The 57,671-nt window shown below is 55.4% G+C and carries 54 protein-coding genes and 1 pseudogene (2 of these 55 only partly in view); 34 read left to right on the forward strand and 21 right to left on the reverse strand.

Annotated elements, in window-relative coordinates; translation table 11 throughout:
• Positions 1–805, reverse strand: partial view of a glycerol kinase GlpK gene (gene glpK / locus O2N63_RS01705; RefSeq protein WP_271052353.1) — the 5' portion only. Its footprint begins 686 nt before the window's first position; 805 of the gene's 1,491 nt are visible here — the first part of the coding sequence; the start codon lies at positions 803–805; the stop codon falls past the left edge of the window.
• 63 nt (positions 806–868) lie between these two features.
• On the reverse strand, positions 869–2,491 hold the full coding sequence (gene glpD / locus O2N63_RS01710) for a glycerol-3-phosphate dehydrogenase (RefSeq protein ID WP_271052355.1): 1,623 nt from the start codon (positions 2,489–2,491) through the stop codon (positions 869–871).
• A 287-nt stretch (positions 2,492–2,778) separates the two neighbouring features.
• Here glpD and O2N63_RS01715 point away from each other — a divergent pair, with 287 nt between their 5' ends.
• From O2N63_RS01715 to O2N63_RS01780, 14 genes are all read left to right on the forward strand, one after another.
• Complete coding sequence (locus tag O2N63_RS01715) at positions 2,779–3,558, forward strand: DeoR/GlpR family DNA-binding transcription regulator (protein ID WP_271052357.1); 780 nt, start codon at positions 2,779–2,781, stop codon at positions 3,556–3,558.
• A gap of 86 nt (positions 3,559–3,644) precedes the next feature.
• Positions 3,645–4,331, forward strand: a complete 687-nt coding sequence (locus O2N63_RS01720) for a haloacid dehalogenase type II (RefSeq protein ID WP_271052358.1) — start codon at positions 3,645–3,647, stop codon at positions 4,329–4,331.
• Positions 4,332–5,162: 831 nt separating this feature from the next.
• Positions 5,163–6,839, forward strand: a complete 1,677-nt coding sequence (locus O2N63_RS01725) for a cytochrome D1 domain-containing protein (protein ID WP_271052360.1) — start codon at positions 5,163–5,165, stop codon at positions 6,837–6,839.
• Between the two features lie 118 nt (positions 6,840–6,957).
• The gene (locus O2N63_RS01730) at positions 6,958–8,754 is read left to right on the forward strand and encodes a NapC/NirT family cytochrome c (protein WP_271052362.1); all 1,797 of its coding nucleotides are present in this window, start codon (positions 6,958–6,960) and stop codon (positions 8,752–8,754) included.
• A gap of 194 nt (positions 8,755–8,948) precedes the next feature.
• Positions 8,949–9,377, forward strand: a complete 429-nt coding sequence (locus tag O2N63_RS01735; protein ID WP_271052364.1) for a cupredoxin domain-containing protein — start codon at positions 8,949–8,951, stop codon at positions 9,375–9,377.
• A 234-nt stretch (positions 9,378–9,611) separates the two neighbouring features.
• On the forward strand, positions 9,612–10,373 hold the full coding sequence (gene cobA / locus O2N63_RS01740; protein ID WP_271052366.1) for a uroporphyrinogen-III C-methyltransferase: 762 nt from the start codon (positions 9,612–9,614) through the stop codon (positions 10,371–10,373).
• Positions 10,366–10,722, forward strand: a complete 357-nt coding sequence (locus tag O2N63_RS01745; protein WP_408629774.1) for a c-type cytochrome — start codon at positions 10,366–10,368, stop codon at positions 10,720–10,722. Before cobA ends, O2N63_RS01745 begins: the two co-directional genes overlap by 8 nt.
• Positions 10,719–11,885 carry a cytochrome D1 domain-containing protein gene (locus O2N63_RS01750; protein ID WP_271052367.1) on the forward strand — a complete coding sequence of 389 codons (1,167 nt, stop codon included), beginning with the start codon at positions 10,719–10,721 and terminating at the stop codon, positions 11,883–11,885. Before O2N63_RS01745 ends, O2N63_RS01750 begins: the two co-directional genes overlap by 4 nt.
• Before the next feature lie 3 nt (positions 11,886–11,888).
• Positions 11,889–12,884, forward strand: a complete 996-nt coding sequence (ahbB, locus tag O2N63_RS01755; protein WP_271052368.1) for a siroheme decarboxylase subunit beta — start codon at positions 11,889–11,891, stop codon at positions 12,882–12,884.
• Positions 12,881–13,330, forward strand: a complete 450-nt coding sequence (locus O2N63_RS01760) for an Lrp/AsnC family transcriptional regulator (RefSeq protein WP_271052370.1) — start codon at positions 12,881–12,883, stop codon at positions 13,328–13,330. Before ahbB (O2N63_RS01755) ends, O2N63_RS01760 begins: the two co-directional genes overlap by 4 nt.
• A complete protein-coding gene (ahbB, locus tag O2N63_RS01765; RefSeq protein ID WP_271052372.1) occupies positions 13,327–13,812 on the forward strand; it encodes a siroheme decarboxylase subunit beta in 486 nt (161 codons plus the stop codon). The genes O2N63_RS01760 and ahbB (O2N63_RS01765) overlap by 4 nt, the downstream gene beginning before the upstream one ends.
• Positions 13,813–13,816: 4 nt before the next feature.
• Complete coding sequence (nirJ, locus tag O2N63_RS01770) at positions 13,817–15,031, forward strand: heme d1 biosynthesis radical SAM protein NirJ (protein WP_271052374.1); 1,215 nt, start codon at positions 13,817–13,819, stop codon at positions 15,029–15,031.
• Positions 15,006–16,577 (forward strand): nitrite reductase, encoded by a 1,572-nt coding sequence (locus O2N63_RS01775; protein ID WP_271052376.1) that lies wholly within the window; start codon positions 15,006–15,008, stop codon positions 16,575–16,577. Before nirJ ends, O2N63_RS01775 begins: the two co-directional genes overlap by 26 nt.
• Positions 16,534–17,307, forward strand: a complete 774-nt coding sequence (locus O2N63_RS01780) for a sirohydrochlorin chelatase (RefSeq protein ID WP_271052377.1) — start codon at positions 16,534–16,536, stop codon at positions 17,305–17,307. The genes O2N63_RS01775 and O2N63_RS01780 overlap by 44 nt, the downstream gene beginning before the upstream one ends.
• 85 nt (positions 17,308–17,392) lie before the next feature.
• Here O2N63_RS01780 and O2N63_RS01785 read toward each other — a convergent pair whose 3' ends face one another.
• Both O2N63_RS01785 and O2N63_RS01790 read right to left on the reverse strand, forming a co-directional pair.
• Positions 17,393–18,121 carry a helix-turn-helix transcriptional regulator gene (locus tag O2N63_RS01785; protein ID WP_271052378.1) on the reverse strand — a complete coding sequence of 243 codons (729 nt, stop codon included), beginning with the start codon at positions 18,119–18,121 and terminating at the stop codon, positions 17,393–17,395.
• Positions 18,122–18,701: 580 nt separating this feature from the next.
• A complete protein-coding gene (locus O2N63_RS01790; protein ID WP_271052379.1) occupies positions 18,702–19,082 on the reverse strand; it encodes a DUF983 domain-containing protein in 381 nt (126 codons plus the stop codon).
• A gap of 341 nt (positions 19,083–19,423) precedes the next feature.
• Here O2N63_RS01790 and O2N63_RS01795 point away from each other — a divergent pair, with 341 nt between their 5' ends.
• Together O2N63_RS01795 and O2N63_RS01800 are read left to right on the forward strand one after the other, a co-directional pair.
• Positions 19,424–20,068, forward strand: a complete 645-nt coding sequence (locus tag O2N63_RS01795) for a glutathione S-transferase (protein ID WP_271052380.1) — start codon at positions 19,424–19,426, stop codon at positions 20,066–20,068.
• A 174-nt stretch (positions 20,069–20,242) separates the two neighbouring features.
• Positions 20,243–21,901, forward strand: a complete 1,659-nt coding sequence (locus O2N63_RS01800) for a DUF2793 domain-containing protein (protein ID WP_271052381.1) — start codon at positions 20,243–20,245, stop codon at positions 21,899–21,901.
• Between the two features lie 48 nt (positions 21,902–21,949).
• Here the strand turns inward: O2N63_RS01800 and O2N63_RS01805 are convergent, their stop codons facing one another.
• The 11 genes from O2N63_RS01805 to O2N63_RS01855 form a co-directional block, all read right to left on the reverse strand.
• On the reverse strand, positions 21,950–22,963 hold the full coding sequence (locus tag O2N63_RS01805) for a GDP-mannose 4,6-dehydratase (protein WP_271052382.1): 1,014 nt from the start codon (positions 22,961–22,963) through the stop codon (positions 21,950–21,952).
• 55 nt (positions 22,964–23,018) lie between these two features.
• Positions 23,019–23,384 carry a hypothetical protein gene (locus O2N63_RS01810; protein WP_271052383.1) on the reverse strand — a complete coding sequence of 122 codons (366 nt, stop codon included), beginning with the start codon at positions 23,382–23,384 and terminating at the stop codon, positions 23,019–23,021.
• A complete protein-coding gene (locus O2N63_RS01815; RefSeq protein ID WP_271052384.1) occupies positions 23,381–24,472 on the reverse strand; it encodes an EscU/YscU/HrcU family type III secretion system export apparatus switch protein in 1,092 nt (363 codons plus the stop codon). The genes O2N63_RS01810 and O2N63_RS01815 overlap by 4 nt, the downstream gene beginning before the upstream one ends.
• Complete coding sequence (locus O2N63_RS01820) at positions 24,472–25,248, reverse strand: flagellar biosynthetic protein FliR (protein WP_271052385.1); 777 nt, start codon at positions 25,246–25,248, stop codon at positions 24,472–24,474. The genes O2N63_RS01815 and O2N63_RS01820 overlap by 1 nt, the downstream gene beginning before the upstream one ends.
• Positions 25,245–27,332 carry a flagellar biosynthesis protein FlhA gene (gene flhA / locus O2N63_RS01825; protein ID WP_271052386.1) on the reverse strand — a complete coding sequence of 696 codons (2,088 nt, stop codon included), beginning with the start codon at positions 27,330–27,332 and terminating at the stop codon, positions 25,245–25,247. Before flhA ends, O2N63_RS01820 begins: the two co-directional genes overlap by 4 nt.
• 6 nt (positions 27,333–27,338) lie before the next feature.
• Positions 27,339–28,097 carry a lysozyme family protein gene (locus O2N63_RS01830; RefSeq protein ID WP_271052387.1) on the reverse strand — a complete coding sequence of 253 codons (759 nt, stop codon included), beginning with the start codon at positions 28,095–28,097 and terminating at the stop codon, positions 27,339–27,341.
• Between the two features lie 69 nt (positions 28,098–28,166).
• Positions 28,167–30,503: a hypothetical protein gene (locus tag O2N63_RS01835; protein ID WP_271052389.1), complete on the reverse strand. Its 2,337-nt coding sequence runs from the start codon at positions 30,501–30,503 to the stop codon at positions 28,167–28,169.
• Entirely contained in the window at positions 30,500–31,369 is an 870-nt protein-coding gene (motA, locus tag O2N63_RS01840; protein WP_271052390.1) for a flagellar motor stator protein MotA, read from the reverse strand. The genes O2N63_RS01835 and motA overlap by 4 nt, the downstream gene beginning before the upstream one ends.
• A gap of 72 nt (positions 31,370–31,441) precedes the next feature.
• Positions 31,442–32,065 carry a MotE family protein gene (locus tag O2N63_RS01845; protein ID WP_271052391.1) on the reverse strand — a complete coding sequence of 208 codons (624 nt, stop codon included), beginning with the start codon at positions 32,063–32,065 and terminating at the stop codon, positions 31,442–31,444.
• On the reverse strand, positions 32,062–32,469 hold the full coding sequence (locus O2N63_RS01850) for a hypothetical protein (RefSeq protein WP_271052392.1): 408 nt from the start codon (positions 32,467–32,469) through the stop codon (positions 32,062–32,064). The genes O2N63_RS01845 and O2N63_RS01850 overlap by 4 nt, the downstream gene beginning before the upstream one ends.
• A 16-nt stretch (positions 32,470–32,485) precedes the next feature.
• Positions 32,486–32,989, reverse strand: a complete 504-nt coding sequence (locus O2N63_RS01855; RefSeq protein ID WP_271052394.1) for a flagellar basal body-associated FliL family protein — start codon at positions 32,987–32,989, stop codon at positions 32,486–32,488.
• Between the two features lie 125 nt (positions 32,990–33,114).
• Here O2N63_RS01855 and fliF point away from each other — a divergent pair, with 125 nt between their 5' ends.
• The 11 genes from fliF to O2N63_RS01910 all read left to right on the forward strand — a co-directional run bounded on the left by fliF (position 33,115) and on the right by O2N63_RS01910 (position 45,567).
• Entirely contained in the window at positions 33,115–34,809 is a 1,695-nt protein-coding gene (gene fliF, locus O2N63_RS01860; RefSeq protein WP_271052396.1) for a flagellar basal-body MS-ring/collar protein FliF, read from the forward strand.
• On the forward strand, positions 34,809–35,429 hold the full coding sequence (locus tag O2N63_RS01865; protein WP_271052398.1) for a FliH/SctL family protein: 621 nt from the start codon (positions 34,809–34,811) through the stop codon (positions 35,427–35,429). The genes fliF and O2N63_RS01865 overlap by 1 nt, the downstream gene beginning before the upstream one ends.
• Positions 35,422–35,703, forward strand: coding sequence for a FliM/FliN family flagellar motor C-terminal domain-containing protein (locus O2N63_RS01870; RefSeq protein ID WP_271052400.1), 282 nt, complete (start codon positions 35,422–35,424; stop codon positions 35,701–35,703). Before O2N63_RS01865 ends, O2N63_RS01870 begins: the two co-directional genes overlap by 8 nt.
• Before the next feature lie 55 nt (positions 35,704–35,758).
• Positions 35,759–36,454 (forward strand): flagellar type III secretion system pore protein FliP, encoded by a 696-nt coding sequence (gene fliP / locus O2N63_RS01875; protein ID WP_271052796.1) that lies wholly within the window; start codon positions 35,759–35,761, stop codon positions 36,452–36,454.
• Positions 36,455–36,922: 468 nt separating this feature from the next.
• A complete protein-coding gene (gene acs / locus O2N63_RS01880) occupies positions 36,923–38,887 on the forward strand; it encodes an acetate--CoA ligase (protein WP_271052401.1) in 1,965 nt (654 codons plus the stop codon).
• A gap of 4 nt (positions 38,888–38,891) precedes the next feature.
• Positions 38,892–39,578, forward strand: coding sequence for an adenylate kinase (locus tag O2N63_RS01885; protein WP_271052402.1), 687 nt, complete (start codon positions 38,892–38,894; stop codon positions 39,576–39,578).
• Positions 39,579–39,639: 61 nt separating this feature from the next.
• Positions 39,640–39,897, forward strand: a complete 258-nt coding sequence (locus O2N63_RS01890) for a DUF4212 domain-containing protein (RefSeq protein WP_271052403.1) — start codon at positions 39,640–39,642, stop codon at positions 39,895–39,897.
• A 15-nt stretch (positions 39,898–39,912) separates the two neighbouring features.
• Positions 39,913–41,676 (forward strand): sodium:solute symporter family protein, encoded by a 1,764-nt coding sequence (locus O2N63_RS01895; protein WP_271052404.1) that lies wholly within the window; start codon positions 39,913–39,915, stop codon positions 41,674–41,676.
• Positions 41,677–41,773: 97 nt separating this feature from the next.
• Positions 41,774–43,600 carry a DUF294 nucleotidyltransferase-like domain-containing protein gene (locus tag O2N63_RS01900; RefSeq protein ID WP_271052406.1) on the forward strand — a complete coding sequence of 609 codons (1,827 nt, stop codon included), beginning with the start codon at positions 41,774–41,776 and terminating at the stop codon, positions 43,598–43,600.
• 24 nt (positions 43,601–43,624) lie between these two features.
• Positions 43,625–44,155, forward strand: a complete 531-nt coding sequence (locus tag O2N63_RS01905; protein ID WP_271052407.1) for a hypothetical protein — start codon at positions 43,625–43,627, stop codon at positions 44,153–44,155.
• On the forward strand, positions 44,152–45,567 hold the full coding sequence (locus O2N63_RS01910; protein WP_271052408.1) for a 3'-5' exonuclease: 1,416 nt from the start codon (positions 44,152–44,154) through the stop codon (positions 45,565–45,567). Before O2N63_RS01905 ends, O2N63_RS01910 begins: the two co-directional genes overlap by 4 nt.
• A gap of 32 nt (positions 45,568–45,599) precedes the next feature.
• Here O2N63_RS01910 and O2N63_RS01915 read toward each other — a convergent pair whose 3' ends face one another.
• Complete coding sequence (locus tag O2N63_RS01915) at positions 45,600–45,818, reverse strand: glycerophosphodiester phosphodiesterase family protein (RefSeq protein WP_271052410.1); 219 nt, start codon at positions 45,816–45,818, stop codon at positions 45,600–45,602.
• 143 nt (positions 45,819–45,961) lie between these two features.
• Complete coding sequence (locus O2N63_RS01920; protein ID WP_271052412.1) at positions 45,962–46,336, reverse strand: hypothetical protein; 375 nt, start codon at positions 46,334–46,336, stop codon at positions 45,962–45,964.
• 142 nt (positions 46,337–46,478) lie between these two features.
• Here O2N63_RS01920 and ppsA point away from each other — a divergent pair, with 142 nt between their 5' ends.
• From ppsA to O2N63_RS01935, 3 genes are all read left to right on the forward strand, one after another.
• Positions 46,479–48,875, forward strand: coding sequence for a phosphoenolpyruvate synthase (gene ppsA, locus O2N63_RS01925; RefSeq protein WP_271052414.1), 2,397 nt, complete (start codon positions 46,479–46,481; stop codon positions 48,873–48,875).
• A 196-nt stretch (positions 48,876–49,071) separates the two neighbouring features.
• Positions 49,072–49,422, forward strand: a complete 351-nt coding sequence (locus O2N63_RS01930; RefSeq protein WP_271052416.1) for a DsrE family protein — start codon at positions 49,072–49,074, stop codon at positions 49,420–49,422.
• 54 nt (positions 49,423–49,476) lie between these two features.
• On the forward strand, positions 49,477–49,977 hold the full coding sequence (locus O2N63_RS01935) for a hypothetical protein (protein ID WP_271052418.1): 501 nt from the start codon (positions 49,477–49,479) through the stop codon (positions 49,975–49,977).
• Here the strand turns inward: O2N63_RS01935 and O2N63_RS01940 are convergent.
• Positions 49,974–51,956: a BTAD domain-containing putative transcriptional regulator gene (locus O2N63_RS01940; RefSeq protein ID WP_271052420.1), complete on the reverse strand. Its 1,983-nt coding sequence runs from the start codon at positions 51,954–51,956 to the stop codon at positions 49,974–49,976. The two genes, O2N63_RS01935 and O2N63_RS01940, sit on opposite strands and share 4 nt — an antisense overlap.
• A 201-nt stretch (positions 51,957–52,157) precedes the next feature.
• Here O2N63_RS01940 and O2N63_RS01945 point away from each other — a divergent pair, with 201 nt between their 5' ends.
• The 4 genes and pseudogenes from O2N63_RS01945 to O2N63_RS01965 all read left to right on the forward strand — a co-directional run.
• A complete protein-coding gene (locus O2N63_RS01945; RefSeq protein ID WP_271052421.1) occupies positions 52,158–52,340 on the forward strand; it encodes a hypothetical protein in 183 nt (60 codons plus the stop codon).
• A gap of 30 nt (positions 52,341–52,370) precedes the next feature.
• Entirely contained in the window at positions 52,371–53,924 is a 1,554-nt protein-coding gene (locus O2N63_RS01950) for a cysteine synthase (protein WP_333780717.1), read from the forward strand.
• Positions 53,921–55,330: a pyridoxal phosphate-dependent decarboxylase family protein gene (locus O2N63_RS01960; RefSeq protein ID WP_271052422.1), complete on the forward strand. Its 1,410-nt coding sequence runs from the start codon at positions 53,921–53,923 to the stop codon at positions 55,328–55,330. The genes O2N63_RS01950 and O2N63_RS01960 overlap by 4 nt, the downstream gene beginning before the upstream one ends.
• 112 nt (positions 55,331–55,442) lie before the next feature.
• Positions 55,443–55,613, forward strand: a pseudogene (locus O2N63_RS01965) (IS3 family transposase); the annotation flags it as partial.
• A gap of 185 nt (positions 55,614–55,798) precedes the next feature.
• Here the strand turns inward: O2N63_RS01965 and O2N63_RS01970 are convergent.
• The 3 genes in view from O2N63_RS01970 to O2N63_RS01980 are tightly spaced (at most 55 nt apart) and all read right to left on the reverse strand, a layout consistent with a single transcriptional unit that may run on beyond the window.
• Entirely contained in the window at positions 55,799–56,605 is an 807-nt protein-coding gene (locus tag O2N63_RS01970; protein WP_271052423.1) for a hypothetical protein, read from the reverse strand.
• On the reverse strand, positions 56,602–56,991 hold the full coding sequence (locus O2N63_RS01975; protein ID WP_271052425.1) for a hypothetical protein: 390 nt from the start codon (positions 56,989–56,991) through the stop codon (positions 56,602–56,604). Before O2N63_RS01975 ends, O2N63_RS01970 begins: the two co-directional genes overlap by 4 nt.
• A gap of 55 nt (positions 56,992–57,046) precedes the next feature.
• Positions 57,047–57,671, reverse strand: partial view of a dynamin family protein gene (locus O2N63_RS01980; protein ID WP_271052427.1) — the 3' portion only. 371 nt of this gene lie beyond the right edge of the window; the window shows 625 of its 996 coding nt (coding positions 372–996); its start codon lies off the right edge, out of view; its stop codon occupies positions 57,047–57,049.

The raw sequence follows: 57,671 nt of genomic DNA on the forward strand, positions 1-57,671 counted from the left end.
GCGCAAAGCAGCCGGTGCCATAGGTCGATTTCATCATGCCGGGTTCAAAACAGGCCTGCCCGACCGAGGCCGCCTGCTGGTCACCTGCCACACCAAGGATCGGGACTTCGCGCCCCAGAAGATCGGCACCGGCCCGTCCGAAATCATCAGCACTGTCCTTGACCTCGGGCAGCATCCCCAGGGGGATATTGAGCAGATCACAGATGGTCTGGCTCCAACGCCCTTTGCGAATATCATAAAGCAGGGTGCGGGCAGCGTTGGTGGCATCGGTTGCGTGCACCTTGCCACCGGTCAGCTTCCAGATCAGGTAACAATCCACGGTGCCAAACAGAAGCTCGCCTGCCTCGGCCCGGGCGCGGACACCATCTACATTGTCGAGGATCCAAGCCAGTTTGGTGCCGGAGAAATAGGGGTCGAGCAGCAGACCAGTACGATCCGTGACCATCTCTTCGTGACCTGCGTCACGCAACACCTGACAGGTTGCGGCGGTGCGGCGGTCTTGCCAGACAATGGCATTGTACACAGGCGCGCCGGAGCTCTTATCCCAAACAATGGTGGTTTCACGCTGATTGGTGATGCCAATGGCGGTGATCTTAGCCACATCCACCCCAGATTTTTCCGTTGCCTCTTGGCAGGTGCGTACCGTGGTGTTCCACAGGTCTGACGGATCATGCTCGACCCAACCGGAGGCAGGATAGTGTTGCGCGAACTCTTCCTGCGCAACCGACACAATCTTCATTTCTGCATCAAACAGGATGGCGCGGGATGAGGTTGTACCCTGATCAATGGCGAGAATATGTGTCATGCAGTCCCCCGATAATATTGAGATATCTGATCTCTATATTGAATTGCGTCAGATCCGAAGCCCTCATTGTGCCCGAATGACCTCAGCGGCACGCGCACGCATCCATTCATCCAGCGCAGCGATTTGTTCTTTGCTCATGCGCAGGCCCAATTTGTTGCGGCGCCAGACAATGTCTTCGGCCCTGCGGGAAAATTCGCTGTCCATCAGCCACTCCACTTCACGAGCGCTTAGCGTTACCCCGAAATCTTCACCAAGGTCAGACACGTCTTTCGCATCCCCAAGTACAGTCCAGGCATCGGTCCCATAGGCTCGGATCAAGCGTTTGGCCCAACGACCCGTGAGGAAAAGATAGTCACCCTTCAGGCGTCCGATCAATTCCTCGACCTGATCAACCGGAAAGTCTCCTCCGGGCAAAGGCACACCCGCCGTCCATTTTGGGGGCAGGTCAGGCAAATGCTTGGCGAGCTTTTCCATCGCGCTTTCCGCCAGTCGGCGGTAGGTGGTGATCTTGCCGCCAAAGACATTGAGCACCGGTGCGCCCTCGGCATCATCCAGTTTCAGGACATAGTCCCGCGTGGCGGCGGTGGCACTGCTGGCCCCGTCATCATAAAGCGGGCGCACGCCGGAATAGGTCCAGACAACATCAGCGCGGGTGATCGTCTGTTTGAAATATTTCGACGCAAACGCACAGAGATAATCCTGCTCTTCTTCGGTGCAGACCGGAGAGGTCGACGGATCTGGATGATCCTGATCCGTGGTGCCTATCAAGGTGAAATCCGTTTCATAGGGGATCGCAAATATGATCCGCCCGTCTTCGCCTTGAAAGAAATAGCATTTGTCGTGATCAAACAGCCGCTTGGTCACGATATGGCTGCCGCGCACCAGTCGCACGCCTTCTGTTGAGGGGATGTGGATGCGCGATTGGATGATGTCGCCGACCCACGGGCCACCAGCGTTGACCAGCATCCGCGCGCGTGTCTGGCGAGTTGCGCCCGTATTTGCGTCGCGCAGGGTGATCTCCCAGAAATCCTCTTTGCGCGCGGCAGACAGGACTTCGGTCCGTACGTGGATCCTTGCACCTCGCGCTTCGGCGTCACGGGCATTGAGCACCACAAGCCGGGCATCTTCGACCCAGCAATCGGAATATTCAAACGCCTTCTGGAACCGATCCTGAAGCGGTGCCCCTTCAGGTGCGGTAACGAGATCAACCGAAGAGGTGCCGGGCAAGATTTTGCGCCCACCAAGGTGATCATAAAGAAAAAGCCCCGCCCGGATCAGCCAACCGGGGCGGCGGCCTTTCATCCATGGCATGAGATAGCTCAGAAAGCGCGAGACCGGAGTTTCGGCATCGAAGCGCATGTCCTTGTGATAAGGCAGCACAAAACGCATCGGCCACGAGATATGGGGCATGGCGCGGAGCAGGGTTTCGCGCTCGACCAACGCCTCGCGGACCAATCGTACTTCGAGATATTCGAGATATCGCAACCCACCATGAAACAGCTTGGTTGACGCGGAAGACGTGGCAGACGCGAGGTCGTGTTTCTCGGCAAGCTCAACCGACAGGCCGCGCCCGGACGCATCACGGGCAATGCCGCAGCCATTGATCCCCCCTCCGATAATGAAGAGGTCGCACATTTCATGCGCAGGTGAGGGGTGCCGGGCGCTCATCGCAGTTTCCAATTCCATCTGACATTGCATCGGTGCTTTCGTATTGCCGACACTTATGCTCAATTATGCGCGAATTTCCACCCTTTTCACTCTTATTTTTTCGTTTTTGCGGAAAACCCGCATTTTCAGGGAGTTGTCACCCCCATCCATCGGGTATTTCCGCAGAAATTAAGACAAACATCTGCGCGATTGCAGGAATCAGACCTCACGGATCGCGCCATATTGGCAAACTTGAAAAAAAACGAACATTCGCGCAAAGTGGCGCGGAAGGCCCAGATCGGGGCCCATTGATGAAAGCGTCGAACATGTCCCTCTCCTTCCGCCAATCCGACATTCTGGAGATCGCCCGCAGCGAAGGGCGCGTGACCGTGGATGGTCTGTCTGAGCGGTTTGGCGTAACCGTCCAGACCATTCGCCGCGATCTGAGCGAGTTGTCAGACGCTGGTAAGCTGGACCGGGTTCATGGTGGCGCGGTGTTGCGATCTGGTGTGACCAATATCGGGTATGAAGATCGTCGTGCATTGCAGGAAGAGGCCAAGACCCACATTGCACGGGCCTGCGCGGCAGACATCCCTGATGGCGCGTCAGTCTTCATTCATATCGGCACCACTGCCGAAGCTGTAGCCCGTGAATTGCTGTCCCATCGTAACCTTCTGGTTGTGACCAGCAATCTGAATGTGGCCAATATCCTGCTCGCCAATGAAGACTGCGAGGTCATTGTAGCGGGCGGGATCCTACGCCGATCTGACGGGGGGCTGGTTGGCAATCTGACGGTCAGCGCAATTGAGCAGTTCAAGTTTGACTATACGATCACCAGTTGCTCGGCCCTTGATGAGGCCGGAGACATGTTGGATTTTGACCTGCAGGAAGTGAATGTTAGCCGCAGCATCATCACCAGGGCACGTCAGGCGTTTCTGGTGGCAGATCAGACCAAGTTTCAGCGCAGCGCCCCGGCACGCATTGGATCTTTAGAACAGATTCACAACTTTTACACCGATGCCCCCCTTTCCCCCGACCTGACAAGAAAGTGCCGGGAGTGGGACACGACGTTACGTATTTGCCCCGACTCCCCAGCGAAACTGTGATCGCCCAACCCTTTACGCAGACATGTCGTCACGCTTTAGTGGTGTGACACCCAAGTTTTTTTCTACCGCAAAGCACGGAGACCCAGATGCCCGACCCAATTTGCGCAATCGCATTTGACGCCTATGGCACCCTGTTTGACGTGTATTCTGTTGGGGCATTGGCGGATGAATTCTTTCCGGGGAAAGGGTCGGCCTTGGCCGTAACTTGGCGTGACAAGCAGATCGAATACACACGCCTGAGGACTTTGTGTGATCAACACGCAGACTTCTGGCAAGTCACAAAAGATGCTCTGGATTATGCTGCTGCGCTGCATCGGCTTGATCTGACAGAGGGCAAGCAGGCCGCACTGATGGATCAATACGCTCAACTTAGAGCATTTGATGAAAACCAAGCCGTATTATCACGCTTGAAAAGGATGGGGATCCCTATGGCGATCCTCTCAAATGGCACGCCCGCCATGCTTGAAAGTGCGGTTAAATCATCGGGTCTTGATGGTTTTTTCGACCACTTGCTGAGTGTTGAAACCGTTGGGAAATACAAGACAGCGCCCGAAGCCTATCAGCTGGGACCGGATGCGTTTGGTGTAAATGCCTCCGAAATTCTGTTTGTCTCTTCGAACTGCTGGGATATCTGCGGCGCCACATGGTTTGGATATCACACAACATGGCTCAACCGATATGGGCTCCCGATGGAGCGGCTGGGTGTCGCCCCACATCATGTCGGAGAATCGCTTGATGTTGTGGCGGACATAGTCGCGCAGGCGCTGCGTTGATCCACCTGTTGAACCTAAGTACCTTGTAGGAAAGAGCCAGCCGCCTACCGACACAGGGTCGGCAGCGGCCTCATTCTGCACGGGTTACGTGCAATTAGACGGCTGGCAGTATGTGCGGATCGCCCGTGACCGTTCCTTCACGAGACAGTTGCACATGTTCGTTCCCGAGGTCTGCTGGCCTCACCCAAAGACAGCAGGAGTGGAAACGTCGAGGCCGCAATTTCGCGTTGCGACAAACCCGCTTTTTGGGACGGGTAAACTGGTGGCACCAGCCGGACAAGGGACGCCGCCGGCTGGCGCCAAACCCGCGAGCACGCTCGAAATACTCGATTTCGCGATTGCGATGTGGGAGGTCGAAGTCGCTGGAGAGCAGAGAGTGTCGGGGGGTTCGAAATAGCGAACGGGGGGGGGCAGGCACAGATCTCCTGAGCGCCGGGCTTTACAGCCTCGAACTCGGGCACGATGCCGGGGTGACCCCATAAAATCCTCCTGGGTTGGAACCGCACAATACACATGTGCGATCCGTTGCGGGTTAGAGGCAGAATGGCGGCGATTCACCGGCACGTTCTTAACGAAAGTCAAGATTGTCGCAGTTTCTGTGCATTTATCGCAAAAGATGAGGCCGGCCCCGCTGATCCCTCAAGGGGTGAGTGCCTTAAACATCATCTTAAAAAATTAGTGGTGCATTTTAATCGGGTATTAATAAGACACGAAATCCACCTGTCCTCTCAGAAGGTCAATTTTTCGTTAGATCCGTTGACATATGTCAAGACTCGCCAGCCCGTCCACGCCCATCTTTCCCCTGCCTCACCAAGCAAACGGAGAGTGATCATGTCACTTGGAATCACCTATAATAAAACACGTCACACGCTAGGGATTGGTTTCGCACTTCTGCTCGGCAGCGTCGCTCTGCCGGCTGCTGCCGAAGGTCCCACCTTGAGCGAAGAAGCCTTCGAAGCTTCGAAACAACTTTACTTTGAACGCTGCGCCGGTTGTCACGGCGTGCTGCGCAAAGGCGCAACCGGTAAGAGCCTCGAGCCAGTTGTGAAAAAGAAAAATGCCGACGGCACCGTAACTGAAAGCGGTACGTTGAAACTCGGCCAGGAACGCCTTGAGAAAATCATCTCTTGGGGTACCGAAGGCGGTATGAACAACTTCTCGGACATCATGACCGAGCAGGAAATCAAAGACATGGCGACCTACATCCAGATGGATCCGCCGAAGCCGCCAGAAATGTCGCTGGCTCAGATGAAAGAGACCCGCAAGGTCTATGTTGAAGAAGCTGACTACCCGACCGAGCCGCTGCACGGCCGCAACTGGGAAAACTTCTTCGTCGTCATCGAGCGTGACGTAGGTAAAGTGGCCGTGATCGACGGCGACACCAAAGAAGTTCTGGCACACATCCCGACCGGTTATGCTGTGCACGTTCTGAAAGCCTCTGAGCACCATAAACTGGAAGAGCCGGAAAACCCGGGTCGCTTCTGGTACACCATGGGCCGCGACGGCAAGATGACCAAAATCGACCTCTGGCAGACGCCGGATAAGATGCTGGTTTCCGAAGTCACCATTGGCTATGACGCCCGTGACGTGGCTGTGTCCGGCGACGGCAAATACGTGATCGGTGGCGCCTACTGGCCTCCGCACTTCGCCATTGTTGATGCAATGACCATGGAACCGCTGAAAGTTGTTTCAACCCGCGGTGTGAACGTCGACGGTGACTATGTGGAAGAAGCACGTGTTGCTGCCATCTACACCACCCCGAACGAGCCGACCTGGATCGTCGCGGTGAAAGAGCTGGGCCAGCTGTGGCAGGTCGACTACTCTGATCTGGACAACCTGCGCATCGACAAGATCAACTCGGCCAAGTTCCTGCACGATGGCTTCTTTGACCCAACCGGTCGTTACTTCCAGATCGCTGCAAACGCATCGAACAAAATGGTTGTTGTGGACACCAAAACCCACAAACTGGAAGCCATGATCGACACCGCACCGCTGCCGCACCCCGGCCCGGGCGCAAACTGGAACGACCCGAACTGTGGTCCGGTGGCTGGTACCACCCACCTCGGCGAAGGCACCGTGACTGTTTGGGGTAACGACCCTGAAGGCAACCCGGACAACGCGTGGAAAACTTGCTACGAAGTTGAAACCGATGGTGCAGGCCTGTTCATCCGGACTCACCCGAATTCTGACTACATCTGGGCTGACCAAACCAAGCACCCGGAAGTTGAAGTTCAGCAGTCGGTTCAGGTCATCTCGAAAGAGACCGGTGAAATCGTGAAAACCATCCAGATCACCGAAGAAGAAGGCAACGTTGCTGTACACTTCGAGTTCAACAAAGATGGTACCGAAGTTTGGGTTTCGAAATGGAACCGCGCTTCTTCGAAAGAGCCGAATGGCGAAATGGTTATCTATGACGCCAAGACCCTCGAAGAGATCGGCCGCGTGAAAGGGCTCTATGCTCCGACCGGTAAGTTCAACGTCTACAACCGTTCGAACCACGTGACCTAAGTCAAGACATCGCCCAAAGGGGCGAGCCTATAAAGGGGCGGGCATAACGCCCGCCCCTTTTCTTATGGCACGGACGAAGTGCCCAAAAAGCCAAACGCAGCCAGAACGGAGCCGGGACATGACCCAGACCAACGGTGCTGAACCGAAAAAGCCAATTTGGCGACGCTATTTCCTTTGGGGAATGCCCGTTGCCGGGATCGCTGGCATCTTTGTAGCCGGGATCATCTTCTGGGGTGGTTTCAACACCGCCATGGAAGCCACCAACACGATGCCCTTCTGCGTCTCATGTCACGAGATGGAAGATTACGTATATGAAGAATACAAGGGCACCATCCACGACGTGAACCGATCTGGTGTGGGCGCAGTCTGCTCAGATTGCCACGTGCCGAAGGATTGGACCCATAAGATTATCCGCAAGATCAAAGCCTCACGCGAGGTTTGGGGCAAACTGACCGGGACAATCTCAACCCCCGAACGGTTTGACGCCAAACGCCTGCATCTGGCGATGAATGAATGGGAGCGGATGAAGCGTACGGATTCGATTGAATGCCGTAACTGTCACGACTTCGAATCGATGATGCCGGAGTTCCAGAAACCGCGGGCACGTCAACAACACTTGAACGCGATGAAAGTTGGTCAGACCTGCATCGACTGCCACAAGGGTATTGCCCACAAGAACGTTCGTGATCGGGCGGAAGATGAGTATCTTGAAACACTTGAAGCACCGAACCCGAATTTCATCCGCGAAATTCCACAAGAGTATCTTGATAGTCTTGCTCGCGTAGAGGCTAGGGAAGCTGAGGAAGCCGAGGCTGCAAAAGCTGCAAAAGCGGCCGAGCAAGAAGCCTTGCAAGCGCGCATCGCTGCGGCTGTTAACGCTGCGATTGCTGAAGAACAGGCCAAGGCCTCTGGTGCGGCCCCTGCCGCAGACGCTGGCGCGGATGTTGCACCGGGTGTCGACTGGAATGCAGTTCCCTCAACAGACCTGACCCTGTTCTACCCGGGTCAAGCTTCGTTTGAATGGGTGCAAAACGGCAAGCAGCACGGTGGCGCTCGTCCGCTGACCAAAGGCGGCGACGCCTGTACAACCTGCCACGCCAAAGAGCTTGAAGCGATTGGTGGTAAGGTGGTCGCAGGTGGTGGCGGTAAAGATGATGATCTTGAACCGACCCCAATCCCCGGCAAACCGGGCATCATCGGAGCGACGCTGAAAGCGGCTCATGACGCGGACAACCTCTATGTCCAACTCAGCTGGGCAGATAACGGCCACAGCCCCGCTCCCTTTGTGGACGGTGGCAAGATGGACCCGGACAATCAGGTCAAGGTTGCCATGATGATCACGGGCACCGGCATCGAACTTGGTGAACAGGCTGGCTGCTGGGCAACATGCCACGCAGACAACACCTATATGCCGTTTGATCCGGGATCCGAAGCGATCGCCGCAAATGATGCCGTGGCCGCGCAGCTGCAAGCCCAAGGATCGATCACAAAGTACCTGTCGGAAAGCCGCACCAAGATCGAAATCAAAGGTCGCCGTGGCAAAGCCCAGGGTGGTTGGGACCAGATGAAGTCGCCGGAAGAAATCGAGCAGATGCTTGCCGATGGCACCTTCATGGACCTGATGCGCGTCTATGCTGATGGTTCGGCAACCAATGGATATCTGTTGGAACGCCGTGTGCAGAACGAAGGTGAGATCTCCGGTTCGGCCAAACTGTCGGCAGGCATGTGGACCGTGACATTCGCCCGTCCGCTGGCAGGTGGCGCTGGTGATGTCGCTCTGGAACCGGGCAAGACCTACACGGTTGGTTTCGCTATCCATGACGACTTTGCATCCGCCCGCTTCCACCATGTCACGCTGAACACCAGCATGGCACTGGACAGCGCCGACGCTCAGATCAACGTGGTTGGTCAATAATAGAAACCCCCAGAGGGTTGGCCGTCCCCCCTTTCGGCCACAATCCGGGCCCCGCTTCACGCGGGGCCCGTTTTCATTGAAGCAAAGCCCTCTACGGTTTATTCCTGTAATTGGGATCCGGAGACGCGCGAATGACTACGGAACAGAGTTGACCGAAGGACCGCCACCCACCTTCGAGATATTCAGGAGTAAATATGATGCAGATCACTAAGACCCTTCCCGCTTTTCTCATTGCCTGCGCGGTGGCTTTCCCGGCGCTGGCAACGGATGATGACAAAACCAAGCTCTGCGCAGAAGCAGAAGAGCGTTATGTGGAACTGTTTGGCCACCCTTCGTCTGAAGAAGAGGGCGTGACGGTTGTCACCATGTACAAATACAGCTTCTGCCCTGCCGAGCTCACCGTGCCGCTGGGTACAACTGTTCGCTGGGTCAATGTTGACAAGCGCACCAGCCATTCGGTGATCGTGAAAGATTCGGGAACCCCCGAAAGTGATCGCGCCTTCCCCGAAGAATTCATCGAGTTCACTTTCCTCACAGATGGCCCGCAAGAGATTCTCTGCGGCCCCCACTGGGAAACCCAAGAGATGATCAGCCGCATCACCGTGGACACGGTGGAGAACTGATCCAGCATTAAAATTATTTCACTGTTAAATAGGTAGGTCGGTCCAAAAACTGGCCCACCTTAACACATGTCAAGGAATCACACCTGCAAGCCGTTAAATCTGGGGTCATAAAAGTCTGGCCCTCAACGGCTCCGTTCTCATCGCTGCCCCTCACCCCCACCCGCGGGCAGCCTTGTCGTCCAAACCGGAGAGGGTCCGGCGTCCAGCCATCTACAGGACGAGCGAGACCAAGATATGACCGGCAAAGTTTACCTCATCGGCGCAGGGCCCGGCGACCCGGAGCTTATGACAATGAAGGCTGTGCGCCTTTTGAAAGAGGCCGATGTTGTGGTCTATGACCGGCTGGTCTCGGATGAGATCGTGGCCATGGCCCCCAAAGACGCCAAAATGATTTTTGTCGGCAAATCCGCGCATAATCATCCAGTGCCGCAGGACCAGATCAACGCCATCCTCGTGCGCGAAGCCAAGGCGGGCAACAATGTGGCCCGGATCAAAGGCGGCGACCCGCTGATTTTTGGCCGCGGATCGGAAGAAGCGGCTGATTTGAGCGCAGAAGGTGTTGAGGCAGAATATGTCCCCGGCATCACGGCGGCCCAAGGTGCTGCATCTATTTCGGGTGTGCCATTGACCCACCGCGACCTTGCGACCGGTGTGCAATATGTGACCGGCCACCGTGCGCGCGACGAGAAACTCGATCTCGACTGGAAACGACTGGCCGACCCGATGACCACACTGGTGGTCTATATGGGGGTTGCCAATATCGGCCAGATTGCCGTTGGGCTGATGACCGAAGGGCTGGATCCCTCCACCCCCGTTTTTGCCATTTCGCGCGCCACCACGCCTCATGAGCGCCGCATGGTATCCACGCTTGACCGCGTGGCACAGGAAGCGCGCGAGGCAGGGCTTAAGCCGCCGACGCTGTTCATCATCGGCAAAGTGGTGTCCGTATATCAGGCCCAGCAGGCAGAACTTGAAAAGGCGTCTGCCCATGGCTAGCACGCTGCCCCTTCTCTCCTTATTACCCGCTTTAGCTATAGCGGGTTGGGCGGCGTTTTCCCCCTCGACCGCACTGGCGGACGGTATGCCAGTCGGTGAGGGGCTTGATACCGAGGAGCTGAAGCGCCTCGTGCATCAGGACTGCGGATCATGCCACGGGCTGACGCTCAAAGGCGGTCTGGGTCCTGACATCCGTCCGGAGACTCTCACCCATTACGAACCGGACATCCTTGAAACCGTGATCCTTGATGGGATCCCCGACACCCCAATGCCCCCTTGGCGCCCCCTCATCACCCAAGAGGAAGCTCAGTGGATCGCCCTTTATCTTTTGAATGGAGACGCGCAATGAAACCGTTCCGCACCGCGCTCGCACTCACCCTATTGATGACCACAACGGCACTCGCCGACACCAAGACCATCGCCACCGGCGATCTGGGTCTGGTGATTGAACGTGCCAAGGGCTCGGTCATCCTGATCGACCAGTCCGACCGTGCAGCCCTTGCCCGGATCGAAGGGTTGGGAGATCTGAGCCACGCCTCAATCGTCTATTCCCCGGATGAGCGCTACGCCTATGTGTTTGGCCGTGACGGTGGCCTGACCAAAGTCGACATTGTCGAGCGCAAGATTGCCAACCGCGTGGTGCAAGGGGGCAATTCGATCGGCGGAGCCATTTCAGACGATGGCAAGCTGGTGGCCGTATCCAATTACGAACCCGGCGGCGTTAAGATCTTTGACGCTGATACGCTGGAGCTGGTTGCTGACCTGCCGACTGGATCAAAAACCATCGGCCTTGTCGATGCACCGGGCCGCAAATTTGTATTTACCATGTGGGACACTGGGGAAACCTGGATTGCCGATATGTCCGCCGTGAAATCGGGGGGCGAAGCCGAGATCACCAAGATCCCCGACATGGGGGAATATCCCTATGATGCATTGGTCACCGCCAATGGCCGCACCTATATCACCGGGCTTTTTGGCGAGGATGGGCTGACCGCGCTGGACCTCTGGGCAGACAATCCCGAACCGATCCGCGTGTTGCCGAATTATGGCCGTGGTCAGGAAGAAATGCCGGTTTACAAGATGCCCCACCTCGAAGGTTGGGCGCACACAGGAGCTGAATTTGTGCTGCCTGCCGTGGGGCACCACGAGGTTCTCTGGATCGATGCCAATAGCCTCGAAGAAACCGCCCGCACCAAGACCTATGGTCAGCCAGTCTTTGCCATGGCACGGCCCGACGGACGGCAGGTTTGGGTAAACTTCGCCCACCCGCTGAATGACACAATCCAAGTGATCGACTCGGTGTCGAAAGAGATTGTGCATGAGTTCAAACCCGGCCCTGCCGTGCTGCATATGGAATTCACGCCACGCGGTAATGAAATCTGGGTGTCGGTGCGCGATGAAAACAAAGTGAAAATCTACGACACGCATACGTTTGAGCTGTTGCGCGAGATCGAAGCCGACAGCCCTTCAGGTATCTTCTTCACCGCCCGCGCGCACCGCACGGGGCTGTGAGCCGTGGACCAGTTTGACGACATTGATCGCGCCCTGCTGGACGGGTGGCAACGGGAGTTCCCGCTCTCGCACCAGCCGTTTCAAACCATTGGCGATGCGCTGAAGATCGGTGAAAGCGAGATCCTGTCCCGCTTCACGCGACTCTTGGGCGAAGGGCAAATATCCCGGATCGGCGCGACCTGTGCGCCAAACACGGTGTCAGCCTCGACCCTCGCTGCTGTCGCCGCGCCTGAAGATCGTATTGAAGAAGTGGCCGATCTCATCAACGAAGAGGATGGGGTCAACCACTCATATCTGCGCGAGGATCTGTGGAATATCTGGTTCGTGATGACCGGCCCGGATCGCGATTTTGTCGATGCAGCCCTTGCGCGCATCAGCGAACGGACCGGGCTTCGTGTGCTCGACCTGCGTCTGGTGCGGCCTTTCAACATCGACCTTGGGTTTAAACTGTCCGGCGACGGACAGGCCATGCCGCCCGCCCGTAAGGTGGATCATTCGGTATTGGAAGACGGCGATAAACCCATCATGTCTGCGCTCTCTTCCGGCATGACGCTGTCGCCCAGCCCCTATGCCGACCTCGCCGCTGAACTTGGTCGCAATGAAGGTGATGTTCTTCAACGTATCCGCATCCTGCAAGACGCAAAACTGATCTCGCGCCTCGGTGTGATTGTCCGTCATCGCAAACTGGGCTGGGCGTCAAACGCCATGGTGGTCTGGGATGTGCCCGCGGACCAAATCGGAGAGATTAGCCCCAAACTTGCCGCGCAAAAAGGTGTCACCCTCTGCTACGAACGCCGCCCGGTCGAGGATGTTTGGCCCTGGCGCCTTTACACCATGTTCCACGCAAAATCCCGCGATGTGGCGCTGGAGAATATTGAGAACGCCGCGACCCTGCCGGAACTTACCGGTGTGACCCGCAAAGTGCTCTTCTCCACCCGCTGTTTCAAACAAAAAGGGGCGCTGATTTCGCGCACCCCCAAAACGGAGGTCCCCGCATGACTTTGGACCAAATCGATCGCCAGATCATCAACCGTTTGCAGGATGACCTGCCGATGATGAACCGCCCGTTCCAGCCGCTGGCCGAAGACCTGGGCATCACCGAGGCCGAGGTGCTGGATCGTGTGCGCGCCATGAAAGACGCAGGCGTACTTACCCGCTTTGGGCCGTTTTTTGATGCCGCCGCTATGGGGGGGGCCTTTTGTTTGTGCGCCATGGCGGTGCCGGAAGAGAAATTCGAGGATGTCATGACAAAGGTCAATGCACATCCCGAAGTCGCCCATAATTATGAGCGAAAGCATCAGCTGAACATGTGGTTCGTTCTGGCCTGTGAAACGCCCGAGGGGATCGGGGCCATGGCAGATGTGATCGAAGGGGAAACCGGACTGACGGTCCATCAGTTCCCCAAACTGCAAGAATTTTATATCGGCTTCCGGGTGGCGGCATGACAATCGACGCAACAGACCGCAAGATCATCGAGGCGACCCAAGCGGGTCTGCCCCTGTCGCCCACGCCCTATGCCGATCTGGGGGCAATCCTTGGCCTTGATGAGGCTGAGATCCACACCCGTCTCACCGCCATGAAGGAAAGCAGCGTGATCCGCCGTATCGCCGCCGCGCCGAACCATTACAAGCTGGGCATGACCGCCAACGGGATGAGCGTCTGGGACGTCGCCGATGATCATCTATCCGAGTTGGGGCAGAAGATCGGTGCCCTACCTTATGTGACCCATTGCTACGAACGGCCCCGGGCGCTGCCCGACTGGCCCTATAACCTGTTTGCCATGATCCATGGCGAAACCTCTGACGAGGTGGAAGAGAAACGCGCCGAAATCACAGCCATTCTAGGCGACGCGCTGCGCCAGAAAGACATTCTCTATTCCACTCGCATTTTGAAAAAAACGGGGCTGCGGCTTCGAAAGAAAGGGTGAGCCCATGTTCCGCCTGACCGAATATATGAATCAACTCGTCACCCCAACCCCGGTGCGTCAGCGCCGTGGAACGGGCATGGTGAAGCCGGTGGTGATCTGGAACCTGACCCGCCGTTGCAACCTGCGTTGCCGCCATTGCTATACCGTCTCGGCGGATGTGAATTTCCCCGGTGAACTGGATGAAGCACAGGCCATGAACGTGCTGGAGGATCTTGGCGAGTTCAAAGTCCCCGCGCTGATCCTGTCGGGCGGCGAACCGCTCGACAGCCCCTACCTGTTCCCGCTGGCAAAAGCCGCCCGTGACAAAGTGCGGGTTCTGGCGCTGTCAACAAATGGCACCAAGATTTTTGGCGAAACCGCCGACAAGGTGGCCGAGATCGGGTTTGACTATGTGGGCATTTCCATCGACGGAATTGGCGAGACTAACGACTGGTTTCGTGGCGTAGACGGTGCCTATGACGCGGCAGTCCGTGGCGTGCGCGAGCTGAAGAAGCGCGGCGTGAAAGTCGGCCTGCGCTTCTGCCTGACCGAAGGCACACAGCATCACCTGCCGGACCTTCTCAAGTTATGCGACGACGAAGGTGTGGACAAATTTTACCTCTCTCACCTCGTCTATGCAGGGCGTGGCGACAAGCACCGGGGTGAAGACGCCCATCACCAGATGACCCGCCAAGGTCTGGACTTGCTGCTGGAACGCGCGTGGGCGGCGGCGTCAGAAGACAAGCCGCTCGACATCGTCACCGGCAACAACGACGCCGACGCGGGCTATTTCCTGCAATGGGCCGAAGAACGGTTTGACGCGGACAAAGTGGCCAACCTGCGTGACCACCTGACCGCTTGGGGCGGGAATTCGTCCGGTCTTGGCGTCGCCAATATCGACTATCTTGGCTACGTGCATCCCGACACCTATTGGTCGGACTACACGATCGGCAATGTGAAGAAGAAGAAATTCTCTGACTGGTGGACCAGCGATGACCAGATGCTGGCCACCCTGCGCACCCGCCCGCGTCCGCTCAAGGGCCGTTGCGGCGCATGCAAGATCAAGGACATCTGCGGCGGCAACACCCGCATTCGCGCTCTGCAGGTGACTGGTGATCCCTGGGCTGAAGATCCCGCCTGCTACCTATCAAACGAAGAGATTGGTGTGGCCGATGCCGACCGTCTTGAAACCACCCCGTTCCGAGGAAAAAGCAATGACCCGAAACATCAGTTCTATTAATGGCTCTCGCGCATGGCTGATCGGTCTCGGAGCATTGTTCCTCAGCAGTACTGCTGTTGCTGATCCGGTTGCGGATTACAAAGAGTTCTGTGCCGACTGCCATCTGGAAAACCGACTTGGCGCCGCTGGCCCCGCGCTGATCCCAGAAACACTCAAGCGGATGCGTGGACCGAAAATCGAGGCCGTGATCCGCGATGGGCGGGTTGCCACCCAGATGCCCGCCTATGGCGAGGAATTGTCGGATGAGCGGATCAAGGCGCTGGCCGAATATCTCAAAACCCCGCTCGACGTGATCCCGCCCTGGGGCGAAGAAGAGATCATGGCCAGCCGGGTGATGAACGAAGAATATGTGGCCGCGCCCAAACCGGTCTGGTCGTCAGACCCGATGAACATCACTCTGGCCGTGGAAACCGGCGATCACCATGTGTCTGTTCTGGACGGTGATACCTTTGAGGTGCTCGACCGGTTTGCCACACCATTTGCGGTGCATGGGGGTCCGAAATTCACACCCGATGGCCACTATGTCTTCATCATGTCGCGCGATGGCTGGGTGCAGAAATATGACATCTGGTCCCTACAGGAAGTGGGCCGCGTACGAGCCGGTCTGAACAGCCGCAATATCGCCATGTCCGGGGACGGGAAATGGGTGGCGGTGGCAAGTTACCTGCCCAACTCGCTGACCATCCTGTCGACCGAAGACCTGTCGGTCGCCGAGGTGCATGATGTGGTAGGCAAGAATGGCACGCCGTCGCGTGTGTCCGCGGTCTATCAGGCCCCTCCACGCGAAAGCTTTGTTCTGGCTCTGAAGGATGTGCCCGAGATTTGGGAAGTGTCTTATGCCAAGAACCCTGACCTGAACTATTTCGGCGGCGGGCTTGCCCATGATTGGAAGATCGAAGGCCCGGTTCCGCAGGACACCAAGTTCCCGGTCCGCAAGATCACCACGCCGGACTTCCTCGACGATTTCTTCTTTGACCAGTCCTACGAGCATGTCATGGGCGCATCACGTTCCGGCGAAGGTGGATTGGTGATCGATCTTGTCATCGGCATGAAAGTGGCTGATCTGGACCTACCGGGCATGCCTCATCTTGGCTCCGGCATCACTTGGAACCGCGGGGACCGGACCGTGATGGCGACGCCCCACCTGAAAGACGGCACCGTTTCGGTGATCGATATGGACAGCTGGGAAACGGTTAAACAGATCACCACCGAAGGACCGGGTTTCTTTATGCGTAGCCATGAAAACTCGCCCTATGTCTGGGTCGATGTGTTCTTTGGCCCGAATAAGGACAAGATGCATATCATCGATAAGAACACGCTTGAGATTGTCAAAACCATTCGGCCGGTGCCAGGCGCAACCGTGGCCCATGTGGAATTCACCAAAGACGGCAGCCATGCACTGGTATCGGTCTGGGAGGACGATGGCGAAGTCTTGATCTACGACGCGAACACGTTGGAAATAGTAAACCGCTTGCCAATGCGCAAACCATCAGGGAAATATAATGTCTGGAACAAAATCACCTTCTCAGAAGGCACCAGCCACTGATCAGGAATTGGCTTTGGTCGAAGCGCTGATCGTGTCCCACGGTCAGCCTTCGGACCCTCAGCCGGCAGAAGATGCGCTTGCGGAATATACCGCGCAAATTCAGGCGGCCATTCCCGATCACACCATCGCATCTGCGACACTGGCGGCGCCCGACAAACTGGAAGAGCAGCTTGCCCGGATGGAAGACGGAGGGGTGATCTATCCCCTGTTCATGGCGGATGGCTGGTTTGTGCGCACTGCTCTGATCAATCGGATTTCCGACGCGGCCTTGAATATTCTGGTCAGCATTATGCCGCCTTATGGGCTGGCACCGCAGTTGCCCAAAGTCGCTGCAAATGCAGTGCAAACGGAAATGCAAAAACAGGGGTGCTCCAAACTTCTGATCGCCGCCCACGGGTCCGCTTATGGCGATGCCCCTGCGGCATCAGCCCGTCTTTTCATGGAGCGATTGCAGAAAGAAATGCCCGAGGCCACGATGGATCTTGGCTTTCTCGAACAGGAACCTTCAATCGGCGACAAGGCCCGCGCTCTTGGCGAAGGCACCATTTGTCTCCCGTTTTTTGCCATGATGGGTGATCATGTACGCCTTGATATTCCCGCCGCGTTGAAAATGGGCGAATTCAAAGGACCTGTCCTGCCGTCGATCAGCCATCTGGAGGGCGCCGATCAGATTGCGATTACCGCGTTGTCCCAAGCTTTGGCCAAACGGAAGTCCACTGGAGCAGCGTGACAAGCACATATCGCGTCACGCAAAGATTTGCCGGAATCTTCTTTCCGGCATCCCTTCTCATTCGTGCAACTCGCGATTTCTCTTTTTAGTGCTGAGCTGGAGACTCCGCCGAACCGCCTCCAAGATACAAGATCGCAGCTTCGGTACGGTTGCGCACCCCCAACTTGGTGATCACATGGTGAATGTGCAGCTTAATCGTGTGCTCAGACAAATCCAGTTCAGACGCAATCGTTTTGTTGGGTTTGCCCTCAGAAACCAGCGCCAGCACTTCGCGTTCACGGTCGGTCAAATCCGACAAATCCGCGTCTGGCACTTGTGGTCCACCGCCATTCAGCGTGGGTTTCTCATCCATCAGCTCTTCCGGTATGTATTTCCCACCACACAAGAGCAATCGCATGATTGAAAGCCAGATATCGAACTGTTGGTTCATGGGAAGGTAGCTGACTTTGCCCCTGATCCCATCTTTCAACAATCCATGAAAAATCGATGCCGCAAGATCCGCATCGCGATACCCGACAACAATCTGACATGAGATTTCATTTAAGGCATATTTGTCCAGCAACACGGGCAATTGATCCGCCATTGCCTCATCAAGTATGATTGCTACCACATCTGACAGATCGGTTATGAATTCCCGCAGGTCTTCCAATCTGTCAAATCGTTCAAACGAAACCCCATCGAATTCAACGTTGGAAATACGGACGATCTGATCGGAAAAACTGAAGGCATTACCTACAAAGGCCACGGTCGGCCTGTGTTTTCCTGATCGTGCAGCTAAACCGGGCGCGAGTGCGCGCCCATCCCCACCAAACATTCACTTCCCCCTCAAATACTTTTTTGCAACACCTCTTCACTGATCACGAATTCAAAGCTCTCTCGAGTTGCCCAATTAAAACATGCATCAATAACAATACCTAATAGTTTAGGTGATAATCAGAAGATCACAACTTGGCTAAATGGCTAAGACTGGCGCATTATTTGCGGCATTTGGTAAATATTTTGATTAGTTTCGATTTATCAACTCAAAGATGATTACCATAAATTTTTCAGTAAGTTATAAGCTGTATTCCCTTTAAACCTGCCTTTTAGGGAATAGACACTTTGGATGAAATAAATTGCGATTTGCAAACAATTCTCGCTGACCGGCAGGTGACCCGCTCGCATCAGGCACTCATATTTTGGTCTAACTGATTGATATTCTATCCTACTTCACAGGCATAGACATATTGGGGAACAAAAGCTCATCACATCAACAGATTCGGGCATGGATCTTCAGATCACAATCGGTGACATGGCTGACAATCCGCCTCGCCCATGTCCGACATTTCAGCATCAGCAACTGTAGATATATGAATTCACCCTCGAGAGATCCACACAGCTCGACTTTAACCGTCTTAGAAACCGTGCATCCGATTGGCCCATTGATAGGCCACCATCAACCCTTTCATACGCGGCAAAAGCAGCAGAGAACTGATCACCGCAATGACCGACAGCGAAAGTGCAAAGACCAACGGTTCAGGTTCGAACTGAGTATAGAGGATATGCATCGCGATACCGAGCACATGACCGACAATCAAAATCGTGAGATAGGCCGGACCGTCATCCGCCCGTTGGTGGAAAAGTTCTTCTCCACATTCAGAGCAGCAGTCATTTACCTTGAGATAGGAATGCAAAAGCGCACCATCTCCGCAATTCGGGCAACGCAGGCGCAACCCTTTGGCCACGGCGGGCTTCCAAGGGCGAACGCCCTGATCCATCGAATGCACATCACTCATGGGTTTGCTCCATCTTCACGAGGTCGGCTCCTCCCTCGCCATTCGAGTTCATTAACGTGTTTTGTATTTCCTGCCAAAACAAATTCCCGTAATCCCTGTCGCCAAGTTGTCACAGGCAATTCCCACTGCGTAGCGTCACGTTTGGAGCGGACGACAATCCGAGGTAGCAGGGTACGATGAACAGATGAGGTTTCCGATGAGCGATAAGCTTTTGTTCCAACAAGAAGGCGACATGGCCATCCTGACCCTGAACGCCCCTGAAACGCGCAATGTATAAGATCAATGCCGAGGCCACCTATGCACTTCCAAAGCGACGAGCTTCCGCATTCAAAGGGCGCTGAATGACACCAATCCTCTATTCCTTTCGCCGTTGCCCCTATGCAATCCGTGCCCGTCTGGCGATTGCCAGTTCTGGGCAAGAGGTGAAGCTGCGCGAGATATTGTTGCGTGACAAACCCGCCGCCTTTCTGGCGGCATCGCCCAGCGCCACGGTGCCCTGCCTTGTAACGGAAACCGAGGTCATCGACGAAAGTCTGGATGTGATGAAATGGGCGTTGAACCAGTCTGACCCTGAGGATCTCTTGTCCATGCCGGATGAGGGCCATGCTTTGATCGACCGGTGTGACGGACCGTTCAAGCAAGCTCTGGATCGCACCAAATATGCCTCTCGGCATCCGGATCATGATCCGGAAATCGAGCGCGCAAAGGCAATGGGTATCCTGTCCGACCTTACTCCGCGTCTTGACAGGCACAGGTTTTTATTTGGTCCAAAAGCCTCACTGGCTGACCTTGCTGTCCTGCCGTTCCTGCGCCAGTTTGCCATGATCGACAAAGCCAGATTTGATCACGATGCACCGGACCAGGTTCGCATATGGCTGGATAATTTCCTTGAAAGTCAGCGCCTTGCTGATGTGATGCAAAAATTTCCGGTCTGGTCGGAAGGGGATGAACCTTTACGATTCCCTGTAGGCAGAACAACCCCATGATCCTGTTGCGCCGCATTCTGACACCGTACGGCGCTTTCCTTTGATCTTAAGAAACTGCTGACGATATAGGCTCGATTTTCACAATTCGAGGGTGTCATGTCCGTTTCCGCAAACTTGTCTCTTCCCTATATCCAAGCTTCACAGGCCCAGAAACACGTCACCCACAATGAGGGGATGCGCCGTCTGGATTCGATTGTGCAACTGAGTGTTGCCAGCGCCTCTGATCCGAACCCGCCCGGCACCCCCACCAACGGTCAACGTCATATCGTGCCCGTTGGCGGAACGGGGGATTGGGCGGGTCAGGAAGGACAACTCGCCGTCTATGAGGAAAATGCCTGGGTGTTCATTACCCCCCGGAAAGGTTTTCTGGCCTTTGTCGAAGACATCGCAAAACCTTATGTGTTTGACGGAGCAAACTGGATTGCGCTGACCGCTGACACCAACCTGCAAAACCTGCCGATGGTTGGCGTGAATGCCAGCGCCGACAGTACCAATCGCCTCACCGTCTCAGCCCCCGCCACGCTTTTCAACAACGAAGGCAATGGTCACCAGATCAAGGTGAATAAGGCGGCAAGCGGAGACACTGCGAGCCTCCTATTCCAGACCAATTGGTCAGGTCGCGCTGAAATGGGCACCACGGGATCGGACGATTTCGAGATCAAGGTGAGCGACGACGGCAGCACGTTCCACCAATCCCTGGTGGCCGATGCCGCCTCGGGCAAGATCAGCTTTCCCTCCGGCGTCACGGGGCTGACTGCTCCTGAACTCACCGGTGGTCTGATCACCACCGATTTTGCCACCGCCCGCGGCGATGACCTGATCACCAATGGTGGCTGCGGGTTGGGCAACGCTTATAACTTCCCGGTTCAATTGGCGTTTGATGCCCAAACCTCACCGGATCTGCGCGGCTCGGTTTGCTTCACGGGCTATCACGTCGGGCCAATCATGATGGATGAGCTTATTCCCGTCGATCCCAACCGCGCCTATCGCATGTCGAGCTACTTGCGGCAGGAAAGTCAGGCCGGGGATTGGTCGGGTTTTGCCAATGATGAGCGCCATCAGCAATATCTTGGTCTCACTTGCCTCGATGCAGACCAGAACGTAATCGAGAGCAAACACCATATGCGGTATTACCATGGCGGCACGGACAGCCTGACCACTCTGGCCGCCCCGCTGCAACCGGGTGACACCACGATTTCACTGACCGATGCGACGGGCTGGAATGAAAGCACGTCTGACTCCAATCAGCGCGGGGCTATCATCTTTGGCTACAAGGATGCCGCTGGGCGCAACCACGATCACTATTCGCGGATTGTCGAACCCGATCTGTTTGATCTTGGGCAGGTCGACAAGGTTACTCACATCGTGACGCTGAACGCCCCACTTCCCGCCAGTATGGGCAACCCAGATGATCCCTCGGGCATCTGGCCCACGGGCACCAAGATTGCCAACAGCAGCATTGGCAATGACAAGAATCTGCTGTTGCAAGGCGATTATGCCCCGGCTGCAGACAGCTGGTACGAGGCGGCGGCCCATATTGGTGGGATCGACACCTCGGGCACCAACGCCGAGTTCAACTTCGCACCGGGCACGTCCTACGTTCAGGTGTTCTGGCAGGCAAACTACTCTAACCGATCAGGTGGGTTTTCCGGTCATCCTGACACTGGTGCTGGACATAAGGCGTGGTTTGCGGGTCTTTCATTGAAACCGGTTCCTCTCGCCGCGATGAGTGCGAGTGCAAACGGATCGGTGGATCTTAAAGTGCCAGAAAGTGACTTCGGCACGGGCAGCATCTCACTCGTGTCCACCACCCGTACAATTGAAGCGCTTTGATTTACAGCGTGAGTTTTCAGACAGGACGGAGTCGCGGCAACGCGGCTCCTATTTCCCGTAGTACTCACGAAACCACGCGACGAATTCCACAATTCCTTCGGATATCGAAGTCTGTGGTTGATACCCGGTCAGAGACATAAGCAATGTGGCATCTGCCCATGTGGCGGGCACATCTCCTTTTTGCATTTCCATATAATTCTTTTTGGCCTTCACGCCCGCTGCGGCTTCAATCTCAGCTATGAACTTTTCCAACTCGACACTGTTCGAGTTGCCAATGTTGACAAGCCGGAACGGAGCGACCGGGCTCAGACTGTCACCTTGGGCAATTTCTTCCGTGCTGTTGGGACGTGCTGGGATGACATCAAACAACAGCCGGATCGCCCGGACCAAGTCCCCGACATAGGTGAAATCACGCTGCATTTTGCCATGGTTGAAAACATTTATTTCACGACCCGAGAGGATGGCATCCGTGAACAGATGTGGCGCCATATCGGGGCGCCCCCAAGAACCGTACACTGTGAAGAACCGAAACATGGTAGTCGGCAGGTCATGGATATGTGCCCAGGCATGACCCATCGCCTCATTGGCCTTTTTGGTGGCCGCATAAAAAGACATTTGTGTGTCCGCTTTGGCGGTCTCTCGATAAGGCATTTCTGTATTGGCGCCATAGACCGAAGATGTGGAGGCCATCAGAAGATGCGCAGGCCTCACCTTCTGTGCAGCTTCCATCAGGTTAAACGTACCAATGATGTTGCTTTCCACATATGCGCGCGGGTTTTCGATGCTGTAGCGCACCCCGGCCTGAGCTGCGAGATGAACAATCACATCAGGCTGAGAATTAACCACAGCCTGATCTACAGCAGCTGCGTCTTCCAGCTTTGCGCGTGTAAAGGTGAACGCTTTCTTCTGCTTGAGAATGGCCAAGCGAGCCTCTTTCAACTGAGGATCATAGTAATCGTTGACTGCGTCAAACCCATGCACTTCGCACCCTTCCTCAAGCAGAAGATCGGCGAGATGGAACCCAATGAAGCCGGCAACACCGGTAATAAAAATGCGTGTCATATCAATCTTTTCACAGTGCACTCGCCCCAATCCTACCTCAGCCCATAGGGCGGGTCTACTGCCGGGAGGTGCTGTTGCTTTGTGCCATCAGGGTTTTGATGACCTTCGCCCGCCCAAATGCCGTCCGCGCCTGCGACAACACTTCCTCGCGTTCGGCATATAGAAGTGCCAACTCCATGTTATGAGCCCGACGTTGTTCACTTGCCCAATATGACCAGGCTTCATCTTGCCCTGAAAACCGGGCCGGGTCCGGGTTACTCTGTTCGGTCACGACCTCACCGCGTGATTGCCGGGCTGCGTCGAGCTGCTGGTTCTTATCCTGCAACGCCGTGATCTGTTGCGTGATCCTTTGCAACTCAGCCAGCTTCAGATCAAGAATCATATTCGAAATTTCGCCCAGTGATTTCAGCTGCTTGTTCATTTTCCACCCCCAAACGACCGAGCGCGCTTGCGCATCGCTTCGGCAAACCGGATGGCGGCGGCCACCGCCTGATATTGATCCGGCAAAATTTCCTGACCGATTTCAACAGAGGCGTGAATGGCGCGGGCTGTCGGTGGGTCACGTTGGATGGGCACCCCAGCTTCATTAGCAGTCTCGCGAATGCGCGCAGCGATTTCATCGACACCTTTCGCAACACAAACCGGCGCCTCACCCGGCAGGCGCGACCATTTCAGTGCCACCGCATAATGGGTCGGGTTCACGATCACCACATCCGCCTCAGGCACATCGGACAGCATCTGTTTCATGGCAATTTCCATTCCTTTTTGCCGTCGCTGTCCCTTCATATGGGGATCACCCTCGTTCTGCTTCATCTCATCCATCAGCTCTTTGTGCGACATCCGGTTCTTGCGCAGATGTTCTTGCCGCTGCCATAGAAAATCCACCGCCCCGATCATCAGCATCACAAGACATACCAATGCGAAAAACTGCATCGACAGTTCCAGCAGGACGGACGTCGCCATTTGCGGAGTGAGATAAAGCGTCCCAACAATTGTTGGCAGTTTTGCAAATAGAAAACCGCCCAAAATGATCGAATAGATCATCAATTTGACAAAGCTCTTTGCAAACTCAAACAGCCCGGTGCGACCAAATTTGTTTTTTGCATTCGAGAGTGGCGACACTTTGGAGGTCTTGGGCTTCAACTTCTCAGGTGCAATCACAAAACTTTGCGTCGCCACCGTCAGTAAAATCGCGGCAAGAGCAGGTGCAACGAACCAAAGCGCCATGCTCTTGCCAACTCCAAATAGCAGAACGCCAATGCCGACGCGCCCTCCGCCTTCGAACAATTCGGTAGAGAATGTGTCAGCGCGGGCCAGAAGATTGCTGAGAAACACTCCAAATGTCGTCAGACTTTGCCCCCCGATGGCAATCCCGACCAACAGCATTGCGCTGAAGGTCGCAGTGGTTGTCAGGTCGGCTGATCGAGGGACTTCACCCCGTTTCCGCGCATCGTCCAATTTCTTCTGAGAGGCTTCATGTTGCTTGTCATCGTCTTCGCCATCAGCCATTACGGACCCCCGAACGGTTGATCAAAGAACGCGGTCAATGCCACCCCCCAAAGCTGAAGCAACAAGGGGGCTGCCACAAATAACAAAGCCAATCCCCCAGCGGTGATGGCAGGCGCCCCGACGAACGCGACCATCAATTGCGGCATGGCCCGGTTGATGACCCCAAGGGCCACATTGTAAATCAGTGACGCAATCAGGAAGGGGGCCACCAGCGTGAAGGCAAGCGCAAATATGTGTGACACCTTCCCCAACGCCCACTCGCTCAAGAGATCCCCCGCGACAAATTTCCCCGCCGGCATGACATCGTATGAGATAATGAAAAGTTCAGCCAGGCGGACGTGCAGCCCCAACATCACTGCCAGTGCCAGCCCCGACACAAGAAGCACATGCCCAATGGCAGGTTGCGGATCACTGTTGGCCCCACCAAAGATTTGCGCCAATGAAGTGGACTGCGCCGCCATCGATCCGGCAATCTGAAGGGCCAGGATAAAAAGGCGCACCACAGCCCCAAGCACCAGCCCTGCAATCGGTTCAGTAATGAACATTACAGCGGTCAAACTCTGGCTGCTCAACGCCGCTTCAATTTCTGAGGCACTGGCCGGGGCAACAATGAGTGTAAATGCAATGCCAAGCACCAAACGCACCCGCTGCGGTACGGATCGTTCACCAAACGCTGGCAACAGTGCCATCGCAGCACCGACCCGCAGGAAGACAAAAAAACCCACCAACAGAACCGATTGACCCAACACCAAGATCTCAGCCAGTTGAAATGTCATGCCGGGACCATTCCAACCAACGAAGGGCGTGCCTCTGTACCGATTTCCTCAAAGGATAACACAGGATTGGCGATGCCTTTGGCGGTCATCACGGTTTTCAGGAAACGCCTGCGGCGCGTCGATGTGACAAGCGCCGGATATATTCCACTTTCTCCAGCTTTTGCGACACGATCCGCTATTGAGTTGGCCAGCTTGTTGAAGTCATCCGGGGGTAAAGCCACATCCTGCGGCCCTCTCTCAGTTTCAATCTGATAGGCATTGAACCGTTCTTCCCATTCGGGGGCAAGCTGGACCAGCGGGATTGTCCCATCTGCCCGCTTCAATTCGGAAACCAACTGAAACCCAAGCCGGTGACGCACATGTTCACAAATGACTTCCGCAGTTGGGAAAATGGGGCGTGCCTCCGCGATACTTTCAAGGATCAATGGCAGGTTTCGAACCGACACCCGTTCTTCCAACAGCAACCTGAGGACCGACAGAAGCAGATCCAAAGGAACCTTTTCTGGGACAAGCTCGTCAAGCAAACGTCGATTGGCCTCCGCTCGCGCTGGATCAGACAGGTTCACGAACTCATCCATCAATCGTCGCAAGGCTTTGAGGGTCAGCAGGCGTGAAAAATTGCGCTTGATCACTTCCAGCAAATGCGTTGCCAATACCTCCGTGGCGTTCACAATCGTCCCACCCTGCAGCGCGGCATCCTCCTGTACATTAGGCGAGATCCAACGGGCCGGCGCCCCATAGACGGGTTCCTTCACATCCTCTCCTGCAGGGGGATCAAGTTCCTGACCATTCAGGATCATCAGCACCTTATCGATCACCAGACGATCCCTAGCCTGCTCAACCCCCTGAATTTTCACGATATATTCACCAATCGGGAGAGTGCTATCATCCGTCAAGCGGATTTCTGGGAGGATCAGCCCAAACACACCGGCCACATGGTTGCGCATATTGTTGATCCGAGCGTCCAGCCCCGTAGCGGGGTCCAAGATCATTGGGATCAAGTCTGGGGCAAACGCCACGTGGATGTCATCAAGATCAAGAATATCTCCGATACTTTCTGGCGGAGTTTCAGAGGGAGGTTGAAGGGCTTCCTCCGCGGCCTTCGCATCTTTTTCCTGCTGGATTTGATTGGCCCGCCACGCCGCAGCACCCAGGGCAATCGATCCTGCAACGAAGGGGACAAACGGCAAACCGGGCACCAATGCGAACAATCCCATGAGCACGGCAACCGTACATAGCGCCGCCGGATACCCTCCAAGCTGAGAGAACAGCGCCAGATCGGTCGAGCCGGTCGCGCCACCTCGTGCCAATAACAGCGCAGACGCAATTGAAATGATAACGGCGGGGATTTGGCTGACCAACCCATCCCCCACGGTCAAAATTGCGTAAGTTTCGAACGCACGCCCAAGGTCCATTCCGTGCATGGCGATGCCGATGATCAACCCCATGACAAGGTTCAGCAATGTGATGAGCAAGCCCGCGATCGCATCCCCTTTCACGAATTTCGAAGCCCCATCCAACGAACCAAAGAACGTGGTTTCAGCTTGCTCTCTTTCACGCCGCGCTTTTGCCTCGGCATGATCAATCGCACCGGCAGACATGTCGCTGTCAATGGCAAGCTGCTTGCCAGGCATCCCATCCAAGGCGAAGCGTGCTCCGACCTCTGCCATACGGGTGGCGCCTTTGGTGATCACAATGAAATTCACGATCAACAATACGCAAAAGACGACCAGCCCGAGAAATACACTCCCACCCATAACAAAATTGGCAAAACCCTCGATCACATCGCCGGCAGCAGACGTGCCCGTGTGTCCCTGACCAATGATCAGCTTTGTCGACGAAACATTCATCGACAGTCTAAGCATTAATGAGGCCAGAAGGACCGTCGGAAAGACCGAGAAATCAAGCGGGCGTTCAATGAAAAGAGTCACAGTGAACATCAGGATCGCCAAGGCAAATGAAGCGGCAAGTCCTATGTCCAGCACCCAGGCGGGCATCGGCAGGATCATCATGACAATGATTGCCATGAGCGCCAAAGCCAGCAAGATCGTCGGTTTGAACAGTTCTGAAAGGCTGAAGTTCATCAACAATCACCCTTTCCCCGCACCGAACAACGGTGTGGCGGTGACCCCGCCAATTGGCACCAAAGATCCCAGCCCTTTTTCGCCTCGCCCGGTTTGAAGCAGGGGGAAATTGTTGATCCTGCTGACAGGAGAGGCGGATTGCGGACGCTCGACTGGCGTCGCCGGGTATGATGCCACCTCAATGGCCTGATCATCCTCGACCGCCAGACGGGCTCGAAATTTGGCGAACCTTTCCTTGTATCGGTTTGCATATTTGGGGGTGCGAGAATGATAGGCCCCGGCAGCGTCACTCCAATTGCCTTTTTCAGAAAACAGGTCAGACAGGAAACGCGCCGCATACAATCCGTTGGCCAGTGGATCGAACATTTCATCTAACGAACTGAAATTCTTATGATGCCATTTGTAGTTGATCTGGAAGCAGCCGACATCGAAGCTTCGAGCACCTCGCTTAAAATGTTTAAAAACATATGAGCGTGCTTCTTCTTCCGTGTCGAACCAGACTCCCTTCCCCTCCATATTGACTGTCCACGGCCACGGGCGAAAACTTCCGCCGCGCTTGCGACCGGTTTCTGTCAAAGAAATTGCTTTCAGGACTGAAATCGGTACGCCCGTTTGCTGTGATGCGACTTTTGCAACCTGATCACAGACGAAAGAAGCATCCCCTTCTGCCTTTAGTTCTTCCGCCCATGAGAGAACGAACACACCGATCAAAATCCGGCAGGCTAAACGATTGATTATTGCCATCCAAACGACAGTTTTTGTCATAATGAGCGCACTTCTTGCTGCTTCGCACTTCCTGCAGCCTAGATATCAATTCTTTAAAAATCGTAAGTGTTACTCAGCGGACGCCTGTTTGGCCAAGAATGACGACAAGATGCTTCGAGAAACTTCACTTCGTTTCAAAAGCTCTGTGCTTTGCGCAAGCGTACTCTCGTCAACGTCTGGAATTGGTTCAGCGTTTACAATCTGCAGACGGTCCAATTCATCTGTCATTTTTAGTTCAGATTGCGCCAGATTTTGCCAAGACTTAGAACGCAAGATCGCTCTTTGCCTTGCATCAACCTCGTTAAAGTTATGATAAATCTCCGCAGCCGCATCTGGGTTGCCTGCTGCCATCAGCGCCTCCGCCCTGAGCCGCTCCGCGCCTTCTGTTTCGATCCCGGCAAGATAACCAAGGGCAGTTTTTGGCTTATCTTCGTACAGGGCAATCATCGCGTAGGTCAAACGTTGTGGAACACCAGGCGGAACGCCCTCAACATCCAGAGCCATTCGCGCCTGCCGAGAGAACCCAAGCGACAACAAGCGGCGAGCCAGGTCAGTTCGTAATCTGGGTTCTAACCCCACAGCATCTTCAATATGTCCAATCGTGTACCGTAAAAACTGTGCATCCCCTCCCTTAGCCAAGAGTTCAGCCAACAGGTGACTGCGCAACTCTGTAATTTCCCACGAGACCAACCGCCTGCTCGAAGCCGCAAGATCAATTTGCTCATAGGCTTCGTCGAAGTTTGATACCGATGCCAATGCCCTGATCTCTGCAATCATGAGGACCGCTCCCTCGGGGCCACCTCGTCTCTCAAATGAGTAGGTTGAAACGAGTTCGATATAACGCTGGGGAACTGGCTCTCCGCGTTCCAATTTAGAATTGACCAATTCCAGAGCAGCGTCTGGTGACAATTCCCCATCATCGTTAACAATTCGGGTCAGACGCTCTTCCGCTTGATCAGCGTCTCCTTCCTGAAGATCGATACGCGCCTCAAGAAGCTCAAAACCCACCCCATGATCGCCGCTTGCCCGCTCCAGATAGTTCCGAATTGACATCGCTGAAGATTGATCTCCATGGTCCATGAACTTCTGAGCCAATTTTGGTCCCAGATGGCGACGAAGATGAAGTGGGAGCTCTGAAAAAGCGGTCAAGATTGCCTTCGTGTTGATTTCCTGTCCAGGACGCAACTCGGGTTGTGAAAGCGCTGCCCACAGAGCAGTTTTTCCATCGCACCCCATCTGAGGGGCGACATCACTGGCTTGGGTCGACTGATGGAAGTCCATCACATCCGCCATCTGCATCACAATGTCATGAGATGTTATGGCATCCTTGAATTGCGAGGCCACAGCTCGTGTCTCGGCCCCAAAGGTCAGATAGATAAGATACCGAATATATTGATTGATCGCATCGGGATCTGGTCTGTCGAACTCACCAAGCAACGCCGATTTGTATTGGGCAAGATCAGCCCCATTCGAGATATCTTGCCCCCATAACTCAATGCTGTAATCGCCGTCAGAGAAACAGGCAAATCCCTCTTGCGTGGACAGAACGACTGCCTGGCGGGTACTTGTCTCGCGATCAATGGACGTTTGGACGGCGATATGCTCGTTTACATCCAAACTCTTTGGGAGCACCGGGGCATCAATTTCCTCGGCAATTGGCTCCGGGATTGCACCCTGCGGATAAGCAGATTTTTCCACCTCAGCTTCGAGGGAAGACATGTCGGCATCAATAAGCCCCTGTGCCGCCGCACGCCCGATTTGCTCAAGAAGCGCAAGTTCTGTGCTCTGAACGCGGCTGTGATTGGTTGGTGAGCGGCTATCCTGCCCAGCTCTTTCATCATCTCGGGCAACAGGTTCATCCAGATTGATATCATATGGCGCAGATGGCGTTTCCGCCCCATTAAGTCGCTCTTGAGTTTTGGACGGGAAAAGGGGCAATCCCAATCGAGCGGCAGTGGTAACTCTGGCATCAGCTTCAGATCGCAATTTGAAATTGGGTTGGCGTGGCTTATCCAGATAGGCATTGTAAATCTCGTTTGCCGAGCTTCCCTCACCAGACACGATATCAATGACAATCTGTCCTCCCCCCACCACAAACACGTCAGCATGACAATCACAAGTCGCGCTGACCTGTAAGCGCCCATCCCCCAAATCACCAAGGTCCGATATCCGCGTCCTCGGGATCAGCTCAAAAGCTCGCTCCAAATTGAACTGAACATCGGGGGATGCCAGACGAAGCTCAAATCCTCCATCTACACGTCCAAATTTCCAAGCACCCGGGCTGTGAGTATAGACAACAAGGCGAGAGAAGTTTTGATGCTCACCCGAGCGGACAGCAATAGTATCGGCATGCACCTTCCCGGCTGTCAAAATGATCAGAACAATACCTGCGAGCCACCGCATCATGCCGCTGCTTTCTTCACTTCTTTCAAAGCTTCCTCAAGCTCAGAATAGCTGGGACGACTGTGCCCCGGTGTGTTCTGGCGACCAACTTCAATGCAGATGTTAACAGAGTGATTGTAAAGATTGGCGACAAGCACCTCTCTGATCAGCTGGTAGAAATGGGCGTCTTCCTCAACCACGGTTTTCACCTTGGATGAAAATGGCGCAACAAGCCCATAAGCCAAAAACACGCCCAAGAATGTTCCAACCAGAGCACCGCCAATCATTTTCCCGAGAATCTCAGGCGGTTGATCAATCGACCCCATGGTTTTGATCACGCCGAGCACAGCGGCAACAATCCCGAGGGCAGGCAGTCCATCGGCAACCGCTTGCAGCGCGTGGCTACCATGCAAGGCATGATGCAGATTTGCTTCCATCCGCTTCTCAAGCACCTCTTCCACCTGATGCGGGTCGTCATAATTCATTGAGGCAGAGCGTAAGGTATCGCAGATCAATTCGATCGCTTCCTTGTCGGCCAGAATTTTTGGGTAACGAGAAAATATTGAGCTGTCCTCTGGCGCTTCGATATGCTCTTCCAGTGCAACGGCATTCTGCCTTGCCTGCCGTATCAGCTCGAACAACAGGCAGAGGAGGTCCTTGTAATCCTCATGCGCCCATTTCGGTCCCTTAAAGACCTTTCCAACATCCTTAAGCGTGTGTTTGATCGCCGGAATATCATTTGAAATAACAAAAGCCCCGGCCGCGGCACCCCCGATCATAGTAAACTCGAAGGGGAGCGACTTCAGGATTATCTCCATCTTGCCGCCGGCGGCAAGGTAACCGCCAAACACCATAATGAAAATCAGGGCGATACCGATCATGCCAATCATCTAGGGAACTCCAATTCCTCGGTTCTGCCTTAAGAGAATGACCAAGTTGGGTTAAGAAACCGTGCGTTCTGGCTAATTGGTCGGGACATTCGAGTTCCGACCGGCAAGAATAACGCTGATTGCGTAGGCATGTGCCGGATCAAGCCCTGCCATGATTTGCGCTGCAGCTTCCGAGCGCATTCGCCCCAGAAATCCCGCTGCAAACTGCGGATCCATTTGCGCGAACAGGGGGACTGCCTGTTTTGATTTCATGTTCTCATAAACTTGTGTGAGCTGCGCAAGATCGTTTTCCGATGCCCCCTTAGCAAGAGCCATCGTGGCTTTCAGACTGTCTTCAGCTTCCGTCAATGCGGTCATATTTTTGCTGATCTCTGCTTCAGCGAGCGCAAGTGCTGCCAGCCGGTCCGAAAGGTCACTTTCCCGCTGCTTCAGGTCTTGTTCACGCCCTCGCAACAGGTGAAGCACTTCGGCGATATCCTCTTCGGTTTCACAAACATCTTGTGCCGTTGAATGGCCCGCTGAAACAGAGGCCGCAGCGCTCACTTCCTTTGCAATAGCAACGCCATAATCCCCAAAGCGGACCACGCCGCTCGCCAGAAACAACATGGTCACGACCCAAAGCGCACCTCGCCCTCCGGCCTTAGTGCGCTTGGGTTTTTGAGGAGAGGGTGGCGCAGATTGTCGTTTCAAGCTCATTCCGCGGCCTCCAGATGGCTGTGTCTGTGGCTCAGAAACATCGGCACATCAGAGTTTGGTGTACTAATAGCGGGTTCCGCTATTGCTTCCCGCTGGACTGAGGATTGTTGGGTCGGCTCCTCTGGCAGATCGTGCAAACTTGCCATCATCAACTCAAGATTTCGGGAGGCGGCCTCTGCCCGCTTTGTCAGATCCGTCAATTGTTCAGCACTTGTCCCCGCTGCATTCCGCGCATCTTCAAGAGCTTTCGTCATGTCATTCACCTGAGCCGAAAGCACCGCAACGGCACCCCCCATCCCATTCTGTAGGTTGTTAAACCGCTTCAGGCGACGTGACAGCACAATGCAATAGATGGCAGCCCCCAACGCGCCAGCCCCTAGAAGGGCATCCGCAATGAGTTCCATAATCCGTCCCTCCTCATCAATTCAGAACAAATTCGATGATCAGCAGGTCGCGGACCCGCCCTTCACCAGTTACAAGTTGAATGCGGCGCGCCATTTGCGCACGTAATGAGACAAGCGCCCTCGGGTCTTCGATGTCCGAGATTTCCACGGCCCGCAAATAAGAGTTCAATACATCCAGAACGCGCGGCTTGAGTGCTTGCACATCCGCGAGATATTTTGGGTCCACCTCTAACGAGGCTCGAAAGCGGAGATGTTTGTTGCTGGCCGCGCGGCCCAAAGAAATAACTAGGGGATCCAGCTCGACATAGGCGACCGGCGGCAGGTCAAGAACGACCGTAGCAACCTCCTCTTTAGCGGATTTTCCCTCGGCAACCGGCGCCAGCACGAGCCCCGAATAAACAGCAAAGAAACCACCGCCGCCAAGTATCAGCGCCAATATCAGGCCAATGATCAGGCCTTTTTTCGATTTCTTTCTGGGGAGCTCTTCTTCCCCCTCGATCGGTTCTTCAGCATCTGCCATGTCTTCACCAGATTCTTTCCTTCGAATCGTTATAGACCGGCGGGCACTAACCGATTGTTAAGGCTGGTCGTAGAAAACTGTTTGCACGACGGGGGCAGAAGCCCGCTCGAAGAAGGAGTTACGTCTTGCAACAGTTACTGTCAGTCTGGTCGGTTCTGGACACACGTAAAAAGGTTATTGTTGGATTGGCCACGCTGGCTGTGTTTGCCGCAGTGCTGGGCATATCGCGCATGGCGTCCCAACCTTCGATGAGCCTTTTGTATGCCGGTCTTGAATCGGGTGCGGCGGGAGAGGTCGTGAAAGCTCTGGAAGCCCGTGGGGCGCAATATGAAGTGCGCGGCGGGGCAATTTATGTGGCGAGCGCCCAGCGCGATGGGTTGCGCATGACCCTGGCAAGCGAGGGCCTGCCGACAAACTCGTCGAAAGGATATGAACTTCTGGACGGGTTATCGGGATTCGGCACCACTTCGCAGATGTTCGATGCCGCCTATTGGCGTGCAAAAGAAGGGGAATTGGCCCGCACCATTGTGGCCAGTCCGTTTGCTCAAAACGCGCGCGTGCACATTGCGCAATCGGTTCAGCAAGGGCTGCGTCAGCGTGCACGTCCGACGGCCTCTGTGACTGTGACCCCATCCAACGGTTCCATCACCGGATCACAAGCAAAGGCATTCAAATATCTGGTGGCATCCGCTGTGCCGGGCATGGCACCTGAAGACGTATCGATCATCGACAGCCGAAATGGTCTCGTTGCAATAGGAGACAACGCCGAAAGCACGCCAAGCTCTGCGGTGAACCGATCCGAGGAACTCAAAAACAATCTGCAACGGATGTTGGAGGCGCGCGTGGGCGCGGGCAACGCGGTCGTTGAACTGAATCTGGAGACCGCGACTGAACGCGAATCGATTATTCAAAAGACATTTGATCCAGCCAGCCGAGTGGCCATCTCGACCGAAACACAGGAAAACACCAGCTCCAGTTCGGATAGTGGCAGCAATGGGGTTACCGTCGCCTCAAACCTGCCGGATGGCGATGCCGGTGGAGGGACTTCGGCGTCGAGTCAGAACAGCGAAACACGCGAACGCATAAATTACGAAGTTTCCGAAACCACCCGAGAGGTTATTCGGTCGCCGGGTGCCACCAAGCGTATCACCGTTGCCGTTTTGGTGGATGGCATTCGTAACATCAACGAAGCAGGTGAGGTTTCCTGGTCTGCACGATCAGAAGAGGAACTGAACAGTTTGCGGGATCTGGTGGCCTCGGCGATTGGATTTGATGAAACACGTGGCGATACGATCACCATAAAAACCATGGAGTTTGAGCCTTTACCGGTTGAAGGCACTGAGGCCAGCGGGGGATTCATGCAAGGGATCCCGTTCGACATTATGTCGATGATCCAGCTTGCAGTTCTGTCGATTGTCGCACTCATACTGGGTTTGTTTGTGGTACGGCCAATTTTGGCAAATCCCTCGGGACAACCACAGACTGGCCCGATTGCCGGATCTCTTGCTGGTCCTTCCCCAAGCGCCGGGCCTCAAGAGCGGGCCCCCTCTACCGCCCTGGCAGTGCAACCTGACCAACTGGCCGCAGCAAGTCAGTTCAACACCGATTTATCGGAAACGCCGCCGTTGACAGGTGAAATTGACGATGGCGATGCTGGCCCTTCTGCAATGGCGGTCATATCCGGGGCCGGTTTTGGCGACATCACAGGCCCTGACGATGCGGAAGATCCCGTGCGCCGCCTGCGCAGCCTCATCGAAGAACGCCAAGGGGAAACGCTGGAGATCCTGCGCGGTTGGATGGAAGAAGAGGAGACGGTGTGATGCCGCTGTTCCCTCTTGAAGACTTCGACCACAGCGAAACCGCTCCGGTGAAAAAGGCGTCAGCGGTGCCTGCAAATACACCCGCCCTGTCTGAAAGTGATCTCGAAGCCGCGCGGTTGTCGGGATACGAAACAGGATACCAGGCGGGTTGGGATGACGCTTCAAAGGCGGATGAAGATCAACGAGACCACATCAGCGCGGAATTTGCACGGAACATTCAGGATCTTGGTTTCACATTTCATGAGGCTCGAAGCCATGTGATGAAATCTCTGGAGCCATTACTCGCCGGGATGGTGGAGAAAGTTTTGCCCAACCTGGTTTCCGAAACAATTGGTCAGGCGATCGTAGAAGAGTTGCTGCCGATCGCAGCCGATGCTGCTGATGCACCAATTCAAGTCGTTATCTATCCCGATGGTCGTGAAACGCTTGATGCATTGCTCACGCAAAACACATCTCTTCCGCTTGAAATCATCGAAGAGGACACTCTGGCCGAAGGGCAGGTCTATCTGAAAATGGGCAGCATCGAAAAACAGATCGACCTGACCGGTGCCATTCACAGCATCGGACAGGCCATATCAGGTCTCTACACAATCAACGAAAAGGCAAAACAGAATGGCTGATGATACCCAAGATGTGACCCCGGCGAGCCCGTTTACCCAAGTGCCGATTGAAATTACCATTTCGGTTGGAATGGCCCGTCCAACGGTGCGTGAATTGTTACGGCTGAAAAACGACAGCATTTTACCCCTCGACAAGAAAGTCGACGACCCGGTTGAACTATATGTCGGAGACAAATTGATTGCCCGAGGAGAGCTGGAGGAAATTGAAGGCGATCCTTCCGGCCAGCTTGCCGTACGACTGACAGAAGTCGCAGATCTGACCTCGGGCTTGTGAGATGACGGATCGTCGCATCGTGACCAGAGGGCTGACTTGCTTTGCGCTATTAACCATGTTTGCAATCCTTCCCGATATGGGAATGGCTCAGGATATCTCAATCAACCTTGGCGATGATGGCTCTCTGGCAACGCGCTCAATCCAACTGATGATCCTCGTCACCTTGCTCAGTTTGGTGCCGGGGCTTGCCGTCATGGTCACCTGCTTCCCATTCATCGTGACCGTCCTGTCAATTTTGCGTCAGGCCATCGGACTTCAACAATCCCCTCCAAATATGCTGATCATTAGCTTGGCATTGTTTCTAACCTATTTCGTCATGGAGCCGGTGTTCTCAGAAGCCTGGCGAGTGGGCGCGGAACCTTTCACCAGGGGGGAAATGGAATTGGAGCCAGCGTTCACTGCCGCACTTGAACCGTTCCGAAGCTTCATGGCAAACCGGATCGACCCGGACACTTTCCAACAATTGGCGGCATTACGCCCGGATGGGAACGGAGATGTGGCGTCCTCATCCCCCCTATCCATCCTTGTTCCGTCTTTCCTGTTGTCCGAAATCGAGCGGGCCTTTCAAATTGGATTTCTGGTCTTCCTCCCGTTTCTGATTATCGATCTGGTCGTTGCTGCCATTTTAATGTCGATGGGAATGATGATGGTGCCCCCTGCAATCGTGTCATTACCATTCAAGCTGGCGTTTTTTGTCGTTGCGGATGGATGGAGTTTGATTTCCGGGGCGCTGGTGCGCAGCTACTTCTGAGACAGGAATGGTCCTGAAAGCCCAGATGCGTTGGTCTGACCAGATGATGTTGCACCCGTCCGATGACGCCGCGCGGTTTTCTCATCGGGATTTGCCAATCCTCTCAATTCAATGTCGATTCTTTATGAACAGGAAATCACCCGATGATTGGGACCAACATGCATGGTCAACTGTAGCCAAAGACAGGCTCTCACCCTAAAAAATATGGGCCGGCAGGGTAATTATGTTGCGCCGACTTTGCACGCGCAGAAATCATCAAACCGTACACCTCGTTCGTATCATTCGGGTTTTTGCATAGCTGTAAAAGAAATTTACAAAAACCAACCTTAGCGTGGTAATTTATTAACTAAAAAACTATTGCTTTGCATTGGGTTAGGACACTATTTTCCGCCGAAGGAGGTCGTGACTTTACGTAATTGACAGAATTATTGCATGAAGGCGCGAGTGGAGACATTACCGGAGGAACACATGTCATCGGATGACGTTACCAAACAGGTTTTTGCACCAAGTTCGGATTTCACCTCAGGCGCCCATGTGGATGCCGCTAAATATGAAAAGATGTATGCAGCATCTGTAAATGACCCGGAGGCATTCTGGGGTGAGCACGGCAAGCGCATCGACTGGATGAAGCCCTATTCGATTGTTAAAAACACCAGCTATGCGCCGGGCAATGTTTCGATCAAATGGTTTGAAGATGGCACTCTGAACGTGTCAGCCAACTGTGTTGACCGTCATCTGGAAACCCGTGGTGATCAGACCGCGATTATCTTTGAGCCGGATGAGCCGACCGACGAAGCCCAGCACATCACCTATCGCGATCTGCACGGCCATGTCAGCCGAATGGCGAACATCCTGAAGGATCTGGGTGTCAGCAAAGGCGACCGTGTCATTCTGTATCTCCCGATGATCCCAGAAGCGGCTTATGCCATGCTTGCTTGTGCCCGCATCGGCGCGATCCACTCAATCGTATTTGCCGGCTTTTCGCCGGACGCGCTGGCCGCACGTGTTGATGGTTGCGATGCCAAACTGGTTATCACTGCCGACTTCGCTCCGCGCGGAGGCCGCAAGACGGCGCTGAAGGCCAATGCCGATCTGGCGCTGGAACATGCTGAAACCAAAGCTCAGGTTCTGATGGTGCGCCGCACCGGCGACGAAGTGAACTGGGTTGATGGTCGTGACCACGACTATAACGAGCTGGTGAAAACCGCGTCCGATGATTGCCCGCCAGAAGAAATGAACGCCGAAGATCCGCTGTTCATCCTCTACACCTCGGGTTCGACCGGTCAGCCGAAAGGCGTTGTGCATTGCTCAGGTGGCTATCTGGTCTGGGCGTCGATGACGCAAGAGATCACTTTCGATTACCATGATGGCGACATTTACTGGTGTACCGCTGACGTGGGCTGGGTGACCGGCCATTCGTATATCGTTTACGGCCCGCTGGCCAATGGTGCGACCACTGTGATGTTCGAAGGCACCCCGACCTATCCGGATGCCAGCCGCTTCTGGCAGGTTTGCGAAAAGCACAAGGTCAACCAGTTCTACACCGCGCCGACCGCGCTGCGCGCCCTGATGGGGCAAGGCAATGAGTTCGTCGAGAAATGCGATCTGAGCGATCTGAAGGTGCTGGGCACCGTGGGCGAGCCGATCAACCCCGAGGCCTGGACATGGTATCACGAGGTGGTCGGTAAGGGGAACTGCCCGATCGTCGATACATGGTGGCAGACCGAAACCGGTGGTCACATGATGACCCCGCTGCCGGGCGCACATACCGCGAAACCGGGTGCTGCAATGAAGCCATTCTTCGGCGTGCAGCCGGTGGTTCTGGAACCCACCTCGGGTGAGGAAATCCACGAGTATCCGACTGAAGGTGTGCTGTGCATGAAGGACAGCTGGCCTGGTCAGATGCGCACCGTCTGGGGCGACCATGAGCGGTTCGAAAAAACCTATTTCTCGGACTACAAGAACTACTATTTCGCCGGTGACGGCTGCCGTCGCGACGAAGATGGTGATTACTGGATCACCGGCCGCGTCGATGATGTGATCAACGTATCGGGTCACCGCATGGGCACCGCCGAAGTTGAAAGCGCCTTGGTCGCGCATGAGACTGTCGCCGAGGCCGCGGTGGTAGGTTATCCGCACGACATCAAAGGTCAGGGCATCTATTGCTATGTGACCCTGATGAACGGCGTGGAGCCGACTGAGGAACTGCGCAAAGAGCTGCGCACTTGGGTTCGCACCGAAATCGGCCCGATTGCCAGCCCCGACCTGATCCAATGGTCACCGGGCCTGCCGAAAACCCGTTCCGGCAAGATCATGCGCCGCATTCTGCGCAAGATTGCCGAGAACGACTATGGGGCACTCGGCGACACCTCAACCCTCGCCGATCCGTCGGTGGTGGATGAGCTGATCGACAATCGCATGAACAAGGCGTGATCGGATGGATGGCATGAAAACCCAATCGTCCGCCCCGGTTCTGATCCTGCTCGGCCCCCCTGGTGCCGGCAAAGGCACTCAGGCGCGGATGCTCGAAGAGAAATACAGTCTGGTGCAACTGTCGACCGGTGATCTTTTGCGCGCAGCCGTGGCTGCGGGTACCGAAGCTGGTCTGGCAGCGAAGGCGGTGATGGAAGCAGGTGAACTGGTCTCGGATGAGATCGTCATCAACATTCTGCGTGACCGCCTTGGGGACGCAGATTGCGCCAAAGGTGTGATCCTTGACGGCTTCCCGCGCACGACGGTTCAGGCCGAAGCACTGAATGCGCTGCTGGCGGAAACCGGGCAGCGGATCAATGCTGCGATCAGTCTTGAGGTGGATGACAGCGAAATGGTCACCCGGATCAGCGGTCGCTTTACCTGCGCGGACTGCGGTGAAGGGTATCACGACACATATAAGCAAACCGCCAAAGACGGCGTTTGCGACAAATGCGGCGGCACGGACATGAAACGCCGGGCCGACGATAATGCCGAAACAGTAGTGAGCCGCCTTGAGGCCTATCACGCGCAAACGGCACCGCTGGTTGCGTTCTACGACGCGGCCAATTGCCTGCAAAAAGTCGATGCCATGGGAGCAATCGACGATATCGCAGGTGCCCTCAGCAGCATTGTCGACACGGCAACCGGCTAAGGGAAAGGATGGCGGCCCCACGAGGGGGTCGCCTTTTAACGGAGAAGAGGGAGGAGGCTTCATGTCTGACAACTCATCCAACGATGCATATTGGTCTGCCAATGTGCGCATCATCAAGATCAGCCTCGTAATCTGGGCGCTGGTCTCATTCGGGTTCGGCATCCTGCTGCGTCCATTGCTGAGCGGCATCGCCGTCGGCGGAACCGATCTGGGCTTCTGGTTTGCCCAACAAGGTTCGATCCTGGTCTTCCTGGCGCTGATCTTTTTCTACGCCTGGCGGATGAACAAACTCGACGCCGAACACGGCGTGGAAGAGTAAGGGAGCTGGAAACAGATGGATCAGTTTACACTCAACTGGATGTTCATCGGGGCAAGCTTCTTGCTCTATATCGGCATCGCAATCTGGGCTCGCGCCGGATCGACGTCGGAATTTTACGCTGCGGGTCGTGGCGTTCACCCTGTAACCAACGGTATGGCAACGGCTGCTGACTGGATGTCGGCTGCGTCGTTCATCTCGATGGCAGGTCTTATCGCCTTCACCGGCTACGACAACTCGTCCTTCCTGATGGGTTGGACTGGCGGTTACGTGCTTCTTGCACTGCTGCTCGCCCCTTACCTGCGTAAGTTCGGCAAGTTCACCGTGTCGGAATTCATTGGCGACCGTTTCTACAGCCCGACCGCACGCCTTGTGGCCGTGATCTGTCTGATCGTTGCGTCAACCACATACGTGATCGGTCAGATGACCGGTGTTGGTGTTGCGTTTGGCCGCTTCCTTGAAGTGGACAAAACAACCGGCCTGTTCATCGGCGCCACGGTTGTGTTTGCCTACGCCGTGTTCGGCGGCATGAAGGGTGTGACCTACACTCAGGTTGCTCAGTACTGCGTTCTGATTGTTGCCTACACCATCCCGGCAATCTTCATCTCGCTGCAGCTGACCGGCAACCCGATCCCGGGTCTGGGCCTGTTTGGCGATCACGTCGCATCAGGTGAACCTCTGCTGGCCAAACTGGACACGCTGGTTCAGGAACTTGGGTTTGCGAGCTACACAGGACACCATGCGGATACGCTCAACATGGTACTGTTCACCCTGTCGCTGATGATCGGTACGGCTGGTCTGCCGCACGTGATCATGCGCTTCTTCACCGTGCCGAAAGTTGCTGACGCACGTTGGTCGGCTGGTTGGACCCTGGTGTTTATCGCGCTGCTGTACCTGACCGCTCCGGCTGTTGGTGCCATGGCTCGACTGAACCTGATCACCACCGTTTATCCTGAAAGCACTGCTTCGGCTCCGATCGATTACGAAGCACGTCCTGACTGGATGGCGACCTGGGAAAAGACCGGTCTTCTGAAGTACGAAGACAAGAATGGCGACGGCAAAATTCAGTGGTACAACGAGAAGTCGGCTGACTTTGCTGCGACCGCTGAAGAGCGTGGCTGGAAAGGTTCCGAGCTTTCGGTGAACCGTGACATCCTCGTGCTGGCCAACCCGGAAATTGCACAGCTTCCAGGCTGGGTGATTGCTCTGGTGGCTGCTGGTGGTCTTGCGGCTGCTCTGTCGACCGCTGCGGGTCTGTTGCTCGCGATCTCGTCGGCTGTCTCACACGACCTTATCAAAGGCGCGATCAATCCGAACATTTCGGAAAAAGGCGAACTTCTGTCCGCCCGGATCGCAATGGCCGTGGCCATTTGTGTGGCAACCTATCTGGGTCTGAACCCACCGGGCTTCGCGGCTCAAACCGTGGCACTCGCCTTCGGTCTGGCTGCTGCGTCGATCTTCCCGGCTCTGATGATGGGCATCTTTACCAAGGTGAACAACAAAGGTGCCGTGGCCGGTATGCTGGCAGGTCTGATCATTACCCTGATCTACATCTTCCTGCACAAAGGCTGGTTCTTCATCCCGGGCACCAACAGCTTCACGGATGCTGATCCGCTGCTCGGCACCATCAAGTCGACCTCGTTCGGCGCCATCGGTGCAATGATCAACTTCGCAGTTGCCTTCGTTGTGTCGAAATCGTCCGATCCGATCCCGGCCGAAGTTGAAGATCTTGTGGAAAGCGTTCGCGTACCGAAAGGTGCAAGCGCCGCTCTGGACCACTAAAAACTAAGTTGAAGGCCGCCCCGCCGGGCGGCCTTCTTCCCTTTTGCCTCAAAGCGTGTATTCCTTTGCTGGCAACAAGAATTTCAAGGGCTTGACCATGCCTCTTTCCCCCGATCAGATCGAACGTTTCCTAAAATCCGTACACCCCTATGACAGCCTTTCTGGTGAAAAGGTCAAAGAGCTGGTGCCCAATATCGTGCCGAGTTCCTTTGCCAAAGGTGACGTAATCTATGATCTGAACACTGAGCTGGATGGGCTTTATGTCATCTATGAAGGTGACGTTGAGGTGCGCGACGAAAACAGCGTATTGATCTCTCATCTGCATCTGCGCAATTCCTTTGGTGAACGGGGTTTGATGCGCAACGGGCGCGCGGTGACCCGGGCGGTTGCAGAAAGCGACACCACACTTCTCCTGCTTCCAAAAGACGTGTTCTGGGCGCTCAACAAAAGCGACGAAGCAGTCCGCCGCTTTTTTGATCGCAGCCGTCAGCAGAAGACCGAAACGAACGATCTGTCGACAGTGACTGTTGACAATCTGATGGCACCGAATCCAATCACCTGCCCGGCAGACACCACAATTCAATCCGCCGCCGAAATGATGGGTGAACACCGGATCTCGTCACTTTGCATAACCGATCAGGACCGATTGACCGGCATCCTGACAACCCGCGATCTGACCCACAAAGTTGTTGCCAAAGCACGCGACATATCCGGACCTGTTGCGGATGTTATGGTGACCAAGCCAATTACACTCAGCCCGTCCTCCATTGGGTCAGACGTATTGCACCTGATGATGGAAAAACGCATCGGCCATATTCCGATTGTTGAGGCAGGCAAACTTGTGGGCATCGTGACCCAAACCGATCTGACGCGCTTCCAGACGGTAAGTTCCGCTGAACTTGTGCGCGAGATTGCAATGGCAAGCTCGGCAGGTGAGATGAAAGAGATCACCGCCCGGATCCCCAAGCTTTTGGTACAACTGGTTGGATCCGGCCTGTCCCACCAGATTGTCACCCGCCTGATCACCGATGTGGCCGACACCGTTACCCGCCGCCTGTTGACCCTTGCCGAAGATAAATTGGGATCGCCACCGGTGCCGTATCTGTGGCTGGCCTGCGGCAGTCAGGGGCGACAGGAGCAAACTGGGGTAAGCGATCAGGACAACTGCCTGATCTTGTCCGATGACGTGACCGATACAGACCGCGACGGCTATTTCGCCCAATTGGCCAAATTTGTCTGTGATGGGCTGGATACCTGCGGCTATGTCTATTGCCCCGGTGACATGATGGCCACAAATCCGCGCTGGTGTCAGCCGGTGTCGGTGTGGAAAAAGTACTTCGTCGGCTGGATCAACAAACCCGATCCGGAAGCGCAGATGCTGGCATCGGTTATGTTCGACCTGCGCCCCATTGGCGGCGACGACACGCTGTTTGATGGTTTGCAAAAGGCCACGCTGGAGATGGCCGAGAAGAACTCGATCTTCGTCGCCCACATGGTGTCAAACAGCCTGAAACACACCCCGCCGCTGGGGTTGCTTCGCGGGTTTGCCACAATCCGGTCGGGCGAGCATAAAAACCAGCTCGACATGAAACATAATGGTGTGGTGCCAGTGGTTGATCTCGGTCGGATCTATGCCTTGCAGGGAAAGCTGAGCGAAGTGAACACCCGCGCCCGCCTGGAAGCCGCCCAGCGTGCTGGCGTACTCAGTGGTTCCGGCGGCAGCGACCTGCTTGACGCCTATGATCTGATTGCCGACACCCGGCTGGAACATCAGGCTGCCCAGATCCGTCAGGGTCAGGCCCCCGACAATTTTCTGTCCCCCTCCGACCTGTCCGATTTTGAACGCAGCCACCTGCGCGATGCATTTGTGGTGGTGAAATCAATGCAAAGTTCAATTGGACATGGTCGCGGGGCCTTCAGTTAAACGCACAAACAGAGAGGACATCAGATGTTTTACGAATTGGTTGCCACCCTGTTTGCAGGGTTTGCAATGGCCGGGGTGGTGATGCTGTTAAACCACGCCACCCGCGGTCGCCTTCCCAAATGGGCGATGCCCGTTGGCGCGGGGCTTGCGATGATCGCAGCGACAATTGCCAACGAATACGCTTGGTATGATCGCACTGTGGACGCGATGCCCGAAGGGTTGAGCGTCATCATGAAACATGAAAACCGCGCTATCTATCGCCCATGGTCCTATGCCGTCCCGTTTGTGGACAGATTTGTCGCCGTGGATGATCTTACAGAGCGCACCCACCCCGAACACCCCAATCTGCGCATCGTCGAAACGCTTTTCATGGGACGTTGGGCTGCCCCCGAAAAACTCATCGTTTTGGTGGACTGCGCCACAATGAAGCGCGCGCAACTGATGGATGAGGTCTCATTTGGAGATGGGGGGTCTGTGGATGGAGTCAGCTGGATCGCGTCAGATCAGGATGATCCGCTGATCGCACATGTCTGCGCCACCGGGGCCGGGTCATGAAACCGCTCGCCCGCCTATCCTTGCGATTCAGAAACTTTCTGTTCTTTGCGCTCCTCGCAATGATGTCGATCGGAGCAACCCTCGGGGCGCTCTACATTGGCTATCTGCGCGTCGGGGAGGTAGGCGTTGCATCGGGGTTTATTTTCGCAGGCGTAATGGCGTTTTTTGCCCAGCTTGCTGTCACTGCCAGCATCTGGTTTCTCTTTGATGAAAACATCGCCCGCCCTATTGAAAAACTCGCCGTGAGCCTACGCGCCAAAGTGCACGCCAAAGCGGGCGGGATCGACGCCCATGAAGGACGTTATTTGGGTGATCTTGTACATGCGACCGCATCTGTTGCTGAACAACTGTCCAACTCGACACTGGTTCAGGCCAGCGAGGTTGCCCAGGAAACAGCGAAGTTGAATGCTGACAAAGCACGATTGACAGCGCTCTTGTCCGACATCCCGCTTGCGATGGTGCTGATCAGCCCAAACCACCAGATCGTGCTATATGACAGCCAGGCTGCGGGTATTTTGTCGCAAGTTTCCCCACCCAGATTGAACGCTTCGATTTTTGAGTATTTTCAGGAAGGGCCCTTCATGAAGGCCCACAAGAAAATGGTGGAAACCGGATCTGAACAAAAATTCTCCGACCGTTCTGCCCATTTCGCATTTCAATTCGAAGCGCGGATCAAGCCGCTGGACAGCGGTGATGGCTACATGCTGGTCATTGACGAAACACAAGCCGAATTTGCCCCGGAAGCTGCCCGCCCGGTCGTTTTCGATTTCGATTTGATGGAAGCCGACAGCACCACCGACTTGTGGACCGCAGACCTGAATGATCTCACATTTGTGGTGTTCGATACCGAAACAACCGGGTTGCAACCTCACAAAGACGAAATTGTTCAGATCGGTGCCGTGCGTGTTGTGAAGTCGAAAATCATCGCGGGAGAAGAAATCAACATGCTGGTCGACCCGGGACGCCCCATTCCGCCAGCCTCGACCAAGGTCCATGGGATCACCGATGCCATGGTAAATGGTGCCGATACAACAATACCCGCGACGCAAAAGCTTCACAGCTTTGCCATCGGGTCGGTTCTGGTTGCCCATAATGCCCCGTTTGACATGGCTTTTCTTCACAATCATGAAAAAGAGGCTGGGCTGTCATGGGATCATCCAATTCTGGATACTGTGCTTTTGTCTGCGGTCCTGTTTGGCCGCACCGAAGTGCATACGCTCGATGCACTCTGTGAAAGACTTGACGTAGAGATCCCCCCCGAGCTTCGGCACACAGCGCTTGGCGACGCCCATGCCACTGCAGAAGTCCTGTGCAAGATGCTTGCCATGTTGCAATCAAGAGGGATCTCGACCCTCTCCGAAGCGGTGGCAGAAGCGAAAACACACTCGCGTCTGCTGAAAGATCTGAACTAACACACCCGCGGGACCGGAACAGGTTTCTAGCGTCAACCAAAGCCACGATCTATCAACCGCCGCTGAACCCGGCCGGGGTAGTCGGTCACGATGGCGTCGACTTGCAGGTCAATCATCCGCTCGATGTCGGCAGGCTCATTCACCGTCCAGACCGCCACACAAAGACCGCATTCCCGCGCAAGGGCCAGATCATCTGCCGTTAAGTCCCTGACATTCGGACACCACAGCGAACCACCGGCCTCATCGAACATTTCGCTGAAAGCCTACAGCCTTACGTGTTGGACCCCACAAACGGATAGGTCGGGGTGGTGAGATCCCGACAGATGCTTGCTGAACGCAGCTTGCTCGGTGAATAGTGACCACACTGGCCCATGACGCAGCAAAAATTCTTGAATTAGGTCAGAGACTTGCGCCCGATCATGTAATCGATTGTATGAAGCAAGGCCACGACTAAAGCGTTCTGCAAATGCTTACCCTTGCCGTGACCGACAAACTCATCATTGTCCCGGGTATCCGAGCGACGCAAATGACATTGCCAGTGGCCGTCGGGTTCAAGTGCTGTGCCGGTTATGTGAATGGTCCAGCCGGGGACCAGCTTGTCAATCAGCTGGATGGTTTCTTCGACGGATAACCTCTCGCCCGGTTTCTGCATCAAACCGTCTGCGATCGTATAGTCCAACAGCACCTTGACGACCGCGTGAGACCACGCCGCGTCAAACGTATCCGCTATCTCGATGCGTTCTGCCAATTCTTTGATATCCATGGCCATTCAACACCCCCCCAATTCGCTTGCAGACAATCCTCGCTTGCCTGTTGGATAGCACATTATCCACACCTGCCACCTTGACCCGGATCAACGAGAATTTGGGTGGAAAGGGCTATGAATAAGGGGCATATGCCGGGAGGATTGCATGACACGTGCTCCAAAAGAAACGTCTTCGATGCTAATTTGGCTGGATAAGATTTCACGGTCAGACATTGCGAAAGTTGGCGGGAAGAATGCATCTCTCGGAGAGATGCTGCAATCTCTTGCAGATAGTGGGATCCGGGTGCCTCCCGGATTTGCAACCACGGCAGATGCCTATCGCAGTTTCATTTCTGCCAACGGTCTGGATCAGAAGCTTAGGGAAGTCCTGTCAAAACTTGACGCAAACCGAACCACTCTGGCCTCTGCGGGACAGGAGATCCGCACCGCCATCTCTGAGGGAGTGTGGCCGGATGATATCGAAAGTGACATTCGGACCGCTTATCGCGAGTTGGGAGTACGTGTAGGGCTGGACGAGCCTTCTGTCGCGGTGCGTTCATCGGCAACGGCCGAAGACCTTCCAGATGCAAGTTTTGCCGGTCAGCAGGAAACCTTTCTTAATGTGCAGGGTGAAGAGGCATTGCTCTCAGCCTGTAAAAACTGTCTGGCCTCCCTGTTTACCGACCGGGCGATCACCTACCGGCAAATCAAAGGCTTTGATCACCTTGAGGTTGCCCTATCAGTCGGTGTTCAGCACATGGTCCGGTCGGATCAAGCTGGATCAGGTGTCATGTTTTCAATCGACACAGAAAGTGGGTTCGACAAGGTTGTGCTCATCAATGCAGCTTGGGGGCTGGGTGAAAATGTCGTGCAGGGTCATGTCGATCCGGATGAATATCAGGTCTACAAACCCTTTCTTGAGCAGGCCAACCTGATCCCGATTGTCCACAAGGCGCTTGGGGCAAAAGAAATCAAGATGATCTATGGGCACGAGGAAGGGGCCCCAACCCGGAATGTTCCCACGTCCAAAGCCGAACGCTCAAAATTCGTTCTTTCCGATCCTGAAATCCTGGAACTGGCGCGTGCAGCTATAAAAATCGAAGCCCACTACGGCGTCGCCATGGATATCGAATGGGCAAAGGACGGTGAAACCGGTCAGATGTATATTGTGCAGGCTCGCCCCGAAACTGTGCAATCGCGCCGGGAAGCAGATGCATTCAAGACTTACCGGCTCGACGAAACCGGGGAGCGTCTTCTGACTGGTCTGAGCGTTGGCAATTCCGTCGCCTCAGGTGAGGTCTGCATGATCCAGGACAGTGCGGACATGGATCGCTTTGTTGACGGTGGGATCCTCGTCACCTCGAACACCGACCCGGATTGGGTTCCCATCATGAAACGCGCAGCTGCCATTGTCACGGATCATGGTGGCCGCACCTCTCACGCGGCGATCGTTAGCCGAGAGCTTGGCGTGCCGGCGATCGTGGGCACCTCTCATGCGACTGAAATCCTGCATGATGGTCAGCTCATTACCGTTTCCTGCGCTGAAGGAGAGACAGGGATCATTTATGCCGGCAAAGCCCAAGTCACGGTCGAAGAACGGCATTTGAACCAAATCCCCTCAACAAGGACCAACGTCATGCTGAACCTGGCAAATCCCGCGGCAGCTTTGCGCTGGTGGAGATTGCCCGCAGATGGGGTTGGGCTGGCGCGAATGGAATTCGTGATCAACAACGAGGTGCAAGTACACCCGCTGGCGCTCACCCGCTTTGAAGAACTCACTGACACCGGCGTTCAAAATGAGATCGACCAACTCACGCGGGGTTACGAGAACAAAACGGATTATTTCGTTAAGAAACTGGCGATGGGGCTCTCGCGGATTGCCGCAACATGGTATCCAAATCCCACCATCATCCGGATGAGCGACTTTAAGACGAATGAATATGCCGACCTTTTGGGAGGGCGGCAATTCGAACCGGCCGAGGAAAACCCGATGATCGGTTTTCGGGGGGCGTCCCGCTACTATGACGATGCCTACCGGGATGGGTTTGCTTTGGAATGTCAGGCGATCCGGCATCTTCGTGAAGCGATGGGATTTGACAATGTTATCGTCATGATCCCGTTCTGCCGCACGGTCGAAGAAGCCGAACGTGTGCTTTCCATAATGGCCGATCACGGGCTTGAACGCGGCAAGAATGGGCTTCAGGTCTATGTCATGTGTGAGATCCCATCAAATGTGATCGAAGCGGAAGCCTTTGCCGAACGCTTTGACGGGTTTTCCATTGGGTCAAACGATCTGACACAACTGACACTTGGCGTAGACCGGGATTCTGCAGCGCTTGCGCATCTGTTCAGCGAGCGGGATCCGGCCGTTCTCTGGATGATCGAAACGGTCATTAACAAAGCCCACAGCGCCGGACGAAAAGTGGGGCTCTGTGGTCAGGCACCGAGCAACGACCCCGATTTCGCGCGCCTGCTCGTTCAGGCGGGCATCGACACGATCTCGGTTACACCGGATAGCTTTTTCGCGGTTAAGGAAAACGTTGCGGACGCCGAGGCGACCTAGGGGCCATCAGAGCAACCAGAACAAGCCTGACGTGAAACGCCTGGAAATAATATTCGGGATTATCGTTGAATTCACTTCGCGGCTCCCTAATTCACGGCGATTTCCCGCAGTCTTACTCGGCCAGCTCACGCCCCTCCAACACCCCAAATGCAAACCTCGCATCACTCAACTCGACATAAAGTGAAGGAGTTTTTAGATGTCGTATCTCGTGAACAACTGCTGGGGTGACAATGATCTGGAGCGTGCCACCGTCCCCTTCATACTTGCCTGTGCCGCCGCAAACCGGGGAGAGGCTCGGATGTTTCTGACCTGCGATGCGCTGAATTTGGTGGTGCGGGGAGGGGCAGAGGGGCTGACCGCATCAGGCTATAGCCCCATCAAAGACCTGATCGATGAATTCGTCGAAAAAGATGGTCGAATTTACGTCTGTAAGGTTTGTGCTGGCGTGATGAACATCACCCAAGACGATCTGATCGAGGGGGCCATGATCGGAACCGCACCCGATATGATGGACTATCTGGAGACCGGAGCAAAGATGTTGGCGTAATCTGACTGCGGTCAGAGAGACACTCTGACCGCCCCAACACATATGGAGGGTAAAATGGCAAAACTTGGTATTCTTCTTGCCTGCGAACACTATCCCGAAGTTGTGGCAGAACCTGCACGGGTGGACGCCCAATTGCGTCTGTGGCTTCAGGACGCCGGACATGACATCAACGGGATCAGGGTATTCAACTGTTTTCTTGGCGATTTTCCTGAGTGCGACACCGATTGCGATCTGTGGATCGTTAGTGGGGCGCTGATCGATTTGAATCACAGTTACGAGAGCAGGTTATGCGGCTTTCTGTGCGCAGTTGCGGCTGCGGGACGACCTTTGATGGCTCTGAACCATGGAGAGCATGTTGTTCATAAAGCTCTGGCAGCGGATGGTGCGTCTCCCCCGGCAACCCCTGAATTACCACGAAGTATTCGAAACCCGTTCAACAGCTTCTGGAGAAGCGATACGCTCTTCGCTTTTTCTGCATCAAGTCGTTCATTGAAGGCCTTACCCCGGCCTACCGAGTTGATGGATTTGGGCTTCATCAAACGGTTTGCCGCCTAAGGCAACCCCGCCTTTTGCAGACCCGAAACATAGATTTCGATCTGGTCTGCATCACGCAGATAGAACAGCCGTTCACGCACAAAATCACTGGTGATCCCCGGACGAGCGGATTGCAAATCGGCAACCGCTCGTTTCGCCTCACCCATTCGGCCCAGATGCGCGAGCGCCGATGCGCGGATTGCGATAGGCCAATAATGGGAATTGGGCACGGTTTCTGCTTCTGTCGCCCATTCCACCGCCTTTTCATAAGCCCCCTGGAACAGCAAGGCCGTGGCACCATAACCAAGGAATGCCCAGCGATAGGGGTCGGCGGGGCTGATGCGGACGGCTTCGTTGAAGCAATCCATCGCGTCGTCAAGCTGACCTGAATAGGCCATGGAATCCCCTAGCCCGCAATGGGCCTGCGCCATCCCGGGATTTAGCGCGATCGCAGCCTTCAGATCGGCAATCGACCGGTCATATTCCCCGCGTGCCAGATAGACCCGGCCCAGCGCAAATCTGGCAACGGCCTCGTCCGGCTCCAACCTTGCAGCAACGCGCGCCAGTTCCAGAGCCTCATCTAGCAGATCCGGTAGGTTCTCGGCTTCAAAGTAGATGGCCGAAATGACGAGCGCATAAGACAGGCGCGCATAGGCCAGCCCAAAATTCGGATCCAGTTCGATGGCCCGCCGAAAGTATTTCTGCGCTTCCAGATTGGTGTTGCCGTTGAATTCATACTGGATTGCCAAACCACGATGATAGCAATCCCAGGCACCCATATCCTCAAACGCAACCTCACGTGACGAACGGCCGGCGCGCCGTTCCAATTCCGCCTCGACCGAGGCGGCGATAGTCTCGGACAAGTCATCGAGCAGCTTGAACATATCATCCGCCTGCCGGTCATATCGCGCCACCCAGACATAGCGAGCGGTTGTTGGCTCTGCCAATTGAGCAGTCAGGCGAATACGATTTCCGATGGCGCGCAGCGAGCCATGGACAACATAATCGAGCCCAAGCTCTTTCCCCAATTGGCTCATCTCTCCGCTGGTCAGGCGGGGTCCATCATGCTCAAGGCTTGCTTTTACGTCGAGCCAGCTGAAGCGGGACAGGTTGGTGGTGACATCTTCGGTCAAGCCTTCGACGAACATGGGTTGAGGGCTTTCGGATTCCAATGTTGCAAATGGAACGACGGTAATGCTGGTCCGCCCCGTAGCCGCGTCGTCAGATGTAGAGGGTAAATCTGCAGGTACTTTAACCTCAGCTTCCTGAGCAAAAAAACCTTCGGAGCGGATCTCCTCCATCAGTTTCAAAAGCTCTCCGCCCGGGCCGACACCAAGTTCTTTTTGCAGGGTCTCCTGATAGGTGTTGAACTGCTGAACGGCTGCCGCGCGTTCCCCCCGCTGGGCGAGGATGCGGATCAACACGGCCTGTGACGCGTCACGCAATGGATCAATGGCCACCATGCGGCGCGCGAATTCCTGCGCTTCGGCGTTCTGCCCCTGTTTCTGGGCGTTTTTTGCGGCCCGCTCCAACACCGTTTGGGCCAGGATCGAATACCGCTGCCGCTCTGACACGATCCAGTCCTCGAACTCGGCTTGCTGGCCAAACAACCCATCCAACAGCGGACCTTTCATCAACGCGATGGCCTCAAGGTCAGCCTGTGGGGTGTCCTGCGCTACGAGTTGCGAGAACCTGTCGACATCAATCGAAACAAGCTCGGGGTTCAGGCCAACGCGATCACCGTCAACCATGATTGTGACACCATCCGGGTGGAGCAGCGTCCTTTTCAGCTTTGCTATGGCTTGCCGCAGGCTTTGCCGCGCCTGATCGGTAAACCTATCCCCCCAAAACAACGCGGTCAGTCGGTCGCGCGTTGGGGGCATTTCAGTATTCAAGGCGAGATAGGCAAGCAACCCGAGCGTTTTGGCCCCGGTCAACGGTATCGTCGCACCGGTAGAATCCGTGACCGTGAGTTTTCCAAACAGGCTTATGGAAATCATGGGAAATGCCTCTATTAGCTTTTTCAGCATAAACCGACATTCTCTAAATCCGCAAAGAATCCGCCAATACCGCCATAAATGACGGAAGAATACGCTGACAGAGTTGGAATTCACGAGCGGTTTCACGGTGATTTCACGCTCACCTGCGGTCGGTGAGCGACAAATGGAACACAAGCTATCCAAACTCAAAGGACTGAAACCATGACTTACGTCACCGATATCCCTGACCGCATGAAATCAAAGCTTCCACGCGAAAATATCGTTGGCCCCTATTCCAAATGGCCCCGGAAAACCAAAACCTCGCGCCGCAAGAAACTGGCTGTTGCCAGCTCTGTCGGGGTTGCAGCTGTGTTCGTTCACTGCGTTGCACCGCTGCTGGCCTGATTGCGTGAATTTCGACGAAAGGGAGCTGATATGTCATACTCGCCAATACATACACAGATGAATGCCGTGGTCCGACTGGACCCGGCAGGACAAAAGGACACCGTTGCCATGTCAGGACCAAGGAATTCCATCTTGGACACGGTCGGCCAGACACCGATTGTGCGGATCAACAATATTGGCCCCAAACATGTGACCCTCTACGCCAAGCTAGAGGCTTTTAATCCACTTGGCTCAGTGAAGGATCGCTTTGCCTTGGCTGCCATCGAGACGGCCGAGGCAAACGGCACCCTGAAGCCCGGTCAAACTGTGATCGAGGCCACCTCCGGCAACACTGGTATTGGGTTGGCCATGGTCTGTGCAGCCAAGGGTTATCCATTGGTCGTGACAATGGCTGAAAACTTCAGCGTCGAACGTCGCAAGCTGATGCGCTTTCTTGGCGCCCGGGTCATTCTGACCCCCGCCGCAGAAAAGGGCTCAGGCATGATCGCCAAGGCTGAAGAGCTGGCCGAAAAGCATGGCTGGTTTCTAGCTCGGCAGTTCGAGAATGAAGCCAACGCCGATATGCACTCTCGCACCACTGCACAGGAAATCCTGAATGACTTTATCGAGATTGGGCTCGATTACTGGGTGTCCGGCTTCGGGACCGGAGGTACTCTGAAAGGAGTGTCGCGAGTGCTGCGCGCCGAAAGTCCCAACACCAAAATCGTTGTCACCGAACCTGACAACGTCCCAATCCTATCTAGCGGAATTGCACAGGAACGTGACGACGAAGGCCGCCCCTCGGTAAGCCACCCGATGTTTCGCCCACATCTGATGCAGGGCTGGTCGCCTGACTTCATCCCGAAACTGGCGCAGGATGCGTTGGATGCGGATGTGATTGATGCCTACCAACCGATCGCGGGTTCCGATGCGCTGCAAGCGTCGCGTGACCTCGCGCAGAAAGAGGGCATCTTCTGTGGCATCAGTGGTGGGGCGACTTTTGCCGCCGCCCTGAAACTGGCCGAAACCGCCCCGGAGGGCAGTCGTATCCTCGCAATGATCCCGGATACCGGCGAGCGCTACATGACCACCCCTCTCTTCGAGGATATCGCTGAGACGATGTCTGACGAGGAAATGGAGATCTCCCGTTCCACCCCCCGCTACCGCTTTGACATCTCGGGCGGAACAGCGATTGACGCGCCAGAGGAAGAGGCCAAGCCACATGCCACCGCATTTGTTGAGAAGGTTCTTGCCGAACAACCGGTTGTCATGTTCGCGCTGGAATGGTGCGAGTTCTGCTGGTCGGTCCGCAAAATGTTCGCCGAGGCGGGCATCCCCTACCATTCCGTCGATCTGGATTCGGTGGCACTGCAGGACAATAACCTTGGTGGCGATATTCGCGTTGTGTTGCGTAACCTGACCGGTGCACCGACAATCCCGCAGATTTTTGTCGCTGGGAAACATATCGGAGGAGCCACGGAAACCTTCGATGCATTCAATGACCGGTCGATACATGATCGGCTAACGGAAGCCGGTGTTGCCTTTGACGCTGACATGCAGCGCGACGCCTACAGTTTCCTTCCAACTTGGTTGCATCCGCGATGAACGACCGTATCGACATCCCTCCCTATCTGGCGGCCCTCAACCGGGCCGCCAGCTATGGGCAAGAGTTCCGCCAGCGCTCTCACCCTTTGCATCCGCAAGCGACTGTGCCTGAATTGCGCAGGGCGTTTTGCGTTGATTTACCCGAACAGGGCCTGTCGCCCGAGCAGGTGATCGACGACCTTATCGCAGCGGCAGAACCCGGATTGGTGGGCAACACGGATCCCAACTTCTTTGCATGGGTGATGGGAGGGTCCGATCCCGTTGGGGTAGCCGCAGATTGGTTGACATCTGTCTGGGGGCAAAACGCAGGGATTTTTCAGACCGCCCCTGCCGCCGCAATCGCAGAAGAGGCCGTATCAGGCTGGCTCTTGGATCTTCTCGATTTGCCGCGCGAAAGTTCGGTCGGTTTTGTCACCGGCGCAACCATGGCGGCCTTTGTCGGCCTGGCCGCCGCGAGATCCGAAGTTCTGTCACGCGCGGGCCACGACTTTGAAGAGCAAGGTCTTCAGGGCGCACCCAAAATACATATCTTCATCAGCGAGGACGCCCATGCCACCAATTTTGCCGCACTCCGCTTCCTGGGGTTCGGGTCGGCGAACATCATCAAGCTGCCCTGTGACGAAGCAGGCTTGTTGTCGGTGGACGCCCTGTCGCGGGCGATAGATGCAACCGCTGGTCCCAAAATCATCGTCACCCAGGCCGGTCATATCAATTCTGGCGGATTTGAAGATTTCCCGGCCATAACCACACTTGCCAAAGCGCATAATGCCTGGGTTCATGTCGATGGTGCATTTGGCCTTTGGGCACGGGTTCTACCGGAGAAGTCCGGATTGACGGATGGACTGGAACAGGCCGACAGCTGGTCGGTCGACGGCCATAAATGGCTGCAGGTTCCCTATGATTCCGGCTTTGCAATCGTGAAAGATTCGCAGGCTCACCGACGAGCGATGGACATCTCGGCCAGCTATCTCAACCAATCACCGGGGGATGGCCGCAACCCAACGGAATTCAATCCCGAACTGTCGCGTCGCGCGCGGGGGTTTGCCGCTTGGGCCGTGCTGAGAGCCGCCGGACGCAGCGGCATTCGCGAGATTGTTGAACGCCACTGTCTTGCCGCCAGCTATCTGACCGAACAATTAGAGAATCTTCCCGGAATAAGGGTACTGAACAAGGTCCATCTAAATCAGGTCGTCGTCACCTTGGACGAGACTTTTGACGACCGAAACAGCATGGTCGTCCGGCTTGCCGATCAGATTAACCTGTCCAAACGGTTTTTCGTACGCCCTGCAGAGTGGCGAGGGCAGACGGTCCTGCGGTTTTCAATCATTTCTCATCAAACGGATCTGAACCATGTAGAAAGGTTGGCTGAGTTCGTTGGGAAGGTTTTGGAAGAGCTCAAGCGATAGTGCACCACGCAGGGCGCTGGTTTCAATGTCTGACGTCAGCACCTATGGGACCAATTAGGTCAATTTTCTAAGAGAGTGTTTCTGGCTCATCGTAATCACTGAGGAGTGGACGATGAGAAAGACAACAAAGAGCCCTGACGAGAAGATCGTAAAAGACATCAAACGCGCAACCCGAAAGCAGCATTCATCGGAAGAGAAGATCCGGATCGTTCTGGACGGCCACCGTGGCGAAGACAGCATTGCGGAGCTGTGTCGCCGTGAGGACATTATCCCGGCCCGTTTCTCTTCTACCCAGACAAATGACTCAAACGGGTTTTGCAAAGGAATGGATCATGGACTATCCAAAATGACTGACCACACCACAGCACGCTGAAGCTGCAACCAAAGTCAGCTAAAGGCCGATAAAGGCACGGTTACGTCGGGCGGAGAGGCGAGTTCGAAATAGTCGGATAGCAGGTGATCGCTTTTTTAACGGGAGGAGCTGAGATTGAGCTCTCTCCAGCGATCTAGGGTTGCTGTCACGTCGCCGTTCCTCACCGTCGCGACCACAAGACTGCCATGCCGGCCTGCGATTAGCAGGTGGTTTCCGGTCGTTTTAGGTAGGGCGAAAACCAGAATCCCGTTGGTTTCGAGGGTTCCAAGCAGGGGAAACTTGGGCGATAGCAGGTCTTCGAGCGAGTTGTCAGCCCAGTCCGTGACAAACCCGGCCTCGGCGCCCTCGCCGCAGACCAGCGTTGCCTCCTCGCCCTCGATCAGGATTGCGGCCCGCAGCGATGGCTGAAGCGCGTCAAGCAACGCTTCGTGCGACGAGCCCTCTTTCGTTTCGAACAATACCTCGCCGGACAACCCTGCCGCCCTGGCGATGGCCGCTGGCTCGATGCCGACATGCGACGGGTTGGTCTCATCTCCGAGCGGGTCAGATGTGACCGCAATTCTGGAACCTCTTTCACAGAGTGTGATGAAGAGGTCGGATAGCATTCGCACCTCTTCACCCCCGAGATCATCTCGGTCGAAGAGCGCCACCTGTTCGGCGGTAAGACCCCGCGGAGGCGGTGCCAGCAACCTGACCAGCCGTCGGCCCAGCGCTTCGCAGATAAAGCGCGATCCATCGTCAAATTCGAAGCTGAGACGCTGGGCAAGAACCGCCGCATCCACCTGTTCAAGCATGCGGGCGACGCCGTCCGGTCCAGTCCCGTATCGGATCCGGCCCGATGTCGTCGTTCCGTCCCGCGCCGATCGCCTCAGGACTTCCTTTAACCGGTCAAGATCACTCATTGTGCGGTGCTCTCGCCGACAAGGGCCGCACGGGCATTTTCGATCAGTCTTTCAAACCCGACTTCGGCAGAGCAGATGCAGCACAATGCTTCGCAGGGGTCCGCAAGGTTCCTGAAAAAGCCCCGACTTCCCGTTGGCGAAAGGAACAACACGTGTTCGACAGGTTCTTCGCCTTTCGGGGCAGCGTCAAACAGGTCCGCGGCACAGGTGCAGAGTACGTCGAGGTATTCCTGCGGGTAATGCAGGGCTCCATCTGAACTAAGCACGGTACGCGATCCCAGATCGACGTATACCGCGAGTTCGCAATCAGCGAGCGTGTTGCGAAAAGCGTTGAGCGCTGTTGGGGTCATCGGCAGTCGGCCTCCAGTCTTCTGGTCGTCAGGCACGATCTTGCACCTAATGGGCGCCTGCTACAATCGCGAATGTTCGCGATCAGGACCGCTAGATCAACGAACCGGACGCAGCACGTCGCGGGCGCCTACTCCGCCCCGATGAACCCGTGCGTACGGCCACCCGCCGCGGCACCACCCGGTCGGTCGGCGCGTCTTCCACCGCTTCGAGCTCGGGGGGCTTTTCTGAGCCGGAGACAACAGCTCTGGAGAAGGCAGGGGAGTCCGCATCAGGAGTGGCGCGATTTTGCACTAGGGGTTCGGTCTCGCCGCTTTCGGCAAAATAGTCCGCTTCCATCGAATCTGCCGCGTGAAGTTCGGACGCGTTGTCCTGCGGATCGAAGGTAAGCACATTTTCGAAGTCCTCAATGATCTCCTGAAGCTCGGCCAGAACTGTATTCAAGCCGGATTCGTTCCAAGCTTCTGGATCGTCTTCGGCGCCCTGGGCAACGGTAAGAGAAACCGGAATAACCGCTCGGAACATTGATCCCGCCTCACGCTGCACACGGCTTACCACGCGCTGCTGGTCCTCCTTCGACAAGACTTTGTCCATGCGGGTTATCAGAATCAGGCTACGCCGGAATAGTCGCTCGGGCACGTCTTCCCACATCGCCGCCTCGGATTGACGCCAGGCCTGGGTGGCAGGCGTGCACCAGATCACCGCATCGGCCAGTGGC

The sequence above is a fragment of the Aliiroseovarius salicola genome, assembly GCF_027891095.1.
Lineage (GTDB): Bacteria > Pseudomonadota > Alphaproteobacteria > Rhodobacterales > Rhodobacteraceae > Aliiroseovarius > Aliiroseovarius salicola.

Coding starts and splice junctions, on each gene's coding strand:
- glpD (WP_271052355.1), bottom strand. CDS start 2,491: ATGGAATTGGAAACTGCGATGAGCGCCCGGCACCCCTCACCTGCGCAT.
- O2N63_RS01715 (WP_271052357.1), top strand. CDS start 2,779: ATGTCCCTCTCCTTCCGCCAATCCGACATTCTGGAGATCGCCCGCAGC.
- O2N63_RS01720 (WP_271052358.1), top strand. CDS start 3,645: ATGCCCGACCCAATTTGCGCAATCGCATTTGACGCCTATGGCACCCTG.
- O2N63_RS01725 (WP_271052360.1), top strand. CDS start 5,163: ATGTCACTTGGAATCACCTATAATAAAACACGTCACACGCTAGGGATT.
- O2N63_RS01730 (WP_271052362.1), top strand. CDS start 6,958: ATGACCCAGACCAACGGTGCTGAACCGAAAAAGCCAATTTGGCGACGC.
- O2N63_RS01735 (WP_271052364.1), top strand. CDS start 8,949: ATGATGCAGATCACTAAGACCCTTCCCGCTTTTCTCATTGCCTGCGCG.
- cobA (WP_271052366.1), top strand. CDS start 9,612: ATGACCGGCAAAGTTTACCTCATCGGCGCAGGGCCCGGCGACCCGGAG.
- O2N63_RS01745 (WP_408629774.1), top strand. CDS start 10,366: ATGGCTAGCACGCTGCCCCTTCTCTCCTTATTACCCGCTTTAGCTATA.
- O2N63_RS01750 (WP_271052367.1), top strand. CDS start 10,719: ATGAAACCGTTCCGCACCGCGCTCGCACTCACCCTATTGATGACCACA.
- O2N63_RS01760 (WP_271052370.1), top strand. CDS start 12,881: ATGACTTTGGACCAAATCGATCGCCAGATCATCAACCGTTTGCAGGAT.
- ahbB (WP_271052372.1), top strand. CDS start 13,327: ATGACAATCGACGCAACAGACCGCAAGATCATCGAGGCGACCCAAGCG.
- nirJ (WP_271052374.1), top strand. CDS start 13,817: ATGTTCCGCCTGACCGAATATATGAATCAACTCGTCACCCCAACCCCG.
- O2N63_RS01775 (WP_271052376.1), top strand. CDS start 15,006: ATGACCCGAAACATCAGTTCTATTAATGGCTCTCGCGCATGGCTGATC.
- O2N63_RS01780 (WP_271052377.1), top strand. CDS start 16,534: ATGTCTGGAACAAAATCACCTTCTCAGAAGGCACCAGCCACTGATCAG.
- O2N63_RS01785 (WP_271052378.1), bottom strand. CDS start 18,121: ATGTTTGGTGGGGATGGGCGCGCACTCGCGCCCGGTTTAGCTGCACGA.
- O2N63_RS01790 (WP_271052379.1), bottom strand. CDS start 19,082: ATGAGTGATGTGCATTCGATGGATCAGGGCGTTCGCCCTTGGAAGCCC.
- O2N63_RS01795 (WP_271052380.1), top strand. CDS start 19,424: ATGACACCAATCCTCTATTCCTTTCGCCGTTGCCCCTATGCAATCCGT.
- O2N63_RS01800 (WP_271052381.1), top strand. CDS start 20,243: ATGCGCCGTCTGGATTCGATTGTGCAACTGAGTGTTGCCAGCGCCTCT.
- O2N63_RS01805 (WP_271052382.1), bottom strand. CDS start 22,963: ATGACACGCATTTTTATTACCGGTGTTGCCGGCTTCATTGGGTTCCAT.
- O2N63_RS01810 (WP_271052383.1), bottom strand. CDS start 23,384: ATGAACAAGCAGCTGAAATCACTGGGCGAAATTTCGAATATGATTCTT.
- O2N63_RS01815 (WP_271052384.1), bottom strand. CDS start 24,472: ATGGCTGATGGCGAAGACGATGACAAGCAACATGAAGCCTCTCAGAAG.
- O2N63_RS01820 (WP_271052385.1), bottom strand. CDS start 25,248: ATGACATTTCAACTGGCTGAGATCTTGGTGTTGGGTCAATCGGTTCTG.
- flhA (WP_271052386.1), bottom strand. CDS start 27,332: ATGAACTTCAGCCTTTCAGAACTGTTCAAACCGACGATCTTGCTGGCT.
- O2N63_RS01830 (WP_271052387.1), bottom strand. CDS start 28,097: ATGACAAAAACTGTCGTTTGGATGGCAATAATCAATCGTTTAGCCTGC.
- O2N63_RS01835 (WP_271052389.1), bottom strand. CDS start 30,503: ATGATGCGGTGGCTCGCAGGTATTGTTCTGATCATTTTGACAGCCGGG.
- motA (WP_271052390.1), bottom strand. CDS start 31,369: ATGATTGGCATGATCGGTATCGCCCTGATTTTCATTATGGTGTTTGGC.
- O2N63_RS01845 (WP_271052391.1), bottom strand. CDS start 32,065: ATGAGCTTGAAACGACAATCTGCGCCACCCTCTCCTCAAAAACCCAAG.
- O2N63_RS01850 (WP_271052392.1), bottom strand. CDS start 32,469: ATGGAACTCATTGCGGATGCCCTTCTAGGGGCTGGCGCGTTGGGGGCT.
- O2N63_RS01855 (WP_271052394.1), bottom strand. CDS start 32,989: ATGGCAGATGCTGAAGAACCGATCGAGGGGGAAGAAGAGCTCCCCAGA.
- O2N63_RS01865 (WP_271052398.1), top strand. CDS start 34,809: ATGCCGCTGTTCCCTCTTGAAGACTTCGACCACAGCGAAACCGCTCCG.
- O2N63_RS01870 (WP_271052400.1), top strand. CDS start 35,422: ATGGCTGATGATACCCAAGATGTGACCCCGGCGAGCCCGTTTACCCAA.
- fliP (WP_271052796.1), top strand. CDS start 35,759: ATGTTTGCAATCCTTCCCGATATGGGAATGGCTCAGGATATCTCAATC.
- acs (WP_271052401.1), top strand. CDS start 36,923: ATGTCATCGGATGACGTTACCAAACAGGTTTTTGCACCAAGTTCGGAT.
- O2N63_RS01885 (WP_271052402.1), top strand. CDS start 38,892: ATGGATGGCATGAAAACCCAATCGTCCGCCCCGGTTCTGATCCTGCTC.
- O2N63_RS01890 (WP_271052403.1), top strand. CDS start 39,640: ATGTCTGACAACTCATCCAACGATGCATATTGGTCTGCCAATGTGCGC.
- O2N63_RS01895 (WP_271052404.1), top strand. CDS start 39,913: ATGGATCAGTTTACACTCAACTGGATGTTCATCGGGGCAAGCTTCTTG.
- O2N63_RS01900 (WP_271052406.1), top strand. CDS start 41,774: ATGCCTCTTTCCCCCGATCAGATCGAACGTTTCCTAAAATCCGTACAC.
- O2N63_RS01905 (WP_271052407.1), top strand. CDS start 43,625: ATGTTTTACGAATTGGTTGCCACCCTGTTTGCAGGGTTTGCAATGGCC.
- O2N63_RS01910 (WP_271052408.1), top strand. CDS start 44,152: ATGAAACCGCTCGCCCGCCTATCCTTGCGATTCAGAAACTTTCTGTTC.
- O2N63_RS01915 (WP_271052410.1), bottom strand. CDS start 45,818: ATGTTCGATGAGGCCGGTGGTTCGCTGTGGTGTCCGAATGTCAGGGAC.
- O2N63_RS01920 (WP_271052412.1), bottom strand. CDS start 46,336: ATGGCCATGGATATCAAAGAATTGGCAGAACGCATCGAGATAGCGGAT.
- ppsA (WP_271052414.1), top strand. CDS start 46,479: ATGACACGTGCTCCAAAAGAAACGTCTTCGATGCTAATTTGGCTGGAT.
- O2N63_RS01930 (WP_271052416.1), top strand. CDS start 49,072: ATGTCGTATCTCGTGAACAACTGCTGGGGTGACAATGATCTGGAGCGT.
- O2N63_RS01935 (WP_271052418.1), top strand. CDS start 49,477: ATGGCAAAACTTGGTATTCTTCTTGCCTGCGAACACTATCCCGAAGTT.
- O2N63_RS01940 (WP_271052420.1), bottom strand. CDS start 51,956: ATGATTTCCATAAGCCTGTTTGGAAAACTCACGGTCACGGATTCTACC.
- O2N63_RS01945 (WP_271052421.1), top strand. CDS start 52,158: ATGACTTACGTCACCGATATCCCTGACCGCATGAAATCAAAGCTTCCA.
- O2N63_RS01950 (WP_333780717.1), top strand. CDS start 52,371: ATGTCATACTCGCCAATACATACACAGATGAATGCCGTGGTCCGACTG.
- O2N63_RS01960 (WP_271052422.1), top strand. CDS start 53,921: ATGAACGACCGTATCGACATCCCTCCCTATCTGGCGGCCCTCAACCGG.
- O2N63_RS01970 (WP_271052423.1), bottom strand. CDS start 56,605: ATGAGTGATCTTGACCGGTTAAAGGAAGTCCTGAGGCGATCGGCGCGG.